At 71.4% G+C, this 57,492-nt stretch carries 50 protein-coding genes and 4 tRNA genes (1 of these 54 only partly in view); 41 read left to right on the top strand and 13 right to left on the bottom strand.

Annotated features, from left to right (window positions below; all coding sequences use genetic code 11):
* Positions 1-111 carry the end of an APC family permease gene (locus tag AB0J08_RS10935; protein ID WP_360630613.1) on the top strand. It extends 1,884 nt beyond the left edge of the window, so 111 of the gene's 1,995 nt are visible here — the last part of the coding sequence; the start codon falls outside the window, past its left edge; its stop codon occupies positions 109-111.
* 297 nt (positions 112-408) lie between these two features.
* On the opposite strand, the gene AB0J08_RS10930 is transcribed toward AB0J08_RS10935, so the two are convergent.
* Positions 409-1,680, bottom strand: a complete 1,272-nt coding sequence (locus AB0J08_RS10930; RefSeq protein ID WP_360630366.1) for a hydrolase — start codon at positions 1,678-1,680, stop codon at positions 409-411.
* A gap of 253 nt (positions 1,681-1,933) precedes the next feature.
* Here AB0J08_RS10930 and AB0J08_RS10925 point away from each other — a divergent pair.
* The 6 genes from AB0J08_RS10925 (at position 1,934) to AB0J08_RS10900 (ending at position 4,485) form a co-directional block, all read left to right on the top strand.
* Positions 1,934-2,006 (top strand) — tRNA-Thr (locus AB0J08_RS10925).
* Positions 2,007-2,049: 43 nt separating this feature from the next.
* Positions 2,050-2,122 (top strand) — tRNA-Met (locus AB0J08_RS10920).
* Positions 2,123-2,204: 82 nt separating this feature from the next.
* Positions 2,205-2,369, top strand: a complete 165-nt coding sequence (gene rpmG, locus AB0J08_RS10915; RefSeq protein WP_006604855.1) for a 50S ribosomal protein L33 — start codon at positions 2,205-2,207, stop codon at positions 2,367-2,369.
* 115 nt (positions 2,370-2,484) lie between these two features.
* The gene (locus AB0J08_RS10910; RefSeq protein WP_360630363.1) at positions 2,485-2,943 is read left to right on the top strand and encodes a MaoC family dehydratase N-terminal domain-containing protein; all 459 of its coding nucleotides are present in this window, start codon (positions 2,485-2,487) and stop codon (positions 2,941-2,943) included.
* Between the two features lie 4 nt (positions 2,944-2,947).
* Positions 2,948-3,370, top strand: coding sequence for a MaoC family dehydratase (locus AB0J08_RS10905; protein WP_360630359.1), 423 nt, complete (start codon positions 2,948-2,950; stop codon positions 3,368-3,370).
* A gap of 71 nt (positions 3,371-3,441) precedes the next feature.
* Positions 3,442-4,485: a UDP-N-acetylmuramate dehydrogenase gene (locus tag AB0J08_RS10900; RefSeq protein ID WP_360630610.1), complete on the top strand. Its 1,044-nt coding sequence runs from the start codon at positions 3,442-3,444 to the stop codon at positions 4,483-4,485.
* Here AB0J08_RS10900 and AB0J08_RS10895 read toward each other — a convergent pair.
* Positions 4,482-5,531 (bottom strand): adenosine deaminase, encoded by a 1,050-nt coding sequence (locus tag AB0J08_RS10895; RefSeq protein WP_360630356.1) that lies wholly within the window; start codon positions 5,529-5,531, stop codon positions 4,482-4,484. The two genes, AB0J08_RS10900 and AB0J08_RS10895, sit on opposite strands and share 4 nt — an antisense overlap.
* A gap of 94 nt (positions 5,532-5,625) precedes the next feature.
* A complete protein-coding gene (locus tag AB0J08_RS10890; RefSeq protein ID WP_360630353.1) occupies positions 5,626-6,873 on the bottom strand; it encodes a pyridoxal phosphate-dependent aminotransferase in 1,248 nt (415 codons plus the stop codon).
* 252 nt (positions 6,874-7,125) lie between these two features.
* Here AB0J08_RS10890 and AB0J08_RS10885 point away from each other — a divergent pair.
* From AB0J08_RS10885 to AB0J08_RS10785, 21 genes are all read left to right on the top strand, one after another.
* Positions 7,126-7,198 (top strand) — tRNA-Trp (locus tag AB0J08_RS10885).
* A gap of 149 nt (positions 7,199-7,347) precedes the next feature.
* On the top strand, positions 7,348-7,701 hold the full coding sequence (secE, locus tag AB0J08_RS10880) for a preprotein translocase subunit SecE (RefSeq protein ID WP_360630350.1): 354 nt from the start codon (positions 7,348-7,350) through the stop codon (positions 7,699-7,701).
* 292 nt (positions 7,702-7,993) lie between these two features.
* Positions 7,994-8,839: a transcription termination/antitermination protein NusG gene (nusG, locus tag AB0J08_RS10875; protein WP_360630606.1), complete on the top strand. Its 846-nt coding sequence runs from the start codon at positions 7,994-7,996 to the stop codon at positions 8,837-8,839.
* 180 nt (positions 8,840-9,019) lie between these two features.
* A complete protein-coding gene (gene rplK / locus AB0J08_RS10870; RefSeq protein ID WP_148644356.1) occupies positions 9,020-9,454 on the top strand; it encodes a 50S ribosomal protein L11 in 435 nt (144 codons plus the stop codon).
* Positions 9,455-9,530: 76 nt separating this feature from the next.
* A complete protein-coding gene (rplA, locus tag AB0J08_RS10865) occupies positions 9,531-10,253 on the top strand; it encodes a 50S ribosomal protein L1 (protein WP_360630347.1) in 723 nt (240 codons plus the stop codon).
* Positions 10,254-10,454: 201 nt separating this feature from the next.
* Positions 10,455-11,246 (top strand): hypothetical protein, encoded by a 792-nt coding sequence (locus tag AB0J08_RS10860; RefSeq protein ID WP_360630344.1) that lies wholly within the window; start codon positions 10,455-10,457, stop codon positions 11,244-11,246.
* 93 nt (positions 11,247-11,339) lie between these two features.
* Positions 11,340-12,179, top strand: a complete 840-nt coding sequence (locus tag AB0J08_RS10855; RefSeq protein ID WP_360630341.1) for a hypothetical protein — start codon at positions 11,340-11,342, stop codon at positions 12,177-12,179.
* Positions 12,180-12,431: 252 nt separating this feature from the next.
* Positions 12,432-13,292 (top strand): hypothetical protein, encoded by an 861-nt coding sequence (locus AB0J08_RS10850; protein ID WP_360630338.1) that lies wholly within the window; start codon positions 12,432-12,434, stop codon positions 13,290-13,292.
* A 337-nt stretch (positions 13,293-13,629) separates the two neighbouring features.
* Positions 13,630-14,193, top strand: a complete 564-nt coding sequence (gene rplJ, locus AB0J08_RS10845; protein WP_360630335.1) for a 50S ribosomal protein L10 — start codon at positions 13,630-13,632, stop codon at positions 14,191-14,193.
* Between the two features lie 87 nt (positions 14,194-14,280).
* On the top strand, positions 14,281-14,664 hold the full coding sequence (gene rplL / locus AB0J08_RS10840; RefSeq protein ID WP_360630603.1) for a 50S ribosomal protein L7/L12: 384 nt from the start codon (positions 14,281-14,283) through the stop codon (positions 14,662-14,664).
* A gap of 828 nt (positions 14,665-15,492) precedes the next feature.
* On the top strand, positions 15,493-18,969 hold the full coding sequence (gene rpoB / locus AB0J08_RS10835; RefSeq protein WP_360630332.1) for a DNA-directed RNA polymerase subunit beta: 3,477 nt from the start codon (positions 15,493-15,495) through the stop codon (positions 18,967-18,969).
* A 103-nt stretch (positions 18,970-19,072) separates the two neighbouring features.
* Positions 19,073-22,963, top strand: a complete 3,891-nt coding sequence (locus AB0J08_RS10830) for a DNA-directed RNA polymerase subunit beta' (RefSeq protein ID WP_360630329.1) — start codon at positions 19,073-19,075, stop codon at positions 22,961-22,963.
* Between the two features lie 224 nt (positions 22,964-23,187).
* Positions 23,188-23,261 (top strand) — tRNA-Met (locus AB0J08_RS10825).
* A gap of 181 nt (positions 23,262-23,442) precedes the next feature.
* Positions 23,443-24,111 (top strand): hypothetical protein, encoded by a 669-nt coding sequence (locus tag AB0J08_RS10820; RefSeq protein ID WP_360630326.1) that lies wholly within the window; start codon positions 23,443-23,445, stop codon positions 24,109-24,111.
* Positions 24,112-24,187: 76 nt separating this feature from the next.
* Positions 24,188-25,390, top strand: a complete 1,203-nt coding sequence (locus AB0J08_RS10815) for a sensor histidine kinase (protein ID WP_360630323.1) — start codon at positions 24,188-24,190, stop codon at positions 25,388-25,390.
* On the top strand, positions 25,387-26,076 hold the full coding sequence (locus AB0J08_RS10810) for a response regulator transcription factor (RefSeq protein WP_360630320.1): 690 nt from the start codon (positions 25,387-25,389) through the stop codon (positions 26,074-26,076). Before AB0J08_RS10815 ends, AB0J08_RS10810 begins: the two co-directional genes overlap by 4 nt.
* A 141-nt stretch (positions 26,077-26,217) precedes the next feature.
* The gene (locus tag AB0J08_RS10805; protein ID WP_360630317.1) at positions 26,218-26,826 is read left to right on the top strand and encodes a hypothetical protein; all 609 of its coding nucleotides are present in this window, start codon (positions 26,218-26,220) and stop codon (positions 26,824-26,826) included.
* A gap of 107 nt (positions 26,827-26,933) precedes the next feature.
* Positions 26,934-27,674, top strand: a complete 741-nt coding sequence (locus AB0J08_RS10800) for a Sir2 family NAD-dependent protein deacetylase (protein WP_360630314.1) — start codon at positions 26,934-26,936, stop codon at positions 27,672-27,674.
* A gap of 98 nt (positions 27,675-27,772) precedes the next feature.
* Positions 27,773-28,984 carry a cytochrome P450 gene (locus AB0J08_RS10795; RefSeq protein WP_360630311.1) on the top strand — a complete coding sequence of 404 codons (1,212 nt, stop codon included), beginning with the start codon at positions 27,773-27,775 and terminating at the stop codon, positions 28,982-28,984.
* Positions 28,985-28,992: 8 nt separating this feature from the next.
* The gene (locus AB0J08_RS10790) at positions 28,993-29,991 is read left to right on the top strand and encodes an ADP-ribosylglycohydrolase family protein (protein WP_360630308.1); all 999 of its coding nucleotides are present in this window, start codon (positions 28,993-28,995) and stop codon (positions 29,989-29,991) included.
* A gap of 53 nt (positions 29,992-30,044) precedes the next feature.
* Positions 30,045-31,403: a serpin family protein gene (locus AB0J08_RS10785; protein WP_360630305.1), complete on the top strand. Its 1,359-nt coding sequence runs from the start codon at positions 30,045-30,047 to the stop codon at positions 31,401-31,403.
* 111 nt (positions 31,404-31,514) lie between these two features.
* Here AB0J08_RS10785 and AB0J08_RS10780 read toward each other — a convergent pair whose 3' ends face one another.
* The 4 genes from AB0J08_RS10780 to AB0J08_RS10765 form a co-directional block, all read right to left on the bottom strand.
* Entirely contained in the window at positions 31,515-32,615 is a 1,101-nt protein-coding gene (locus tag AB0J08_RS10780; RefSeq protein ID WP_360630302.1) for an ADP-ribosylglycohydrolase family protein, read from the bottom strand.
* A gap of 109 nt (positions 32,616-32,724) precedes the next feature.
* Entirely contained in the window at positions 32,725-34,047 is a 1,323-nt protein-coding gene (locus AB0J08_RS10775) for a DUF2786 domain-containing protein (protein ID WP_360630299.1), read from the bottom strand.
* 123 nt (positions 34,048-34,170) lie between these two features.
* Positions 34,171-35,811 carry a transporter gene (locus AB0J08_RS10770; protein WP_360630296.1) on the bottom strand — a complete coding sequence of 547 codons (1,641 nt, stop codon included), beginning with the start codon at positions 35,809-35,811 and terminating at the stop codon, positions 34,171-34,173.
* Positions 35,808-36,614, bottom strand: a complete 807-nt coding sequence (locus AB0J08_RS10765; RefSeq protein ID WP_360630293.1) for an ABC transporter ATP-binding protein — start codon at positions 36,612-36,614, stop codon at positions 35,808-35,810. Before AB0J08_RS10765 ends, AB0J08_RS10770 begins: the two co-directional genes overlap by 4 nt.
* Before the next feature lie 239 nt (positions 36,615-36,853).
* Between AB0J08_RS10765 and AB0J08_RS10760 the strand changes: the two genes are divergently transcribed.
* The 8 genes from AB0J08_RS10760 (at position 36,854) to AB0J08_RS10725 (ending at position 46,618) form a co-directional block, all read left to right on the top strand.
* The gene (locus AB0J08_RS10760; protein WP_360630290.1) at positions 36,854-37,426 is read left to right on the top strand and encodes a DUF1707 and DUF4190 domain-containing protein; all 573 of its coding nucleotides are present in this window, start codon (positions 36,854-36,856) and stop codon (positions 37,424-37,426) included.
* Between the two features lie 481 nt (positions 37,427-37,907).
* The gene (rpsL, locus tag AB0J08_RS10755) at positions 37,908-38,279 is read left to right on the top strand and encodes a 30S ribosomal protein S12 (protein WP_014144289.1); all 372 of its coding nucleotides are present in this window, start codon (positions 37,908-37,910) and stop codon (positions 38,277-38,279) included.
* Positions 38,280-38,281: 2 nt separating this feature from the next.
* Entirely contained in the window at positions 38,282-38,752 is a 471-nt protein-coding gene (gene rpsG, locus AB0J08_RS10750; RefSeq protein ID WP_148644378.1) for a 30S ribosomal protein S7, read from the top strand.
* A gap of 39 nt (positions 38,753-38,791) precedes the next feature.
* Positions 38,792-40,897, top strand: coding sequence for an elongation factor G (fusA, locus tag AB0J08_RS10745; RefSeq protein WP_360630287.1), 2,106 nt, complete (start codon positions 38,792-38,794; stop codon positions 40,895-40,897).
* Between the two features lie 234 nt (positions 40,898-41,131).
* Positions 41,132-42,325: an elongation factor Tu gene (gene tuf / locus AB0J08_RS10740; protein ID WP_360630284.1), complete on the top strand. Its 1,194-nt coding sequence runs from the start codon at positions 41,132-41,134 to the stop codon at positions 42,323-42,325.
* Between the two features lie 360 nt (positions 42,326-42,685).
* Positions 42,686-43,639, top strand: coding sequence for a glycosyltransferase family 2 protein (locus AB0J08_RS10735; RefSeq protein WP_360630281.1), 954 nt, complete (start codon positions 42,686-42,688; stop codon positions 43,637-43,639).
* 96 nt (positions 43,640-43,735) lie between these two features.
* Positions 43,736-46,138, top strand: a complete 2,403-nt coding sequence (locus AB0J08_RS10730) for a hypothetical protein (RefSeq protein ID WP_360630278.1) — start codon at positions 43,736-43,738, stop codon at positions 46,136-46,138.
* Between the two features lie 15 nt (positions 46,139-46,153).
* The gene (locus AB0J08_RS10725; protein WP_360630275.1) at positions 46,154-46,618 is read left to right on the top strand and encodes a GtrA family protein; all 465 of its coding nucleotides are present in this window, start codon (positions 46,154-46,156) and stop codon (positions 46,616-46,618) included.
* A gap of 76 nt (positions 46,619-46,694) precedes the next feature.
* Here AB0J08_RS10725 and AB0J08_RS10720 read toward each other — a convergent pair whose 3' ends face one another.
* From AB0J08_RS10720 to rfbA, 5 genes are all read right to left on the bottom strand, one after another.
* Positions 46,695-47,927, bottom strand: a complete 1,233-nt coding sequence (locus AB0J08_RS10720; RefSeq protein WP_360630272.1) for an acyltransferase — start codon at positions 47,925-47,927, stop codon at positions 46,695-46,697.
* An 82-nt stretch (positions 47,928-48,009) separates the two neighbouring features.
* A complete protein-coding gene (locus tag AB0J08_RS10715; RefSeq protein ID WP_360630269.1) occupies positions 48,010-48,966 on the bottom strand; it encodes an NAD(P)-dependent oxidoreductase in 957 nt (318 codons plus the stop codon).
* Between the two features lie 75 nt (positions 48,967-49,041).
* On the bottom strand, positions 49,042-49,944 hold the full coding sequence (locus AB0J08_RS10710; RefSeq protein ID WP_360630265.1) for a glycosyltransferase family 2 protein: 903 nt from the start codon (positions 49,942-49,944) through the stop codon (positions 49,042-49,044).
* A gap of 169 nt (positions 49,945-50,113) precedes the next feature.
* On the bottom strand, positions 50,114-50,713 hold the full coding sequence (rfbC, locus tag AB0J08_RS10705; RefSeq protein WP_360630262.1) for a dTDP-4-dehydrorhamnose 3,5-epimerase: 600 nt from the start codon (positions 50,711-50,713) through the stop codon (positions 50,114-50,116).
* Positions 50,710-51,585 (bottom strand): glucose-1-phosphate thymidylyltransferase RfbA, encoded by an 876-nt coding sequence (gene rfbA, locus AB0J08_RS10700; RefSeq protein WP_360630259.1) that lies wholly within the window; start codon positions 51,583-51,585, stop codon positions 50,710-50,712. The genes rfbC and rfbA overlap by 4 nt, the downstream gene beginning before the upstream one ends.
* Before the next feature lie 81 nt (positions 51,586-51,666).
* Here rfbA and rfbB point away from each other — a divergent pair, with 81 nt between their 5' ends.
* The 4 genes from rfbB (at position 51,667) to AB0J08_RS10680 (ending at position 55,245) form a co-directional block, all read left to right on the top strand.
* Entirely contained in the window at positions 51,667-52,641 is a 975-nt protein-coding gene (rfbB, locus tag AB0J08_RS10695; RefSeq protein WP_360630256.1) for a dTDP-glucose 4,6-dehydratase, read from the top strand.
* Positions 52,638-53,954: a hypothetical protein gene (locus AB0J08_RS10690; RefSeq protein ID WP_360630253.1), complete on the top strand. Its 1,317-nt coding sequence runs from the start codon at positions 52,638-52,640 to the stop codon at positions 53,952-53,954. The genes rfbB and AB0J08_RS10690 overlap by 4 nt, the downstream gene beginning before the upstream one ends.
* 110 nt (positions 53,955-54,064) lie before the next feature.
* Positions 54,065-54,472, top strand: a complete 408-nt coding sequence (locus AB0J08_RS10685) for a DUF2304 domain-containing protein (protein WP_360630249.1) — start codon at positions 54,065-54,067, stop codon at positions 54,470-54,472.
* On the top strand, positions 54,469-55,245 hold the full coding sequence (locus tag AB0J08_RS10680) for a glycosyltransferase family 2 protein (RefSeq protein WP_360630246.1): 777 nt from the start codon (positions 54,469-54,471) through the stop codon (positions 55,243-55,245). Before AB0J08_RS10685 ends, AB0J08_RS10680 begins: the two co-directional genes overlap by 4 nt.
* Positions 55,246-55,567: 322 nt before the next feature.
* Here the strand turns inward: AB0J08_RS10680 and AB0J08_RS10675 are convergent, their stop codons facing one another.
* Positions 55,568-56,809, bottom strand: coding sequence for an acyltransferase (locus tag AB0J08_RS10675; RefSeq protein ID WP_360630243.1), 1,242 nt, complete (start codon positions 56,807-56,809; stop codon positions 55,568-55,570).
* A 351-nt stretch (positions 56,810-57,160) separates the two neighbouring features.
* On the opposite strand from AB0J08_RS10675, the gene AB0J08_RS10670 reads away from it, so the two are divergent.
* Positions 57,161-57,492: hypothetical protein (locus AB0J08_RS10670; RefSeq protein ID WP_360630240.1), on the top strand; the 332-nt coding region annotated here is incomplete at its 3' end.

The following is a 57,492-nucleotide window of genomic DNA, read 5'->3' as shown; positions in this document are numbered from 1 at the left end:
TCCTCCAGCAAGGCGTACCAGCCGTCCCGCCGGGCCCCCGGCGCGGTGCGTCGCGGTGAGCCGGCGGCGCGGTCGGAGTACGAGAAGCTGCCGGCGCCCGAGCACTCCTGAGACCTCGCCGCCGAGGGCCCCTGACCGACCGGTCCGGGGCCCTCGGCGTACCCGGCGAGCGGTCGCGGAGGGCCCGTCCGAGGTCCGCCGCGCCCGCCCCCGGGAGACGTCCGCGACCTGGTGCGGCGCAACCCCGGGCGGTACGGCTTCGGCGGGCTGACGGTGGTCATCCGCACTCAATGCCGAACCGGACCAGCGGAAGTGACGGCTGATCAGATGGATCCGTGAGACGGGCCGGACCGGGCCTGGGCACCACCCCGGTCCCGGTCCGGGGCCGATCGGGGCGGCGTCCGGCGCTCAGCCCCCGCCCGTGCTCCCCGACTGCCGCGGCAGAGCCAGCGCCACCGTGTCGGCGAACTCCCGCACGGCACTGGTCCGGCTGACGATCCGTCCGCTGTGCACCACCAGCCGGCTGTGGCCGCCCGCGAGCGCCCCCGCCAGGCTGTCCCCGCGCACCGCCAGCAGCTCCGCCGGGAACCCGGCGTCCACCCGGACCGGCGGCAGCCCGAGCGCCGCCCGGGCCTGGTTGGCCACCGCGTCGTACGCCGCCTCCACGTCCAGCATCCCGCTCGCCGCCAGCAGGTAGGCGGCCTCCAGCGGATCGGCCCGGCCCACCGGGTTGGCCGGGTCGCGCAGCGAGCCGCTGCCCGCCGAGAGCGGTACCCGGGCCTGCGCCAGCTCCCGCAGCAGCCCCGGCCGCATCCCGGCGGCCCGGCCCTCCAGCCCGCTGCAGCAGCCGTTCTGCGGCAGGCAGACCACCCGGACGCCACTGCTTGCCAGTACCGTCGGGCCGCCCGGCGCCAGCGCCCCGCACGGGCCGAGCACCACCCGGGGCCGCAGCGGGGCGAGCGCGCTCGCCAGCCGGGCCAGCTGCGCCGCGTCGGCCCCCGTGGTGTGCAGGTCCACCCCGCAGTCCGCGTCCCGGGCGGCCTCCAGCAGCACCTGGACGTACCCGGCCGGGTCCGGGTCCAGCTCCGGGCAGCCGCCGGCCGCCGTGGCGCCCAGCTTGAGCGCGTCGCGCAGCTGGGCCCGGCCGTCCGCGCCGGCCCGGCCGGTGAGCAGCCGGGGCATCGCGACCGCCTGCAGTTCGGCGAGGCCGCGCAGCGCCTGCCGGGCGGTGAGCACCGCCTCCAGCCGGCGCAGCCCGTGCACGTCGCCGATCCGGACGTGGGTGCGCTGCGCGGTGGCGCCGTAGCCGAGCGAGGTGAGCGCGGCCTCGGTGACGCGGCGGGTGAGGTCGCCGGAGGTCTCCGGCGGGGGTGTGGGCAGCGCGGCGGAGAAGGCGACGTCGTAGTGGGCGTGCACCTCGGCGGGGGCCGGGAGCAGCAGGTAGCCCTTGAGGTCGATCCGGGCGCCGGTGGTGGCCGTGGGGCCGCCGGGCAGGGCGGGCAGCGGGCCGAGGCTGCCGGTGGTGCCGACGGCCTGGATCCGGTCGCCGCTGACCCGCACGTCCACCACCCGGCCGTCGGCGAGTCGGGCGTCGGTGAGCAGCAGTACGGGGCCGTGCCCGAGCGGGTTGGCGGCCGGGCCGGACCCGGAGTGCGGCCCGTCGGAGGGTGCGCTGTCCATCGCCCGGTTCCTCCTCGCGCCGGCCAGTCCGGTTCCCCGGGCCGTCCCGATCAATGAGCGACGAGCCTATGGCGCGGGGGCACGGGGTGCGGGGAGGCGGGCAATAGTCGTATCGGGTCGGGCCGCGTCCCGCGGAGGCGGTTCGAACGCCCGGCCTTCGATCGTCCGCCCGTGCACCTCGCCCACCTGCGGTGTTCGCGCCGGGATACGGATTTCACCTCTGGGCGCGGAACGTGTAATCTCTTCCTCGTTCGCCCCTATAGCTCAGTCGGTAGAGCGTCTCCATGGTAAGGAGAAGGTCTGCGGTTCGATTCCGCATGGGGGCTCTGGTGAGAAGGAGTCAGCTTCGGCTGTGCTTCGGATCACTGTGGCGGTGTAGCTCAGTTGGTAGAGCAAGCGGCTCATAATCGCTGTGTCACCGGTTCAAGTCCGGTCACCGCTACCCGCGTAGTCGGTCGGGAGATAGCACTCCCGGTCGGCTACTCTTGTCGTGTTCTTACTCATTGTCCAAGGAAGGCACTCCCGTGGCTGCCACCGATGTCCGCCCGAAGATCACGCTGGCCTGCGTGGAGTGCAAGGAGCGGAACTACATCACCAAGAAGAACCGGCGTAACGACCCGGACCGTCTTGAGATGAAGAAGCACTGCCCCCGCTGCAACTCGCACACCGCGCACCGCGAGACCCGCTGACCCTGTCGCGTGTCTCCGGGCCTGTGTGATCACAGGTCTACGACTCCGGGCCGTACCCCTCACAGGGTGCGGCCCGGAGTCATTTCGTCATTCACCGCGCTCTTGAGGAGCTGCCATGGCACTCGACCCCTCCTTCATCGGGCGGACGTACCCGCCCACCGAGCCCTACGAGGTCGGCCGGGAGAAGATCCGGGAGTTCGCCCTCGCCGTGGGCGACGCCAATCCGGCGTACACCGACCCGGAGGCCGCCAAGGCGTTCGGCCACCCGGACGTCATCGCCCCGCCGACCTTCCCCTTCGTGCTCACCTATCGGGCCGCCGGCCAGGTGGTCGAGGACCCGCAGCTGGGCCTGGACTACAGCCGCGTGGTGCACGGTGACCAGAAGTTCGCCTACACGCGCCCGGTGCGGGCCGGCGACCGGCTCTCGGTCGCGGTGACCATCGACAACATCAAGTCGCTCGCGGGCAACGACGTGCTCACGGTGCGTGGCGAGGTGACGGACGAGACCGGCGAGCACGTGGTGACGTCGGTCATGACCCTGGTGGCCCGGGCCGCCGACGAGGCGGGGGAGTAACACCATGGCGATCAGCTACGACGAGGTCGCGGTCGGCACCGAGCTGCCGGCACAGTCCTTCCCCGTGACGCGCGCCACGCTGGTGCAGTACGCGGGCGCCTCCGGCGACTTCAACCCGATCCACTGGAACGAGAAGTTCGCCCTGGAGGTCGGCCTGCCCGAGGTCATCGCGCACGGCATGTTCACCATGGCCGAGGCGATCCGGGTGGTCACCGACTGGGTCGGCGACCCGGGTGCGGTGGTCGAGTACGGCGTGCGCTTCACCCGGCCGGTGATGGTGCCCAACGACGGCGTCGGCTCCGTGATCGAGGTCACCGCCAAGGTCGCCAAGCTGCTGGACGACCGCAGGGTGCAGGTCGACCTGCTGGCGACCTACGGCGGCCAGAAGGTGCTGGGCATGTCCCGCGCCGTCGTCCGGCTGGCCTGAGGCCGCCGGTCCGTACCGGTGAGGGCGGCGGGGAGGGGCGGACCGGCCCCTCCCCGTACGCTGGGGGCGTGCTGGTAGAACTCGACGCCCCCCTCGCCCCGCTGACCACCCTGCGGCTCGGCGGTCCCGCCCGCCGGCTGGTGACCGCGCAGACCGACGAGGACGTGATCACCACCGTCCGGGAGGCCGACGCGGCCGGCGAGCCCCTGCTGATCCTCGGCGGTGGCTCCAACCTGGTGATCGGCGACGCCGGCTTCGCCGGGACGGTGCTGCGGATCGCCACCACCGGCTTCGTGCTCGACGGCACCACCCTGGAGCTGGCCGCCGGTGAGGTCTGGGCCGGGGCCGTGGCCCGCACGGTGGACGAGGGGCTGGCCGGGATCGAGTTCCTGGCCGGCATCCCCGGCTCGGCCGGCGCCACACCGGTCCAGAACGTGGGCGCGTACGGCCAGGAGGTCGCCCAGTCCGTCACCGAGGTGGTCGCCTACGACCGCCGGACCGGTGAGGTGGTCACCCTCTCCAACGCCGAGTGCGAGTTCTCCTACCGGCACAGCCGCTTCAAGGCCGACCCGGACCGCTACGTCGTCCTGCGGGTCCGCTTCGGTCTGCGGGACGCCGGCGGGCTCTCCACCCCGGTCGCCTACGCCGAGACGGCCCGGCACCTGGGCGTCGAGCAGGGCGAGAGCGTCGGGCTGCGCGAGGCCCACGACGCCGTGCTGCGGCTGCGCGCCGGCAAGGGCATGGTGCTCGACCCGGCCGACCACGACACCTGGTCGGCGGGTTCCTTCTTCACCAATCCGGTGCTGACGGCGGAGCAGTACGACGCCTTCCTGGCGCTGGCCGCCGAGCGCGAGCTCACCGCCCCCGCCTACCCGGCGGCGGACGGCCGGACCAAGACCTCGGCGGCCTGGCTGATCGACAAGGCCGGCTTCGGCAAGGGCTACGGCAGCGGCCCGGCCACCCTCTCCACCAAGCACACGCTGGCCCTGACCAACCGCGGCGCGGCCACCGCCGAGGACCTGCTGGCGCTGGCCCGCGAGATCCGCGACGGCGTCCGCGCGGCGTTCGGCGTGGAGCTGGTCAACGAACCGGTGATGGTGGGCGTCAAGCTCTAGGCCCCGAAGCCCTGGGTGCCGTCCCCCAGCCAGGTGTCGACGTCCGCCAGCAGCTCCTTCCGGACGCTGTCCGGTGCACGCGAGCCGCGCACCGACTGGCGGGCCAGCTCGGCGAGTTCGGCGTCGGAGAAACCGAGCACGTCGCGGGCCAGGTCGTACTGGGCGGCCAGCCGGGTGCCGAACAGCAGCGGGTCGTCGGCGCCCAGCGCCAGCGGTACGCCCGCGTCGAACAACCGGCGCAGCGGGACGTCCTCGGCCCGCTCGTAGACGCCCAGCGCCACGTTGGACGACGGGCAGACCTCGCAGGTGATCTGGCGGTCGGCCAGCCGCTGCATCAGGCGGGGGTCCTCGGCGGCCCGGACACCGTGGCCGATCCGGCCCGCGCCCAGGTCGTCCAGGCAGTCCCGGACCGACTCCGGCCCGGCCAGTTCGCCGCCGTGCGGGGCGGCCAGCAGCCCGCCGCCGCGGGCGATGTCGAAGGCCCGGTCGAAGTCCCGGGCGAGGCCGCGCCGCTCGTCGTTGGAGAGGCCGAAGCCGACCACGCCCCGGTCGGCGTAGCGGACGGCGAGCCGGGCGAGCGTCCGGGCGTCCATCGGGGACTTCATCCGGTTGGCCGCGACCAGTACCCGGATACCGACGCCGGTGGCCTCGGCGGCCTGCTCCACCGCGTCCAGGATCAGCTCCAGGGCGGGGATCAGACCGCCGAGCCGGGGCGCGTACGAGGTCGGGTCGACCTGGATCTCCAGCCAGCGCGAGCCGTCCCGCCGTTCGTCCTCCGCCGTCTCCAGGACCAGCCGGCGGATGTCGGACTCGTCGCGCAGCACCGAGCGAGCCGTGTCGTAGAGGCGCTGGAAGCGGAACCAGCCGCGTTCGTCGGTCGCCCGCAGCCTGGGCGGCTCGGCGGAGCTGAGCGCCTCCGGCAGTCGGACGCCGTGCTTGTCGGCCAGCTCCAGCAGGGTGGCGGGGCGCATCGAGCCGGTGAAGTGCAGGTGGAGGTGGGCCTTGGGGAGGTCCCTGACGTCTCGCGGATTTGGCAGGCGTTCCATTCGCCGATACTGCCGCATCGGACCCCGATACGGGAACCGCCCCCTTCACGTCCCCCGAAGGGGTGAAAGGGGGCGGCTGCGGCGGATCGGACCGTCAGGCGGTCGCCTCGCCGAGCAGCTTCTGGAGCCGGCCGACACCCTCGACCAGGTCGGTGTCGCCCAGCGCGTAGGACAGCCGCAGGTAGCCCGGGGTGCCGAAGGCCTCGCCGGGGACGACCGCGACCTCGACCTCGTCCAGGATCAGCGTGGCCAGCTCGGCGGAGCTCTGCGGGCGCTTGCCGCGGATCTCCTTGCCCAGCAGGTCCTTGACCGACGGGTAGACGTAGAACGCGCCCTCGGGCTCGGGGCAGAAGACGCCCTCGATCTCGTTCAGCATCTTGACGATGGTCCTGCGGCGCCGGTCGAAGGCGGTGCGCATCTCGTGCACGGCGGCGAGGTCGCCGCTGACGGCGGCGAGCGCGGCGCGCTGCGCGACGTTGGAGACGTTCGAGGTGGCGTGCGACTGCAGGTTGGTCGCGGCCTTGATCACGTCCTTGGGGCCGATCACCCAGCCCACCCGCCAGCCGGTCATGGCGTAGGTCTTGGCCACGCCGTTGACCACGAGGGTCTTGTCCGCGAGCGCGGGCAGCAGCGCCGGCAGCGAGGTGAACTTCGCGTCGCCGTAGACCAGGTGCTCGTAGATCTCGTCGGTCAGCACCCAGAGGCCGTGCTCCAGCGCCCACTCGCCGATGGCCCGGGCCTCGGCCTCGGTGTAGACCGCGCCGGTCGGGTTGGACGGCGAGACGAAGAGCACCACCTTGGTGTTCTCGGTGCGGGCGGCCTCCAGCTGCTCGACCGAGACCTTGTAGCCGGTGGTCTCGTCGGCCACGACCTCGACCGGCACACCGCCGGCGAGCTGGACCGACTCCGGGTAGGTCGTCCAGTACGGGGCCGGGACGATGACCTCGTCGCCCGGGTCGAGGATCGCGGCGAACGCCTCGTAGATCGCCTGCTTGCCACCGTTGGTCACCAGCACCTGGGAGGCGTCCACCTGATAGCCGGAGTCGCGCAGCGTCTTGGCGGCGATCGCGGCCTTCAGCTCCGGCAGGCCGCCGGCCGGGGTGTAGCGGTGGTTCTTCGGGTCACGGCAGGCCTCGACGGCTGCCTCGACGATGTAGTCCGGGGTGGGGAAGTCCGGCTCGCCGGCGCCGAAGCCGATGACCGGCCGGCCGGCCGCCTTGAGGGCCTTGGCCTTGGCGTCCACGGCGAGGGTCGCGGACTCGGCGATCGCGCCGATCCTGGCGGAGACCCGCCGGTCGGCGGGGCGGACGGAACTGTCGGGCTGCGGGGTGGAAGCGCTCATGCCTGCATGGTCGCAGAACCGGGACGGACCGGGCATGGTGGTTTCACGATATGTACGGGCTCGTCCGCATGGCGGCCAGGACCTGGTCCGGTCGGTGGTCGGTCGTGAAAGAAGAGGTTCGACCAAACGCCCCTCGACCACGTACACTCACTCCTCGACGGCCACCGAGAAGCCACGGCTTCCACTGCCTGTGCATGCAGCAGTGGGAGATGCGGTAGGTTGGTGGTCGCTACAGGAGCCGTAAGGCACCGTAGGGCAATAGCTCAATTGGTAGAGCACCGGTCTCCAAAACCGGCGGTTGGGGGTTCAAGTCCCTCTTGCCCTGCTGCTTGATCCGTATTCAGCCCGTTCGCTCCACAGAGCGAGCGGGCTTGATGCGGAGAGGGCACCGAACAGCACCGCTTTAGCCGGCCGCTCGTGCCCTGTCGGGCACGCAGGTGATGCTCGGCAGGACCCGGATTCAGGTGAGGACGAGTGACGGAGACCACGGGCTCCACCGCAACGCCTGAGAGCGGCAACCCCGAGGGTGCCGACGGCGCTGGCGAGACCACGCCCGCCGAGGGCGACGGCAAGGGATCGCGCCGCGACCGCAAGCGGGCAGGCCGCGCGGACAAGAAGTCCGGCAAGCGCGCCAAGAAGGGCGTCTTCGCCCGGCTCGCGCTGTTCTACCGCCAGATCATCGCGGAGCTGCGCAAGGTCGTCTGGCCCTCCCGCAACGAGCTGGTCAACTACACCACAGTGGTGGTCGTGTTCGTCGTGGTCGTGATGGCGTTCGTCGCCGGCCTCGACTACGGCTTCTCGAAGCTCAGTCTCTGGGTATTCGGCTGACCGAGCGGTCCCACCTTCGAAAAACAGCTTCCCGACCCGGGCCGATTCTTCGGTCCGGGTCGAGCTGTCGGCGCCGGACGTACGAGGCCGCTACCGTTGACTCGGTACTGTTGAAGTCTCCGAGGCATCTTCTGGCGCCCGCGTGAAGCGGAGCGGCGCCGGAGCGGTCCCGGAGCGCGCCACCTTCACCATCTCCAGGAAAGAAGCAGCCACCGTGTCTGAGTCCCCCCTGTACGACGCCGACGAGACCGTCCGCGAGGCGGATGTCGCCGCCGAGCCGGACGCGGCCGAGCTGGCTGACGACGTCGAGGCCGCCGAGCAGATCGTGGACGCCGCGGACAGCGACGAGGACGAGGTCGCGGCGGACGACGAGGCCGAGGCCGGCGAGCCCGCCGAGGAGGCCGCGCTGCACGAGGAGTCCGAGGAGGAGCTCGCCGCCGAGGAGCTCGACGCCGAGACCGCCGAGGACGAGGACGACGAGGCTGCGGACGAGGTCGAGACCGAGGACGAGGCCGTCGAGGAGGCCGTCGAGGTCGACCCGGTCGCCAAGTTCCGCGAGGACCTGCGCTTCATGCCCGGCGAGTGGTACGTGATCCACACCTACGCCGGCTACGAGAACCGGGTGAAGCAGAACCTGGAGCAGCGCGCGGTCTCCCTCAACGTCGAGGAGTACATCTTCCAGGCCGAGGTGCCGCAGGAGGAGGTCGTCCAGATCAAGAACGGCGACCGCAAGACCATCCGCCAGAACAAGCTCCCCGGCTACGTCCTGGTGCGCATGGACCTCACTCCGGAGTCCTGGGGCGTCGTGCGCAACACCCCCGGTGTCACCGGCTTCGTCGGCAACGCCTACGACCCGTACCCGCTGACCCTGGACGAGGTCGTCAAGATGCTCGCCCCGGACGTCGAGCGCCAGGCGGCCAAGGACGCCGGCAAGCCCTCGCCGGTCAAGCCGAGCGAGATCCAGGTCCTGGACTTCGAGGTCGGCGACTCGGTCACCGTCACCGACGGTCCCTTCGCCACCCTGCAGGCGACCATCAACGAGATCAACCCGGACTCGAAGAAGGTCAAGGGCCTGGTCGAGATCTTCGGCCGCGAGACCCCGGTCGAGCTCTCCTTCGACCAGATCCAGAAGAACTAGCACGGCCGGAAGAACTCGTACGAGTCTTCGGCTTCGGGGCGGGGCTTCGGCTCCGCCCCGAAGTCGTTTTGGTCCAGCGGCGCATCCGCGTTAGCCTGGTCCGATGTGTGTGCTGGCGGTCGGGTGTCGCCCCGGCCTCGCACGCACCAGCAATCACCTCTCGGAAGGACCCGGAGAGAAATGCCTCCCAAGAAGAAGAAGGTCACGGGGCTTATCAAGCTCCAGATCAACGCCGGTGCGGCCAACCCGGCGCCGCCGGTCGGCCCCGCGCTGGGCCAGCACGGCGTCAACATCATGGAGTTCTGCAAGGCCTACAACGCTGCGACCGAGTCGCAGCGCGGCATGATCGTGCCGGTGGAGATCACGGTCTACGACGACCGTTCCTTCACCTTCATCACGAAGACGCCGCCGGCCGCGCGCCTCATCCTGAAGGCCGCGGGCGTGGACAAGGGCTCGGCGGAGCCGCACAAGACCAAGGTCGCCAAGCTCACGGCCGCCCAGGTCCGCGAGATCGCCACGGTCAAGCTCCCCGACCTGAACGCCAACGACCTGGACGCCGCGTCGAAGATCATCGCCGGCACCGCCCGGTCGATGGGCATCACGGTCGAGGGCTGATCACCCTTCTCGTCCATGTGGTAGGGCCTGCGCGGCCCGTCCATACCACGACTCCATTCCCCATTCAGGAGCAGCAGTGAAGCGCAGCAAGGCTCTGAAGGCCGCGGACGCACAGGTCGACCGCGAGCGCCTTTACGCCCCCCTCGAGGCCATCCGCCTCGCCAAGGCGACCAGCACCTCCAAGTTCGACGGCACCGTCGAGGTCGCCATGCGTCTGGGTGTCGACCCGCGCAAGGCCGACCAGATGGTCCGCAGCACCGTGATCCTCCCGCACGGCACCGGTAAGACCGCTCGGGTCCTGGTCTTCGCGACCGGCGAGCGTGCCGAGGCCGCGCGTGCTGCGGGCGCCGACATCGTCGGCTCCGACGAGCTCATCGACGAGGTGGCCAAGGGCCGCCTCGACTTCGACGCCGTCGTCGCCACCCCGGACCTCATGGGCAAGGTCGGCCGCCTGGGCCGCGTGCTCGGTCCCCGTGGCCTGATGCCGAACCCGAAGACCGGCACCGTGACCCCGGACGTGGCCAAGGCCGTGAACGAGATCAAGGGCGGCAAGATCGAGTTCCGCGTCGACAAGCACTCGAACCTGCACTTCATCATCGGTAAGGCCTCCTTCACCGACGTGCAGCTGGTCGAGAACTACGCCGCCGCGCTGGACGAGGTGCTCCGCGCCAAGCCGTCCGCCGCCAAGGGTCGCTACATCAAGAAGACCGCGATCAGCACCACGATCGGCCCCGGCATCCTGGTGGACCCGAACCGCACCCGCAACCTCCTGGTCGAGGAGGACCCGGCCGCCGTCTGAGCCCTGAGCTCCGACCGGTAGCCGCGTCCTGGGCGCAGCAGTAGTCCGTACGACGGGCCCGTACCCCTCACCGGGGGTGCGGGCCCGTCGTCGTGTCCGGATCGAGATCCGGGCGGTGGGGAACTCCCGGGCGGGTCGTCGTACGCTCGGCCGGTCCGATCATCTGATTGGTATGACCGCAGCCGACCGCCGGAGTGTGCCGTGCCGCCCGCCCTTCGCCCCGCCGCCTGGGGGGCGGCCCTCCTGGTGCTCGCCAGCGGCCTCACCGCCTGCGGCCTACTGGCGGTCTCGGGCGACCGCACCCCGCTGAGCACGCCCGCGACCGTCCGGCCGCCCAAGCAGGTGCTGCTCGCCGCCGCGCAGACGCTGGACGACACCGGCGGCGCGCACGTCGAGGTGGTCGAGGAGGGCCCGGCCGGTCGGCGGACCGCCACCGGCACGGTGTTCTGGGGAGTCCGGGAGGCGGCCGAGCTGACCGTCACCGACGAGCGGGGCACCGGCCGGCTGCACAGCCGGGACGGCACGCTCGACCTCGGGTACGAGGGGGCGCCGCCGATGCGGGCCGAGCGGGCCGAGGCGGAGTCGCTCGACCCGCGGGCCGCCCGTGGTGCGGGAGGTTACGCGGGCGGCTGGATGTCCGGCCTGGTCTCCAATCCGGGCGACGCGGTGCACAGCATGGCGCTGGCCGGCCGGCTCACCTCGCTCGGCGGGGAACAGCTGGCCGGCGGCCTCGTGGCGCACTACCGGGGCAGCGCGCCGGTGGCCGAGTTCTTCGCGGCCGACCAGGGCCTCACCCCCGAGCGGCTCGCGGTGGTGCTCGGGTACTACCGCGAGCGCGGGGTCGCCGTGATCGGCTACGACTTCTGGGTCGCGCCCGGCGACCGCCTGCTCCGGCTGCGCGCCACCGCGGAGGGCAGCGCCGGAACCGTGGTCACCACGACGGACGTCTCCGACCCCGGGGCGAGCACCGAGAGCCCGGCCCCGGCGGAGTAGGCGGGGCCGCCTCCGTGCGGTGGGGCAGGGGTCCGGCGATCCATTAGAGTCCGCTGGGTATTTTCTGATGATCGGTCAATGGGGGGATCCTTTATGCGCGCTCTGCGCCTTGCATCCGTCGCTGTCGCGGCGGCCGTCCTGTCCGGCGGGCTCTCGGCCTGCAGCAGCGGCGGTGGCGGCGGTACCGGTGGCACCGCGGACACCAAGGCCGCCGGGGACGCGATCGCCGGCAAGGTGGGGGATCTCGACCCCCGGGCGGCGCTGGCCGCGTCGGCCGTGGTGATGCAGCGGGCCGGCAACGGCTCCCTCACGCTGAGCACCGACAGCGACACCCTGACCGGAGCCGGCGACTGGCGGCAGCAGACCGCCGTCGACCTGGCCGGCAAGGACAAGACGAGCACCAAGGTGCGCGTCCTGGGTGACGACGTCTACCTCGGCGGCGGCCCCGAGACCACGGTCGTGCTGGGTGGGCGGCACTGGGCCAAGGTCCTCCCGAAGGACCCGATCGTCGGTTCGATGTCGGTGCTGTTCCTGACCATGGCGCAGATGACCAACCCCGTCCTCCAGCTGTCGGCGGCCCAGAGCGGCAAGCTCACCAAGATCGGTACGGAGACGGTGGGCGGGGCCCAGGCCACCCACTACCGGGCCGTCGAGGACACCGCCAAAGTGGCCGAGGGCCTGACCATGCTCGGCGGCGACCAGCGCGCGGCCGTCCGGCAGACGCTCGACGCCGGGGGCAGCACACTGACCGTGGACTTCTGGATCAACAGCGGGCAGCAGCTCGTCCAGCTCAAGGAGTACGGCGACAAGGGCGGCGAGGCCTCGGCCGTCACCGTGACCTACGCGGGCCTCGGCGCCGCGCCCAAGATCGAGGCACCGGCCGCGAGCGACGTCGGCTCGGGCGCCGACCTCGCCAAGGGCTTCAAGTTCTGAGCCGACCCGGGCGGTTCGTTCCGGTGGCCGGGCGGAGCGGGCCGCGCTGGGCCGCGGTGTCCGACGCCGCGGCCGACCGGCCGCGGTGACGGAGTTCGCCGACACCGCCCGGGAGGCCCAGGGGGCGCTGCCGGCCGACCGGGCTCCGGGTGGCATGGTGGCTGGGACAGCGCGGCCGCGACGGAGCGGCCGAGGACAGGGCGGCCCGCGGCGGACCGTCGCGGTGGTGACCGGACAGGAAGGGGAGGGGGCATGGCGGTGCGGCAGCGACTGGCGGCCACGACGGCCGCGGTGCTCCTGGCGAGCGGTCTCACGGCGTGCGGCAGCGGCGGGAGCGCCACGCCGGCGCCCTCCGGCGCCCCGACGTCGACCAGTGCCGCGCCGACCGGGCCGGCCAAGCCCACCGACCGGTCGCCGCACGGCGTCCTGCTCTCCGCCCAGCTCGCCATGCAGACCGCCCGGCGGGCCAAGGTCAGCTACCGGCTGGGACCGGACGCCGGCACCGGCCCGCTGTTCTGGCAGCCGAAGACCGCACTCCAGGTCAAACGTTCCACCCCGGCCGAGGCCGAGCAGCTGATCGTCGTGGACACCGTGGCGTACCAGGGCGGTGACGCGGTCACCGCGGCCCGGCTGGGCGGCAGGCACTGGGAGCGCTTCTCCGGGGCGCCGAGCGCGGACGGCCACCGGGAGATCCCGTACGCGGGGCTGATCGACCTGCTCAACCCGGTCGAGGCGCTGGCCGCCGCGACCGCCGACGGCGTCGAGGCGCAGTTCGTCGGCGAGGAGAAGTTCGAGGACTCGACGGTCGAGCACTACCGGATCTCCACCGACGCGGAGCGGTACGCGGCCGCGCAGGCCCAGCTGAGCCAGGGCCGCCGGGACGGCCTGCGGGCCGCGCTGGCCCCCGGCGGGTCGGTCTCGCTGACCCTCGACCTGTGGCTGAACGAGAAGGACCAGCTGGTCAGGATGCAGCGGACCGGAACCGGGGAGCACGGCCGGGCGGACGACGCGGTGCTCTACAGCGACTTCGCCGGCACCCTCTCCGTGCAGGCCCCGGCCGAGGCGGACACCGTCGACGCGGGCACCCGCAGCGTCTCCCCGCTGGCCCGCTGACGCTCGGCGGTGGGCGATTTGCCCCGGACGGCGGAGTCCGGCTAGTGTTACCGAAGCCAAAGACCGCTGGTTGTCGCCGTGTTCTCGCAAGGGGCGCGGAGGCCGAAGGATCTGCGATTCGTCGCAGGCAGCCCGCGCAGGATTGTTTGGAGCTTGGACTTCCGGGTCTCTCGTGTTCGCACGTGAACCTGTCGAGGTCGAACTGAGCCCCGTGCGCCTGCGCACCGGGGCTCATCTGCTTTTCCGCAGGAGCTTCCTTCGTCCGGTGGTCCGAGGTTCGAATGGTCGACTTTCGCGGTCGGCCCGACTTCGACATCACGGAAGGAGGCGTAAGCCTATGGCTAGGCCCGACAAGGCTGCCGCCGTCGCCGAGATCACGGAGCAGTTCCGTGCCTCGAACGCGGCCGTGCTGACCGAGTACCGCGGTCTGACGGTGAAGCAGGTTAAGACCCTGCGTCGCTCGCTGGGTGACAACGCCCAGTACGCCGTGGTGAAGAACACGCTGACCAAGATTGCGGCCAATGAGGCCGGGATCACGGAGCTCGACGACCTGTTCGCCGGTCCGACGGCTGTCGCCTTCGTCACCGGTGACCCGGTGGAGTCGGCGAAGGCTCTGCGTGACTTCGCCAAGGAGAACCCCGCTCTCATCATCAAGGGCGGTGTCCTTGACGGTAAGGCGCTGACCGCCGATGAGATCAAGAAGCTCGCGGACCTCGAGTCCCGCGAGGTGCTGCTCGCCAAGCTGGCCGGCGCCCTGAAGGCCAAGCAGTCCCAGGCTGCTGCGCTCTTCCAGGCCCTGCCGTCGAAGCTCGTCCGCACTGTGGACGCGCTGCGCGACAAGGTCGAGCAGGGCGGTGCCGGTACGCCGGCTCCCGCCGCCGAGGACGAGGCCGCGGAGTAGTTCCGCAGGCTCACGCCTCGCTGCGGGCCCGTACGCCCGCCAACCCGTACATACGGCACCACCTGCCGAATTAGTGGAAGGACGCCAATCATGGCGAAGCTGACCCAGGACGAGCTGCTCGCGCAGTTCGAGGAGCTCACCCTCATCGAGCTCGCCGCCTTCGTGAAGGCGTTCGAGGAGAAGTTCGACGTCACCGCTGCCGCTCCGGTCGCCGTCGGCATCGCCGGCCCGGCCGTCGCGGCCGAGGCCGTCGAGGAGCAGGACGAGTTCGACGTCATCCTCGACGGTGCCGGCGACAAGAAGATCCAGGTCATCAAGGAGGTGCGCACCCTGACCTCCCTCGGCCTGAAGGAGGCCAAGGACCTCGTTGACACCGCTGGTGCCAAGGTCCTGGAGAAGGTTGCCAAGGACGTTGCCGAGAAGGCCAAGGCCGCCCTCGAGGGTGCCGGCGCCAAGGTCACCGTCAAGTGACTTCTGCCCGGCCCTGAGGGCCGGGAGGCAGCCCCACGCCCTCACTGAGGGCGAAGGACGCCGAGGTCGGGCCGATCACCCTTGCGGGTGGTCGGCCCGACCTTTTCGCGTTTCCGGCCGCGGGCGGCGCGGAGAGGTCCCCGGGGCGGCTCCGGGGCCAGGCCGCCGGCGGGTCGCCGGGCGGGTCGCCGGCGGGCCGGCGGGGCCCCTCGGCGGGCCCGGCGGCGCGGGTGCGCCGGTGTGGCCGACAGCGCACTCGGCACTGTCGGTGCGGGCGGGTATGGTGATCGCTGTCATCGAGAGTGGCCCTCACCACGGCTTCTGTAACGCCGGGAGGGTCCGGGGCGATGGACGGGTCGAGGTCCGTGCCGGAGGCGGGCCCTTGACGAACCAGGCGCGGCGCGCGATTCTCGTGGCGCGAGTCCGCCCCGGTTGGTTCGCTGGTGGATGCATAACCAGCGGCTCCGGAGGGAAGTGACTCCACGTGAGTCGTAGTGGCCCGGCGGTGTCCGGGTCCGTGCAGTACCCGGTGGGCGTTCGCGTCCGCCGGCTACCGGGAGGAGTCTCCGATTCGGTTTCCGAATCAGAGCTGGACAGCAGTGTGCCGTTTGGCTACACTGTCCCTTTGCGCTGCCTGTTAGCTGCTCCGTGACTCGTCGCCCGGAGTTTGCGTTGCCCTGAAGGGGTCTGGCACCGCCTCCGCAAAACGGCTCTGACCTCGGGTTTCACCCCAGGCGGAGGCCAGTGGCGAGGGAGGTGGGACCAAGCCTTTCCAGGCCCGGCCGGTACGCGCGCAGTGAGCTCCGAGCCCTCGGAAGGACCCCCCTCTTGGCCGCGCCGCGCAACGCCTCGAACAATTCCGCCGCATCCACCGCCCCGCTCCGCGTCTCGTTCGCGAAGATCAAGGAGCCCCTCGAGGTCCCGAACCTCCTGGCCCTGCAGACCGAGAGCTTTGACTGGCTGCTCGGCAACGCGGCCTGGAAGTCCCGGGTCGAGGCGGCCCTGGAGAGTGGTCAGGACGTCCCCACCAAGTCCGGTCTGGAGGAGATCTTCGAAGAGATCTCCCCGATCGAGGACTTCAGTGGGTCGATGTCGCTGACCTTCCGCGACCACCGTTTCGAGCCGCCGAAGAACTCCATTGACGAGTGCAAGGACCGCGACTTCACGTTCGCGGCCCCGCTCTTCGTCACGGCCGAGTTCACCAACAACGAGACCGGTGAGATCAAGTCTCAGACGGTCTTCATGGGCGATTTCCCGCTCATGACCCACAAGGGCACGTTCGTGATCAACGGCACCGAGCGTGTCGTCGTCTCGCAGCTCGTCCGCTCCCCGGGTGTGTACTTCGACTCCACCCTGGACAAGGTGTCCGACAAGGACATCTACTCCTGCAAGGTCATCCCCTCGCGTGGTGCCTGGCTGGAGATGGAGATCGACAAGCGCGACATGGTCGGCGTCCGCATCGACCGCAAGCGCAAGCAGTCCGTCACCGTGCTGCTCAAGGCGCTCGGCTGGACCAACGAGATGATTCTCGAGGAGTTCGGCGAGTACGAGTCGATGCGCGCCACCCTGGAGAAGGACCACACCCAGGGCCAGGACGACGCGCTGCTCGACATCTACCGCAAGCTGCGCCCGGGCGAGCCGCCCACGCGCGAGGCCGCGCAGACGCTTCTGGAGAACCTCTACTTCAACCCGAAGCGCTACGACCTCGCCAAGGTCGGCCGTTACAAGGTCAACCGCAAGCTGGGCAACGCCGAGTCGCTGGACTCCGGCGTGCTCACCGAGCCCGACATCATCGGTGCGATCAAGTACCTGGTGAAGCTGCATGCGGGCGAGACCGAGTGGCGTGACACCGAGGGCCGCGACATCGTGGTCGAGGTCGACGACATCGACCACTTCGGCAACCGTCGTCTGCGCAACGTCGGCGAGCTCATCCAGAACCAGGTCCGTACGGGTCTCGCCCGTATGGAGCGCGTCGTGCGCGAGCGCATGACCACCCAGGACGTCGAGGCGATCACGCCGCAGACCCTGATCAACATCCGGCCGGTCGTCGCCTCCATCAAGGAGTTCTTCGGCACCAGCCAGCTGTCGCAGTTCATGGACCAGACGAACCCGCTGTCGGGCCTGACCCACAAGCGCCGTCTGTCCGCCCTCGGTCCCGGTGGTCTCTCCCGTGAGCGCGCCGGCTTCGAGGTCCGTGACGTGCACCCCTCGCACTACGGGCGCATGTGTCCGATCGAGACCCCCGAAGGCCCGAACATCGGTCTGATCGGGTCGCTGGCCTCGTACGGCCGGGTCAACGCGTTCGGCTTCATCGAGACCCCGTACCGCAAGGTCATCGAGGGTGTCGTCACCGAGCAGGTCGACTACCTCACGGCCGACGAGGAGGACCGCTACGTCATCGCGCAGGCCAACGCCCCGCTGACGCCGGAGCTGACCTTCGCCGAGCCGCGTGTCCTGGTCCGCCGCCGTGGCGGCGAGATCGACTACATCCCGGGCACCGAGATCGACTACATGGACGTCTCGCCGCGCCAGATGGTGTCGGTCGCGACCGCCATGATCCCGTTCCTCGAGCACGACGACGCCAACCGCGCGCTCATGGGCTCGAACATGATGCGCCAGGCGGTGCCGCTGCTGAAGAGCGAGGCCCCGCTGGTCGGTACCGGCATGGAGTACCGCTGCGCCGTCGACGCCGCGGACGTCATCACCGCCGAGAAGGCCGGTGTCGTCCAGGAGGTCTCGGCCGACTACGTCACCGTGGCCAACGACGACGGCACGTACACCACGTACCGCGCCGCCAAGTTCACCCGCTCCAACCAGGGCACCGCCTTCAACCAGAAGGTGCTCGTGGACGAGGGCGCCCGGGTCGAGGTCAACCAGGTGCTGGCCGACGGCCCGTGCACCGACGAGGGCGAGATGGCCCTCGGCAAGAACCTGCTCGTGGCGTTCATGTCGTGGGAGGGTCACAACTACGAGGACGCGATCATCCTGTCGCAGCGCCTCGTGCAGGACGACGTCCTCTCCTCGATCCACATCGAGGAGCACGAGGTCGACGCCCGTGACACCAAGCTCGGCCCCGAGGAGATCACCCGGGACATCCCGAACGTCTCCGAGGAGGTCCTCGCGGACCTCGACGAGCGCGGCATCATCCGCATCGGCGCCGACGTCGTCACCGGCGACATCCTGGTCGGCAAGGTCACGCCCAAGGGTGAGACCGAGCTGACCCCGGAGGAGCGCCTGCTCCGCGCGATCTTCGGTGAGAAGGCCCGTGAGGTCCGCGACACCTCGCTGAAGGTGCCGCACGGTGAGTCCGGCAAGGTCATCGGCGTCCGCGTCTTCGACCGCGAAGAGGGCGACGAGCTGCCCCCGGGCGTCAACCAGCTGGTCCGCGTCTACGTGGCCCAGAAGCGCAAGATCACCAACGGTGACAAGCTCGCCGGCCGTCACGGCAACAAGGGCGTCATCTCGAAGATCCTGCCGGTCGAGGACATGCCGTTCCTGGAGGACGGCACCCCGGTCGACATCATCCTCAACCCGCTGGGTGTCCCGTCCCGAATGAACCCGGGACAGGTCCTGGAGATCCACCTCGGGTGGCTCGCCAAGCAGGGCTGGGACGTCTCCGGGCTGGCCGACGAGTGGGCCCAGCGCCTGCAGGCGATCGGCGCCGACACCGTCCAGGGCGGCACCAACCTCGCCACCCCGGTCTTCGACGGCGCCCGCGAGGACGAGATCACCGGCCTGCTGGACAACACCACCCTCACCCGTGACGGTGAGCGCCTGGTGAACTCCACCGGCAAGGCCCGGCTGTTCGACGGCCGCTCCGGCGAGCCGTTCCCGATGCCGGTCTCGGTCGGCTACATGTACATCCTCAAGCTGCACCACCTGGTCGACGACAAGCTGCACGCCCGTTCGACCGGCCCGTACTCGATGATCACCCAGCAGCCGCTCGGTGGTAAGGCGCAGTTCGGTGGTCAGCGCTTCGGTGAGATGGAGGTGTGGGCCCTCGAGGCGTACGGCGCTGCCTACGCACTGCAGGAACTGCTCACCATCAAGTCCGACGACGTTCTCGGCCGCGTGAAGGTCTACGAGGCCATCGTCAAGGGCGAGAACATCCCCGAGCCCGGCATTCCCGAGTCCTTCAAGGTGCTCATCAAGGAAATGCAGTCGCTCTGCCTCAACGTGGAGGTGCTGTCCTCGGACGGCCAGTCCATCGAGATGCGGGACTCCGACGAGGACGTGTTCCGCGCCGCCGAGGAGCTCGGCATCGACCTGTCCCGGCGCGAGCCGAGCAGCGTCGAAGAGGTCTGACGGAGGCAGGGCCGGCTCTTCACCACTGGGAGCCGGCCCGCCCCCAGGCCCCCCTCAGACCACATGAACGACTCTCGACTTACGAAAGAGGGCTTGACGACCAGTGCTTGACGTCAACTTCTTCGACGAGCTCCGCATCGGCCTGGCCACCGCCGACGACATCCGCCAGTGGTCGCACGGCGAGGTCAAGAAGCCGGAGACCATCAACTACCGCACCCTGAAGCCGGAAAAGGACGGGCTCTTCTGCGAGAAGATCTTCGGTCCGACCCGGGACTGGGAGTGCTACTGCGGCAAGTACAAGCGCGTCCGCTTCAAGGGCATCATCTGTGAGCGCTGCGGCGTCGAGGTGACCCGCGCCAAGGTGCGCCGTGAGCGGATGGGCCACATCGAGCTGGCCGCTCCGGTCACCCACATCTGGTACTTCAAGGGTGTCCCGTCCCGCCTGGGCTACCTGCTCGACCTGGCGCCGAAGGACCTCGAGAAGGTCATCTACTTCGCCGCCTACATGATCACCTGGGTCGACGACGAGCGCCGCCAGCGCGACCTCCCGTCCCTGGAGGCGCACGTCTCGGTCGAGCGCCAGCAGATCGAGAACCGCCGCGACTCCGACCTCGAGGCCCGGGCCAAGAAGGCCGAGACCGACCTGGCCGAGCTGGAGGCCGAGGGCGCCAAGGCCGACGTGCGCCGCAAGGTGCGCGAGGGTGCCGAGCGCGAGATGAAGCAGCTGCGCGACCGCGCGCAGCGCGAGCTCGACCGCCTCGACGAGGTGTGGGCCCGCTTCAAGAACCTCAAGGTCCAGGACCTCGAGGGCGACGAGCTGCTCTACCGCGAGCTGCGCGACCGCTTCGGCACCTACTTCTCCGGCTCGATGGGCGCGGCGGCCCTCAAGGACCGCCTCGAGACCTTCGACCTGGCGGAGGAGTCCGAGCGCCTGCGCGAGATCATCCGCACCGGCAAGGGCCAGAAGAAGACCCGTGCGCTGAAGCGCCTCAAGGTCGTCTCCGCGTTCCTGCAGACCACCAACAAGCCCAACGGCATGGTGCTGGACTGCGTCCCGGTCATCCCGCCGGACCTGCGTCCGATGGTGCAGCTGGACGGTGGGCGCTTCGCGACCTCCGACCTGAACGACCTGTACCGCCGCGTGATCAACCGCAACAACCGCCTGAAGCGCCTCCTCGATCTCGGTGCCCCCGAGATCATCGTGAACAACGAGAAGCGCATGCTCCAGGAGGCCGTCGACGCGCTGTTCGACAACGGCCGTCGTGGTCGCCCGGTCACGGGCCCCGGCAACCGCCCGCTGAAGTCCCTCAGCGACATGCTGAAGGGCAAGCAGGGTCGTTTCCGTCAGAACCTGCTCGGCAAGCGAGTCGACTACTCGGCCCGTTCGGTCATCGTCGTCGGCCCGCAGCTCAAGCTGCACCAGTGCGGTCTGCCGAAGGCCATGGCGCTGGAGCTCTTCAAGCCGTTCGTGATGAAGCGCCTGGTGGACCTCAACCACGCGCAGAACATCAAGTCGGCCAAGCGCATGGTCGAGCGTGCCCGCCCGGTCGTGTGGGACGTGCTCGAAGAGGTCATCGCCGAGCACCCGGTGCTGCTGAACCGTGCGCCCACCCTGCACCGCCTCGGCATCCAGGCCTTCGAGCCGCAGCTGGTCGAGGGCAAGGCCATCCAGATCCACCCGCTCGTCTGCACCGCGTTCAACGCGGACTTCGACGGTGACCAGATGGCCGTCCACCTGCCGCTCTCCGCGGAGGCGCAGGCCGAGGCCCGCATCCTGATGCTGTCCTCGAACAACATCCTGAAGCCGGCCGACGGTCGCCCCGTCACCATGCCGACCCAGGACATGGTGCTCGGTCTGTTCTTCCTCACCTCGGACCGCGAGAACGTCAAGGGCGCCGGCCGTTCCTTCTCCTCGACCGCCGAGGCCGTCATGGCCTTCGACGCCAAGGAGCTGGACGTCCAGGCCGTCATCGACATCCGCCTGCCGATCGGCACCGTCCCGCCCCGTGGCTGGACCCCGCCGGTCGACGAGGACGGTCAGTCGAACTGGTTCGAGGGCGAGTCCTTCCGCCTGCAGACCACCCTGGGCCGTGCGCTCTTCAACGAGCTGCTGCCCGAGGACTACCCGTTCGTCGACTACGAGGTGGGCAAGAAGCAGCTCTCCGCGATCGTCAACGACCTGGCGGAGCGCTACCCCAAGGTCGTCGTCGCGGCGACCCTGGACAACCTGAAGGCGTCCGGCTTCCACTGGGCGACCCGCTCGGGTGTCACCGTCTCGATCTCCGACGTCGTCGTCCCGCCGAGCAAGCCCCAGATCCTCGAGGGCTACGAGGCGAAGGCGGAGAAGGTCCAGCGTCAGTACGAGCGCGGCCTGATCACCAACGACGAGCGCAAGCAGGAGCTCATCGGCATCTGGACCCAGGCGACCAACGAGGTCGCCGAGGCCATGAACGCGAACTTCCCGAAGACGAACCCCATCTTCATGATGGTCGACTCGGGTGCTCGTGGAAACATGATGCAGATGCGTCAGATCGCCGGTATGCGTGGTCTGGTGTCGAACGCCAAGAACGAGACGATTCCCCGTCCCATCAAGGCGTCGTTCCGTGAGGGCCTCACCGTTCTCGAGTACTTCATCTCGACCCACGGTGCCCGTAAGGGTCTGGCCGACACCGCCCTGCGTACTGCCGACTCCGGGTACCTCACCCGTCGTCTGGTCGACGTCTCGCAGGACGTCATCATCCGCGAGGAGGACTGCGGCACCGAGCGCGGCCTCAAGCTGGCGATCGGCACGGTCGAGAACGGCGTCCTGCGCAAGACGGACGACGTCGAGACCAGCGTCTACGCCCGCATGCTCGCCGAGGACATCACGGTGGACGGCAAGCTCCTTGCCACCGCCAACACCGACCTCGGTGACGTGCTGATCGACGAGCTGATCCGCCACGGCATCAGCGAGGTCAAGACCCGCTCGATCCTGACCTGTGAGTCGGCCGTCGGCACCTGTGCCTTCTGCTACGGCCGCTCGCTGGCCACCGGCAAGCTGGTCGACATCGGTGAGGCGGTCGGCATCATCGCCGCCCAGTCCATCGGTGAGCCCGGTACCCAGCTGACCATGCGTACCTTCCACACCGGTGGTGTGGCCGGTGACGACATCACGCAGGGTCTGCCCCGTGTCGTCGAGCTCTTCGAGGCCCGTACCCCCAAGGGTGTGGCCCCGATCTCGGAGGCGCAGGGCCGGGTCCGCATCGAGGACACCGAGAAGACCCGCAAGCTGGTCGTCACGCCGGACGACGGCACCGACGAGATCGCCTACCCGGTCTCGAAGCGTGTGAAGCTGCTCGTCAGCGAGGGCGAGGCGGTCGAGGTCGGCCAGAAGCTGACCATGGGTGCCACCAACCCGCACGACGTGCTGCGGATCATGGGCCAGCGTGCCGTCCAGATCCACCTGGTCGCCGAGGTCCAGAAGGTCTACAACTCGCAGGGCGTGTCGATCCACGACAAGCACATCGAGATCATCATCCGGCAGATGCTCCGCCGCGTGACGATCATCGAGTCGGGCGACGCCGAGCTGCTTCCGGGCGAGCTCGTCGAGCGTGGCCGCTTCGAGACCGAGAACCGTCGTGTGGTCTCCGAGGGCGGTCACCCCGCCTCCGGCCGTCCGCAGCTGATGGGTATCACCAAGGCCTCGCTGGCCACCGAGTCCTGGCTGTCGGCCGCCTCCTTCCAGGAGACGACCCGGGTCCTCACCGACGCGGCGATCCACGCCAAGTCGGACCCGCTGCTGGGCCTCAAGGAGAACGTCATCCTCGGTAAGCTCATCCCGGCCGGTACGGGTCTGCCCCGCTACCGCAACATCCGGGTCGAGCCGACCGAGGAGGCCAAGGCCGCGATGTACTCGGCCGTCGGCTACGACGACTACGACCTGTCGCCCTTCGGCGCCGGCTCCGGCCAGGCGGTCCCGCTGGACGACTACGACTACGGCCCGTACACCGGCTGAGTCCACGGTCACCGAACCGCCGGGCGGTCACCCCATTCACGGGGTGGCCGCCCGGCGGCGTTCCGGGGGCCGTGGGGCGTCCCGGCGGCCTTCCCAGGGCCTTCGGGGGCGCCAGGCGGCCACGGCTCGCGCTCTCCCCGCAGAGCCCGCCCGCGGGGCCCCCAGGCTGGGAGCCGAACGGATTAGGTTCCCTGGCGGAAGTCGCGTAGAGTCGTGTTTACCGACGCGGGGTGGAGCAGCTCGGTAGCTCGCTGGGCTCATAACCCAGAGGTCGCAGGTTCAAATCCTGTCCCCGCTACAAATCGAAGGGCCCGGAGGCAATCAGCCTCCGGGCCCTTCGGCGTTTCCCTCGGCTCCTCGGCTCCTCGGCTCCCTCGTGCGGGGGAGCCGGGGAAACCGCCCGACCGGGCGAGGTGGTGGGCGGGGGAGCCGGGGGAGGCTTCTCGGCGTCGGAGGAACGGACGTGGAGGGGAGCCGGCATGAAGCGGGTACTGGGGGCGATGGCGATCACCGGGGCGGTGCTGTTCGGGATGTCCGGCTGTCTGCTGGACGACGAGGAGCGGCGGGACGTCGACTACGGCGTCGGCGAGCCGGTGCGGGTGCTGGTGATCGAGGGAGCGATCGGCGGGATCACCGTCCGCGGCGGCGGGGACGCGGTGAAGGTCACCGAGCACCAGCGCTACCAGGGTGCGGCGCCGCGGAGCAGCCACGAGGTCGAGGACGGCACCCTGACGCTGCGCTACGACTGCGACGACTGCGGCGTCGGGTACGAGGTGGAGGTGCCGGCCGGCACGCGGGTGCGGGTCAGCTCGGAGACCGGCGGGGTGCGGCTGTCCGGGCTGGCCGGTGAGGTGGAGGTGAAGGTCGGCACCGGCGGGGTGGAGGCTAGCGGGCTGACCTCGCCGGTGGTGCGGCTGAGCACCGGCACGGGTGGCATCGAGGCCTCGTTCGCGGGGAGCCCGAACACGGTGGAGGCCCGGGCGGAGACCGGCGGGGTCCGGGTCCGGGTGCCGGCGGGGGAGGCGTACGCGGTGGACGCGAGCGCCGGCACGGGCGGCGTCTCGGTGGAGGTGCCCCGCGGGCCCGGTGCGGTGCGCAGCATCACGGCGCGGACGGAGACGGGTGGAGTGACGGTCGGCAGTGTCTGACGGGCCGGTGCCCACGGTGCTGCCGGTAGGGCATGATCTTCTCCGCGGGGGAGGCGTCCCCGGGTACGGGGGGCAGGTGGACGGGGACCGGTTCGCACCGGGGCGGGCCTGGCGGACGTGGTTCGCCGGGGTGAGCCCCTATGTGCTGGACGGCCTGCTGGCGGTCGGCTCGGCCGGGATCTCGCTCTGGTCGGTGTACCACGACGACGTCGCCCGGCCCTGGTGGGTGTATCTGCTGGCGCTGGGCACCGCGCTGCCGCTGCCCTGGCGGCGGCGGGCCCCGGTCACCGTGATGGCCGTCAGCGGCGGGGTCTCGGCGGTGCTCTCGGTGGTCGCGCACCCGGTGATGCCGCAGCTGCCGCTGTACGCGGTGATCAGCGTCTACACGGTGGCCGAGCGCGCGCGGGACTGGCAGCGCTGGGCGGTCCTGGCCGTGGTGGTGGCGGCCAACGTGGTGGGGACCCGCTCGCCCAACGGCATGCTGTTCTCCCTGCTGACCTCGGTCGGCGCGTTCGTCTTCGGCTCACTGGTGCGGGAACTGCGCCGGCTGGCCCAGGTGGAGGCGGAGCGCGCCCGGGAGGCCGGGCGGCGGGCGGCCAGCGACGCGGCGCGCGCGGTCGCCGAGGAGCGGGGCCGGATCGCCCGGGAGATGCACGACATCCTCGCGCACGCCGTGTCGCTGATGGTGATCCAGGCGGAGGCCGGCCCGCTGGTGGTGCACAAGGACCCGGAGCGGGCGATCAGGACCTTCGACACCATCGCCGACTCCGGCCGGGACGCCATGGTGCAGCTGCGCCGGGTGCTCGGGGTGCTGAAGGAGGACGGCGCGGCACCGGAGCTGGCGCCGCAACCGCGACTGGCCGAGCTCGCGGGCCTCGTCGAGCGGGTGCGCGGGGCCGGGCTGCGGGTGCGACTGGACCTGGACGGTTCGCTCGGCCCGCTGCCCGCCGACGTCGAGGCGGCCGCCTACCGGATCGTGCAGGAGGCGCTGACCAACACGGTCAAGCACTCGGGGGCGGACCGGGCGGCCGTGCGGGTGGTCCGCGCGGGCGAGGTGCTGGAGGTCCTGGTGTCCGACAACGGGCGCGGAGTGCGCCACCAGGTGGACCGCACGGTGAGCGACTGGTCCGGCGGGCGCGGGCTGGTCGGGATCCGGGAGCGGGCCGCGGCCTGCGGCGGACGGGCCGAGGCCGGGCCCGGGCCGGAGGGGAACGGCTTCGTGGTGAGCGCCCGGCTGCCGGCGGGCGAGGGCGTGTCGAGGGAGAAGGTGGGCCGGTGAAGCCGATCCGGGTGGTCGTCGCGGACGACCAGGAGCTGGTGCGGGCCGGGTTCGGGATGATCCTGGACGCGCAGCCGGACATCGAGGTGGTCGCGGAGGCCCGCGACGGCGCCGAGGCCGTCGAGGCGGTGCGCGAGCACGGTCCGGACGTGCTGCTGCTGGACGTCCGGATGCCGGTGATGGACGGCCTGGAGGCGGCCCGCCGGGTCTGCGCGGAGTACCCGGACACCAAGGTGATCATGCTGACCACCTTCGACATCGACGACTACGTCTTCGACGCGCTCTACGCGGGGGCGAGCGGGTTCCTGCTCAAGGACGTCCGCCGGGACGACCTGGCGCACGGGGTGCGGATGGTCGCCTCGGGCGAGGCGCTGCTGGCGCCCTCGGTGACCCGCCGGCTGATCGGTGAGTTCGCCGCCCGCCGCCCGGGCGGGGCCAAGCCGCCGGCGCAGGGCGTACGGGCACCGTCCCGGCTGCTGGAACAGCTGACCCTGCGGGAGCAGGAGACGCTGCGGCTGCTGGCCCGCGGGCTCTCCAACGCGGAGATCGCCGCCGAGCTGGTGGTCAGCGAGCACACCGTGAAGACGCACGTCAGCAATGTGCTGAGCAAGCTGGGGCTGCGGGACCGGGTGCACGCGGTGGTGTTCGCCTACGAGGCCGGGGCGGTCGTCGCGGGCGAGGGCTGACCGCGTCCCGGCGGGAGCGGGCGGGACGTCTCCCCCACGCGGGGGAGACGGTGGTATCGCCGGTGCGGGTGATCCGCGACGACGCGCTCGGCGGACAGCATCCGTGGTGTCGTCAACGAACTCGCGGAGCGGAGCACACCCATGACCTTCACCAGGCTCGACCGCCTCACCCCGATCGCCGCCGTCGGCGCCCCGGTCCTGATGGCGCTGTACGGCGGTGTCCGGCTGCTGGCGGGCTCACGGGAGCCCGGCCCCGGCTGGACGGTCGGCCACACCCTGATGCTGGCGGGACTGCTGCTGTTCGGCCCGGTGCTCGCCGCGCTGCGCGGGTTGCTCGCGCCGCGCCGTCCCGGCGGCCGGATCGCCGCGAACGCGGCCGCGGGGGCGGCCTTCGCGGGCCTGGCCGCCTCGGTGGTGCAGATCGGGATCGACCTGTACGTGGGGGCGGTCGCGCAGGACAAGGCCGATCAGCACCGGCTGTTCGACAGCATCCAGAGCCGGCCGGGCGTGCTGCCGGCCTTCTACTCGGTGGGGCCGCTGCTGTTCTACGTCGGCCTGCTGGCGCTGCTGGTCGCCGCCTCCGCCGGTGCGAACCGGGCGCTGCGCTGGTGGAGCCCGGTACTGATGCTGGCCGGTACGGCCATGACGGCCGTCGACCTGGCCCTGATCCCGGCGGCCGCCGCGCTCTACCTGGCGGCGCTGGCACCGCTGGCCGGACTCGGCGGGCCGCGCCGGCCGGTCGCGGTCTGAGCGGGAGCCCGGCCGCCGGGGCCCGGGGCGGGGCGCTCGGCCCGCCGGGGCCGCCGCGCCGGAATCTCGGTGGCGGCGCGCGGCGGCGGGCCCGTACCGTCCCGGGCATGACCGCCAAGCGCCCGCTGATCGCCGTTCTGACCGGTGCCGGGATCTCCACCGACTCCGGCATCCCCGACTACCGCGGCCCGAGCGGCCTCTGGCAGCGCGATCCGCAGGCCCAGGAGCTCGTCACCATCGGCCCCTACCTGGCCGATCCGGACGTCCGCCGCCGGGCCTGGCTGCTGCGCCGGGACGCGGGCGCGCTGACCGCCGAGCCGAACGCCGGACACCTCGCGCTGGTCGAGCTGGAGCGCAGCGGGCTGCCGGTGCGGGTGCTCACCCAGAACGTGGACGGCCTGCACCAGCGGGCCGGACTGCCCGCCCGCAAGGTGCTCGAACTGCACGGCACCGCGCGGGAGGTGGAGTGCGTGAGCTGCCACGACGTCGGCCCGATGGCCGGGGTGCTGGAGCGCGTCGCCGCCGGCGAGCCGGACCCGGCCTGCCGAGGCTGCGGCGGCGTGCTCAAGCCCCGCACGGTGATGTTCGGCGAGGCACTCGACCCGGCGGTGCTCCAGCAGGCCGACGCGGTGGCCCGGGCCTGCGACCTGTTCGTCGCCGTCGGGACCAGCCTCCAGGTGTACCCGGTGGCCGCCCTCCCGCAGATCGCACGGGAGTCCGGTGCCCGGCTGGTCGTCGTCAACGGCGAGCCCACACCGTTCGACGAGGTGGCGGACGAGGTGATCCGCGAGCCGATCTCCACCGCGCTCCCGGCCCTGGTCCGCAAGCTGGTGGCAGAGCACGCCTAGGCAGGACGGGCCCGGGGGCCGTACGCTCCTGGACCGGGCGGACCGCGTGCGTACGCTGATCACCCGGCTCCCCCCTCACGGCCAGGAGTGATCGATCGATGACGACGACGAAGTTCGACCCCTGGTCGGCGGCGTTCGTGGCACACCCCTACGACGCGTACACCGAGCTGCGCGAGCACGCCCCGGTGACGTACTACGAGCCGACCGGCCAGTGGCTGGTGTCGCGCCACGAGGACGTCAGCGCGCTGCTGCGGGACCGGCGGCTGGGGCGGACGTACACCCACCGCTTCACCCACGAGGAGTTCGGCCGGCCCGCGCCCGACCCGGCGCACGAGCCGTTCCACACGCTCAACGACCACGGGCTGCTCGACCTGGAGGCGCCCGACCACACCCGGATCCGGCGGCTGGTCTCCAAGGCCTTCACCCCGCGGATGGTCGAGGGGCTGCGTCCGACCGTCCGGCGGCTCGCCGCAGACCTCGTGGACGGGCTGCTCGCGGCGGGCGGCGGCGACCTGATCGCCGCCGTCGCCGAGCCGCTCCCGGTCGCGGTCATCGCTGAGATGCTGGGCGTACCGGAGAGCGACCGGCACCTCCTGCGGCCGTGGTCCGCCGACATCACCGGCATGTTCGAGCTCAACCCGACCGAGGAGGCCGCCCGCCGGGCCGTCACCGCGAGCACCGAGTTCTCGGAGTACCTGCGCGCCCTGATCCGCGCGCGCCGGGACCGGCCCGGCTCCGACCTGATCAGCGCGCTGATCCAGGCCCAGGAGGGCGCCGACGCGCTCAGCGAGCAGGAGATGATCTCCACCTGCGTGCTGCTGCTGAACGCCGGCCACGAGGCGACCGTCAACACCACCGGCAACGGCTGGTGGGCGCTGTTCCGCAACCCCGGCGAACTCGCCCGGCTGCGCGGCTCGGTGGACGAACTGCTGCCCACCGCCGTCGAGGAGCTGATGCGCTGGGACACCCCGCTGCAGATGTTCGAGCGCTGGGTGCTGGAGGACATCGAGATCCGCGGCGTCACCGTTCCGCGCGGCTCCGAGGTCGCACTGCTCTTCGGCTCCGCCAACCGGGATCCGGTCCGCTTCGCCGACCCCGACCGGCTCGACCTCGGCCGGGCCGACAACCCGCACATCACCTTCGGCGCCGGAATCCACTTCTGTCTCGGCGCTCCGCTCGCCAGACTGGAGCTCACCGAGTCCTACGGCGCTCTGCTGCGCCGGGCGCCCGGCCTGCGGCTGGTCCGCGAGCCCGAGTGGCGCCCGGGCTACGTGATCCGGGGGCTGGAGGAACTGCTGGTCGAGATCTAGGGGGAGTCGTGGGCAAGGCGACGGGCACGCTGCTGGGCCTGGCGATCGGGGACGCGCTGGGGCGGCTGACCGAGTTCCACACGATCGAGATGATCGCCGCCTACCAGGGGCCGAACTGGCGGCAGCTCCCGCTCGCCCGGAAGGCGCTGGTCACCGACGACACCCAGATGGCGCTCGCCCTCGGCCGCGCCCTGCGCACCGCCCTGGAGCGCGGGCCGCTCGGGCCGCTGCGCCTGGAGCGCCCGCTGCGCGAGGAGTTCGTCGACTGGTGGCGGTCACCGGAGAACAACCGCGCGCCCGGGATGACCTGCCTGCGCTCCTGCTACCGGCTCAGTGACGGCCGACGCTGGCAGGAGGCGAGCGACGTCGGCTCCAAGGGCTGCGGTGCCAACATGCGGGTCGCCCCGATCGGCCTGGTCAAGGAGCTGAGCCCGCGCCAGCTCTCCGGGGCCGCCCAGCTGCAGTCCGCCCTCACCCACGGCCACCCCACCGCGCTCGCGGCCAGCGACCTCACCGCGTACGCGGTCCGCAGGCTCACCGAGGGCCTGCCGCCGGCCGGGCTGCCCGCCGAACTGCGGGCGTACGCGCTGGCCAGCCGCACCCGGTACGACGAGTTCTGGCTCGGCGACCTCGCGCGGCATGCCCAGGACCCCTCGCCGGAGCACTTCATCTCCCGCGGCTGGGACGACTGCCTCGGTGTCCTCGACCGGCTGGACGCGGCGCTCGCCGCACCCGACGTCGAGGCGGACCCGTGCCTGGCCACCGGCGAGGGCTGGATCGCCGAGGAGGCGCTCGCCACCGGCCTGCTCTGCTTCCTGCTGCTGCCGGACGACCCGGTCGCGGCCGTGCGCCGGGCCGCGTACTCCTCCGGCGACTCCGACTCCATCGCCTGCCTGACCGGCGCCTTCGCCGGCGCGCACCTGGGCGCGTCGGCCTGGCCGGCGGACTGGGTCGAGCGGATCGAGTACCGGGACGAGCTGCTCGCGCTCGGCGCCCTCTGGGACTGACGGCGCGGCGCGGGAGCCGGGAACCGCCCGGGCGCCGGCCGCGTCGAACCGCCATGACGAGCCGCACTCGCAGCACCCGCAGCCGCACCAGCCGCCGGTCGGCGGCCCCGTTCCTCGCCCCGTTCCTCGCCCCGTTCCTCGCCGCCGTGCTCGCCGCACCGCTGTTCACCGGCTGCGGCAGCACGGGCGCCGCCGACCCGGTCGTCGTCCGGGCCTCCGCGCCCACCTCCGCGCCCCCCGCCGACCCGGCCCAGGTCTCGGCGACCGCCGCCGCCACCAGCGCCTTCGGCCTGGACCTGCTGCACACCCTCACCGCCGCGCCCGACGGGGCCGGCCGCAACCTCGTGCTCTCGCCGTCCGGTCTGGCCACCGTGCTCGCCATGGTGCTGCCCGGGGCCCGCGGCACGACCACCGACGAACTCGCCAAGGCCCTGCACACCGGGCTCACCCCGCAGCAGTACGCCCTCGCCACCGGTGCCCTCAACCGCCCCGCCCCGCCCACCGCCGGTCTGACCCTGCGCCAGGCGGACGACCTCTGGGCCCAGCAGGGCTTCCCGCTCGACCAGGGCTATCTGGCCACCCTGGCCGCGGCCTTCGGCACCGGCGTGCACACCGCCGACTTCCGCAAGGACCCGCAGGGCGCCCGCAAGGCCGTCAACGCGGCGGTCGAGAAGGCGACCGAGGGCCGGATCAAGGACCTCTTCGGTGAGAAGGCGATCAACCCGGACACCCGCCTGGCGCTCACCGACGCGCTCTACCTGAAGGCGAAGTGGGCCGTCCCGTTCAAGCCCGCGCAGACCTCCGACCGGCCGTTCCACCGCCTGGACGGCTCGACCCCCGCCGTCGCCACGATGGCGCAGCGCGGCACCTTCCGCTACGCCGAGGGCTCCGGCGGTATCGTCGGCGAGCCCTGGCAGGCCGTCGAACTCCGCTACGCGGACGGCGGGATGGCGATGGACCTGCTGGTGCCCGCGCAGGGCGGGTTCGAGGCCTTCCGGAAGGGCCTGGACCAGGCCCAGCTCACGATGATCCTGGACTCGCTCGCCGAGCGGCCGGTCGACCTCACCCTGCCGCGCTTCCACTTCGACACGGCCAACGAGCTGACGCCGGCCCTGCGCGCGCTCGGCGTCAACGCCGCCTTCGACGCCGCCGACCTCAGCGGCATCCCCGGACCGGGGGCGGGCGAACAGCTGAAGATCGGCACGGTGGTGCAGAAGGCCACCGTCCAGGTGGACGAGGAGGGTACGGTGGCCGCCGCCGGCAGCGGTGTCGGCATCGAGGCGGCGGGCGCGGCGGCCCCGCAGAAGGCCGTCGAGCTGCACATCGACCGGCCGTTCCTGTTCCTGATCAGGGACACCGCCAGCGGCCGGCCGCTCTTCCTCGGGCAGGTCGCCGACCCGCAGGCCGGCTGACCGGCTGACCGTCGCGCAGGGTCCGCATCCGGGCCTGTGTCCCAGCGGCCCAGCGGCCCGGTGACGCGAGGCCCGGTGACGCGGTGCGAGGGCCCGGCGCGCGGCGCCCGGTCACCAGGCCGGGTAGCGCCCGCCGAGGGCCGGGTGGGTCGGCTCACGGCTGCCGAACAGCACCAGCAGGTCGTCCGCCACCCGCAGCAGCGTCTCCCCGCCCTCGACGGCCTCGGTCCAGGCCGCCGGCAGGGCCGCCGCACCGTACGCCGCGCCGACCAGGTTGCCGCAGACCGCGCCGGTGGAGTCGCTGTCCCCGGAGTGGTTCACCGACAGCAGCAGCGCCGTCCGGGCCGGATCCGGCCCGGACGCGGCGGCCAGCAGGCAGTACACCGCGATCGCCAGGCACTCCTCGGCGATCCAGCCGAGTCCGACCCGCTCCACCGCCTCCGCCGAGGGCTCCGCCTCCTCGGCCACCCGCACCGCCCGGTGCAGCGCCAGGACGGTCTCCTTGGAGGCCGGGAGGTCCCGGGTCTGCTCGACGACCTGCCCGACCGCCGTCCACGGCTCGACCCCGTCCACCAGCCGCTCGACCAGGGCCGCGAACGCGCCCGCCGCCAGATAGCCGGTCGGGTGCCCGTGGGTGAGCTGCGCGCACTGCGCGGCCAGCCCGAAGGACTGCTCGACGCCCAGCCGGGCCAGCCCGAACGGCGCCGAGCGCATCACCGTGCCGCACCCCTTGGAGTGCGCGTTGATCGGCCCCGGCTGCCCGAACGGCGCCGGTGCCTGGAACTCCGGGTGGTACGACACCCCGCTCAGGCAGGCGTTGCCGGGCGCCCGCCGCGCGTACAGGAACGGCTGCCGCAGCAGCCAGCCGTCGTACGGGCGGGGGAGCGGCCGCTGGTCCGGCGCGCCCTGCTGCTGCGTCAGCAGCCAGCGCCGGTAGGCGCCGTGGACGGCCTCCGGCACCGAGCCGCCGCCGCCCGACCAGCCCCGGACGAAGCCGCGGATCAGCCCCTCGGCGGTGAACAGCGTCATCTGCGTGTCGTCGGTGACCTCGGCGATCCGGCCGCCGCTCGGCAGCCCGGTCACCCCGGCCCGGCCGTACTGCTCCCGGATCTGGTGCAGCTGCTGGAACTCCACCGGCCAGCCCAGGGCATCGCCGACGCCCCCGCCGAGCAGCGCCCCGCGCACCCGGTCCGCGTACCCCGACTCCGTCACCGCCACCGTCGCTCCCCCTTGCTTCTGGGGCCCGCCCGGCCGATCGGGCCGAGGTCGGCCGGACCGGCCGGACCGGCCCTGACGATGTCCGTTCTATCAGGCCCGGCCGCTACCGCCGGATCTCCCCGGCCCGGCCGTGCAGGGCGGCCCGGTCGGCGGCCGCCCGGCCCGCCACCCAGCCCTCGCCGTCGCTCACCCGGACCCGCTGCGAGACCAGCTTCGGGAACATCCGCCCGACCTGCTGGTCGACCGCCTCGGTCCGGGCCGCCAGCGCCGGAAGCAGCCGCTCGTCCGGCACCAGCCGCGCCTCGGTGCCGTCCTCGCGCAGGTGCCGGCCGGCCGCCGCGTCGCTGGTGGCCTGCTCGGTCGCGGCGGTCAGCCGCTCGCGGATCCGCGCCGCGTACGCGACGAGGAAGGAGTGCCGGAACGCCTTGGTGCGCGAGGCGCCGTCCAGGTGCTGGCGGGAACCGGCCTTGTTCATCGCGTGCGTCGCCTGCACCAGCAGCGAGGTGTACAGCAGCTCGACGCCGTCCAGATCGCCGTCGAAGCCGATGATGGTGCAGAAGCCGAACTCCTTCGCCCACACCACCCGGCACCGGTTCGCCGCCGCCACCGCGTCCAGCAGCATCGTCTTCGGCACCTCGTAGGGGTTGTCCACGCCGATCCGCAGCGCCGCCGGGGCGTCGCGGTCCTCGCCCCCGACCGCCAGCAGCGCCTCGTCGATGCTGTGCTGGGCCATCAGCTGCTGGGCCTTGGCGGTGAGCGCCTCGGCCTCCTCCGGGTACTCGGTGGACTCGGCCTTCGCCAGCAGCGCCCGGACCCGGGACAGCATCCGCGGCTCGCCCGGTACCGGCCCCTGCGCCCGCCGCTCCACCCGGGGCGCCTGCCCGCCCGGTCCGCCCTGTCCGGGCGCCGGGCCGACCGCGGCGATCGGGGGCAGCCGGCCCCAGCTGCGCAGCAGCTCCAGGAGGGTCGTGGCCAGCGCGAACCGGTCCAGCCGGTGCCGGTGGGCGAACGCTCCCAGGTACGTTTCGTCGCCCTCCCACCACACCTCGGTCTCCAGCTCGCGCAGCTGCTCCTGCCAGCGCCGGTCCGTCGCGGCCGCCGGGTGGCGCCGGTTCTCGGCGGCGATCAGGTCCACCGCGAGCGCCAGGTGCACCGGCTTCAGCTCCCGCCGCACCACCCGGGCCAGGTCCGCCGGCCGCCAGCCCGCCGACCAGCACCGCCCGACCGCCGTGTCCGCGTACCCGAGCAGCGCCCGGCTCACCGCCTGCCACTGGCCGGGGGAGGCGGCCAGCAGCGAGGCCCCGGTGTCCAGCGCGAGGTCCAGGCCCTCGTCCGGCGCCGTCAGCACCGCCCGCACCGCCTGCTCCAGTAGCGGTCCGGCGCTCCCGTTCGCCCCGGTCCCGCCCTGCTGGCTGCGCTTGCCCACGGTGTCGCCTGCTCTCGTCGTGCCCGTCCTGCGGTCAGGACGGCCTTCGCCCATGATGCCGGAGCGCCCGGCCCCGACGACGGGGACCGGGCGCCCGCACGGGTGCTCGACCGGGCGCGGCCGTCAGCGCTCGACGGCCTTGGCCAGGATCTCCGGGACCCGCTCCAGCAGGCGGCCGGCGGCCAGCCGGATGCCGAGGAAGGCGATCAGCGCGCCGTACAGCGGGCCGAGCGGCAGTACCGGCCAGGCCGGGCCGTCGGAGAGCAGCGCCCAGCCGAGGTAGCCGGTCACCGGCAGGCTGAGCAGCGCGGCGCCGAACATCGAGCCGAAGCTGTTGAGCATCACCAGTCCGCCCTGACCGGGGGCGGCGTTGCGCATCGGGCTGCTGTCGGCCGGCATGGTGTACGGCGCCAGCACACTGAGCACCGCGCCGATCGCGATGCCGCAGCCGAGCAGGCCGAGCGCCAGGCCGAGCGCCGGCGCCAGACCGGCCCAGTCACCGGTCACACCGGCCAGGAACAGCGCCAGTACCAGGGTGACCGGTACCGCGTAGGAGAGCACCGCGTACGCCCGCCCGCGCAGTTCCTCGCGGGCGTCGGCGGGGGTGAGCAGGGTGGCGGCGACCATCCAGAACGCCGAGCCGTCCATGCCGAACAGGTTGAGCATCTGCAGGCCGAGGAACATCCCGGTGGCGGCCAACAGGTAGACGCTCGACCAGCCCTGGACCACCGAGAGCACGCAGATCACCAGCGTCATCCCGATGCTGGTGAAGACGGCGGCCTTGGCCCGCGGCTCCCGCCAGGCGTAACGCAGGTGACGCTGCATCACCGCGCCGGTCCGGCCCGCAGGCAGGAACCCCCAGCTGCGCGAGGCCTGCACGCCGCGCGCCACCTCCAGGGTGGAGGCGTCGGCGGTGACCATCAGCTGCTGGAGGCTGGAGCGCCACCAGCGCAGCAGCAGCACCAGCAGGCCGGCCGTCGAGGCCAGCTGGAGCAGCGCCAGCGCGTACCGGCCCTCGCCGGCGGTGCGGCCGGCATCCACCCCGGCGACCGGCGGCACCCAGCGCAGCACCGACGCGATCGGTGCCAGCGGGCTGAGGTCGAGGCCGTCCTTCCCGGCCTTGCCGAACACGCTCTGCGAGCCGACGTTGGCGACCTGGATCAGCAGCGCGAAGAGCAGCCCGCCGAAGATCGCGAAGTCCTTGCCGCGCCGGCTGGAGAGCAGCCGGGCGTTGCCCGCCGCGACCGCTCGGGAGAGCGTCACCAGGCTGAGCACCGCCAGCGGGACTCCGACCACCGCGGCCACGGCCGAGGCGGCGCCGTTCGCGCCGGACAGCGCCGCACCGGTGAGCAGGACCAGGGCGATCAGCGGTCCGGGGCCGATCAGCGCGGCCAGCACCGAGCCGCGCAGCAGCGGGCCGGGGCGCAGCGGCAGCATGGTGAGCCGGGTCGGGTCGGCGCTCTCGTCGGTGGAGAAGAGGAAGAGCGGCAGCGCCGCCCAGCTGATGGTGAGGGCACCGACCAGCGTCACGCCCGCGTCGCCGGCGCCGCGGTGCCCGTTCAACACGGCCATCGCGAGCGCGACCAGCGCGGCGAACAGCAGGCCGACCACCGCGCCGACGACGTAGAGCACCGCCCGCCCGCGGCTGCGCCGCAGGCCGTTGCGGAGCAGCCGGAGCTTGAGCGACACGAGGGTGCGGACCACGACGCGTCCGTCCGGCACGGGCGTGCGGGTGGTGCGGGCCTCGGCGGGGGCGGCACTCACCGCTCGCCCCCGAGCCAGTCGAGGGCCTGGCCGTCGTCCTCGCGGACGCCGATCAGGTCCAGGAACGCCTCGTGCAGGCTGCGCCCGCCGCGGACGGTGTCCAGCGAGCCCTGGGCGATCACCCGGCCGGCGTTGACCACGGCGACCCAGTCGCAGAGCTGCTCGACGAGCTCCATGACGTGGCTGGAGAAGACCACGGTCGAGCCGGCCGCCGCGTAGCGCTTGAGCACGCCGCGGATGGTCTGGGCGGAGACCGGGTCGACGCCCTCGAAGGGCTCGTCCAGGAAGAGCACGTCCGGATTGTGCAGCAGCGCGGCGGCCAGGCCGATCTTCTTCCGCATGCCGGTGGAGTAGTCGGCGACCAGCTTGTCGGCGTGGCCGGCGAGGTCCAGGACGGTCAGCAGCTCCTCGGCGCGGCGGTCCACCTCCGCACCGGGCAGGCCGCGCAGCCGGCCGTTGTACTGGAGCAGTTCGCGGCCGCTGAGCCGCTCGAACATCCGCAGGCCCTCGGGCAGGATGCCGATCCGGGCCTTGGCGGCGACCGGGTCGGCCCAGACGTCGGCGCCGTGCACCAGGACGGTGCCCTGGTCGGGCCGGAGCAGTCCGGTGACCATGGACAGCGTGGTGGTCTTGCCGGCGCCGTTCGGGCCGACCAGGCCGATGAACGCGCCGGCCGGCAGCTCCAGGCTCAGCCCGGCGACCGCCGCCTGGCTGCCGAAGTGTTTCCACAGCCCCTGGATGCTGACGGCGGATGCTGTTGGGGACGCGGGGACTGGGAACGGCGGCGGCGCTGACGCCTGCATGGCGGCCTTCTCTGCTGGGGAACGGGTGAATGTCCGGGCCAGCCTGCCACTGCCCGGGGCGGGCTGTCGTCCGGATCGGCGATCACCGATGGGTCGGGGCCGAACGGGTGAGTGCGCAGGCCCGGCCGAAGTGCGCCGAGGCCGGTCCGGGAAAGTGGCAACTACTCAGGGCCCCTGTTCGTCCTGCACTATGAAGGCCAGTGAGCGCGCACGGCGCGCCGGGGTGTCGGAGGTGGCGGATGGCCGTTCAACCGTGGGGCGAGCAGGGCCCCGGGTACGGAGGACGGCCGCCCCAGGTACCGGCCAAGCCGTATGCGCAGCCGTACGCGCAGCCCGCGCCGATGCCCCAGGCGGCGATGCGGGCTGCGCACACGGACCGGGACCGCACCGTCGACGTGCTGAAGGCCGCGTTCGCCGAGGGCCGGCTCTCCGCCGACGAGTACGGCCAGCGCTTCGACGCGGCGAGCGCCGCGCAGACGTACGGCGAGCTGGCCCGGCTGGTGGCCGATCTGCCCTCCGGTCCGATGGTGACGCCGATGGCACCGATGACGGCCGTCGGCCACCCGGTGCCGCAGACCTTCCTGCTGCCGCCCCCGCCGGTGCCGTCCCGGCCGACCAACGGCACGGCCGTGGCGTCGATGGTGCTCGGCCTGTTGGGGCTGGGACTGCCCGCCGTGATCACCGGCCACATCGCCAAGGCCCAGATCCGGGAGCGCAACGAGGAGGGCGACACGATGGCCACGGTCGGCCTGGTCTTCGGTTACCTGGCGAGCGCGATCTACACCCTGCTGATGCTGGCCCTGATCGCCTGATCGCCTGATCGCCTGATCGCCTGATCGCCTGATCGCCTGACGCCGGCCCCGGCCCCGGCCCCGGCCCCGGGTGGGCGCCGCCCGCTCCGGTGGCGGCGCCCGCCCGGGTGTGGTAGAGCGGCAGGAGGACGGTTCGACACCGGGCGGCCGTGCGCGGGACACCGCGGCGCCACCTGGCCCACGGCCGCGACCTGCGGCGTTGCATTTGTTTTGACCGAGCCCGATGCGCTAGGTACGCTCTGACCTTGTGCCTGGGGTGTCCCCGGGTCCTTGTGCGTGCATGCACACCGGCCGCCGCGCCGAGCCGGAGCACCTTTCAGTGCTCCGCGCGTTGAGCGCCGTCGCTGTACATCAGCTCATGGGATTCCGTGTCGGAATAGCCCAACACACCCGACCGCGTGGGTCGACCACGGGGCCGTGTGCGATGGAGACACCGCAGGTTAGTTTCACCAAGCCTTGGCACACAGAAAACGGAGAAACGGTGCCTACGATCCAGCAGCTGGTCCGAAAGGGCCGGCAGGACAAGGTCGAGAAGAACAAGACTCCCGCGCTGAAGGGCTCGCCCCAGCGCCGCGGGGTCTGCACGCGTGTGTACACGACCACCCCGAAGAAGCCGAACTCGGCGCTTCGTAAGGTCGCCCGTGTGCGCCTCACCAGCGGGATCGAGGTCACCGCTTACATCCCGGGCGAGGGCCACAACCTGCAGGAGCACTCCATCGTGCTGGTGCGCGGTGGTCGTGTGAAGGACCTTCCTGGTGTCCGCTACAAGATCATCCGCGGTTCGCTCGACACCCAGGGTGTCAAGAACCGCAAGCAGGCCCGCAGCCGCTACGGCGCCAAGAAGGAGAAGTAAGAATGCCTCGTAAGGGCCCCGCCCCGAAGCGCCCGGTCATCATCGACCCGGTTTACGGCTCCCCCGTCGTCACCCAGCTGGTCAACAAGATCCTGCTGCACGGCAAGCGTTCCACCGCCGAGCGGATCGTCTACGGCGCCCTCGAGGGCGTCCGTGAGAAGACCGGCTCGGACCCCGTCGTGGCGCTGAAGCGCGCGCTGGAGAACGTCAAGCCGGCCCTCGAGGTCAAGTCCCGCCGTGTCGGTGGCGCGACCTACCAGGTTCCGGTCGAGGTCCGTCCGGGCCGCGCCAGCACCCTGGCGCTGCGCTGGATGGTCGGTTACTCCCGCGCCCGTCGCGAGAAGACCATGACCGAGCGCCTGATGAACGAGATCCTCGACGCCAGCAACGGCCTGGGCGCTTCCGTGAAGCGTCGTGAGGACACCCACAAGATGGCCGAGTCCAACAAGGCCTTCGCGCACTACCGCTGGTAGTCCCAACCCCGTCACTAGACAGAGAGAGAACGAGCCACCATGGCTGCAACCTCCCTTGACCTCGCCAGGGTCCGCAACATCGGGATCATGGCGCACATCGACGCGGGCAAGACCACCACCACCGAGCGGATCCTGTTCTACACCGGTGTCTCGTACAAGATCGGTGAGGTCCACGATGGCGCTGCCACCATGGACTGGATGGAGCAGGAGCAGGAGCGCGGCATCACGATCACGTCGGCCGCGACGACCTGTCACTGGACGCTCGACGGCGTTGACAACACGATCAACATCATCGACACCCCGGGTCACGTCGACTTCACCGTCGAGGTGGAGCGCTCGCTGCGCGTCCTCGACGGTGCCGTCACGGTGTTCGACGGTGTCGCCGGTGTCGAGCCCCAGTCCGAGACCGTGTGGCGGCAGGCTGACCGCTACGGCGTCCCGCGCATCTGCTTCATCAACAAGCTGGACCGCACGGGCGCGAACTTCTTCTTCTGCGTCGACACCATCGTGGAGCGCCTCGGCGCGACCCCGCTGGTGATGCAGCTCCCGATCGGTGCCGAGGCGGACTTCCAGGGCGTTGTCGACCTGGTCCGCATGAAGGCGCTGGTCTGGACGGCCGAGGCCGCCAAGGGCGAGATGTACGACATCGTCGACATCCCGGCCGACCTGGTGGAGCAGGCCGAGGAGTACCGCGAGAAGCTGCTGGACACCGTGTCGAACGTCAGCGACGAGGTGATGGAACTCGCCATGGAGGGCGAGGACGTCCCCGAGGCGCTGCTCATCGCCGCGATCCGCAAGGGCACGCTGAACTCGGACTTCACGCCGATCTTCTGTGGCACCGCCTTCAAGAACAAGGGCGTTCAGCCCCTGCTCGACGCGGTCGTCAACTACCTCCCGTCGCCGCTGGACATCGAGTCCATCGAGGGCACCAAGCCCGGCGACGACACGGTCAAGATCTCCCGCAAGGCGTCGGACGACGAGCCGCTCGCGGCTCTGGCGTTCAAGATCATGTCCGACCCGCACCTGGGCAAGCTCACCTTCGTCCGGATCTACTCCGGGCGCCTTGAGGCCGGCACCGCCGTCCTCAACGCGGTGAAGGGCCGCAAGGAGCGGATCGGCAAGATCTACCGCATGCACGCCAACAAGCGTGAGGAGATCGAGTCGGTGGGCGCCGGCGACATCGTCGCCGTCATGGGTCTCAAGCAGACCACCACCGGTGAGACCCTGAGCGACGAGAAGCACCCGGTCATCCTGGAGTCCATGGACTTCCCGGCCCCGGTCATCCGCGTCGCGATCGAGCCGAAGTCGAAGGGTGACCAGGAGCGTCTGGGCACCGCGATTCAGCGGCTGGCCGAGGAGGACCCGTCCTTCCAGGTCAACACCGACGAAGAGACCGGCCAGACCATCATCGCGGGTATGGGCGAGCTGCACCTCGAGGTGCTGGTCGACCGTATGAAGCGTGAGTTCAAGGTCGAGGCCAACGTCGGCAAGCCGCAGGTCGCGTACCGCGAGACGATCCGCAAGGCCGTCGAGCGCATCGACTTCACGCACAAGAAGCAGACCGGTGGCTCCGGCCAGTTCGCGAAGATCCAGATCGCGATCGAGCCGATCGAGTCCGGCGAGGGCTACGAGTTCGTCAACAAGGTCACCGGTGGCCGCGTGCCGAAGGAGTACATCCCTTCGGTCGACGCCGGCTGCCAGGAGGCCATGGAGTTCGGCGTGCTCGCCGGCTACCCGCTCCAGGGTGTCCGCGTGACGCTGCTCGACGGTGCCTCGCACGACGTCGACTCCTCCGAGCTCGCGTTCAAGATCGCCGGTTCGATGGCCTTCAAGGAGGGCGCTCGCAAGGCGTCCCCGGCGCTGCTCGAGCCGATGATGGCCGTCGAGGTCACCACGCCCGAGGACTACATGGGCGATGTGATCGGCGACATCAACTCTCGCCGTGGCCAGATCCGGTCCATGGACGAGCGTTACGGTGCCCGCGTCGTCTCGGCGCTGGTGCCCCTCTCCGAGATGTTCGGCTACGTCGGTGACCTGCGCAGCAAGACCTCTGGTCGCGCGAGCTACTCGATGCAGTTCGACTCGTACGCCGAGGTTCCGCGGAACGTGGCGGACGACATCATCGCCAAGGCCAAGGGCGAGTAAGGACCGGCGCGAGCCGAGTCCCTACCCGAGGCCGCAGGACATCCCGACATTCGGGACGATTGCGAACCCTTAGGCTATTAGGAGGCGACCCGGGAGAATCCGACCGGATTCTCCCGGGGCCTCCGCCCCCACCCGCGGGACGGTGCAGGGCGCTCCCGGGCGCCCCGTGCCCAACCCGATCAAAGACCAACTGACGTCAGCACGGCGTACAGAACTGTCCTCAGGAGGACTGCAGTGGCGAAGGCGAAGTTCGAGCGGACGAAGCCCCACGTCAACATCGGCACCATTGGTCACATCGACCACGGTAAGACGACCCTTACCGCGGCCATCACCAAGGTGCTGCACGACGCTCACCCGGACATCAACCCCTTCACGCCGTTCGACCAGATCGACAAGGCGCCGGAGGAGCGGCAGCGCGGTATCACCATCTCGATCGCGCACGTCGAGTACCAGACCGAGGCGCGTCACTACGCCCACGTCGACTGCCCGGGTCACGCGGACTACATCAAGAACATGATCACCGGTGCGGCCCAGATGGACGGTGCGATCCTCGTCGTCGCCGCCACCGACGGCCCGATGCCGCAGACCAAGGAGCACGTCCTCCTGGCCCGCCAGGTCGGCGTCCCCTACATCGTCGTCGCCCTGAACAAGGCCGACATGGTGGACGACGAGGAGATCCTGGAGCTCGTCGAGCTCGAGGTCCGTGAGCTCCTCTCCGAGTACGAGTTCCCGGGCGACGACCTGCCGGTCGTCCGCGTCTCCGCGCTGAAGGCGCTGGAGGGCGACAAGGAGTGGGGCGAGAAGCTCCTCGGCCTGATGGCGGCGGTCGACGAGGCCATCCCGACCCCGGCCCGCGCCGTGGACCAGCCGTTCCTGATGCCGATCGAGGACGTCTTCACGATCACCGGTCGTGGCACCGTCGTCACCGGTCGTATCGAGCGTGGCATCCTCAAGGTCAACGAGACTGTCGACATCATCGGCATCAAGGAGACCAAGACCACCACCACGGTCACCGGTATCGAGATGTTCCGCAAGCTGCTCGACGAGGGCCAGGCCGGCGAGAACGTCGGTCTGCTCCTCCGTGGCATCAAGCGCGAGGATGTCGAGCGCGGCCAGGTCATCATCAAGCCCGGTTCGGTCACCCCGCACACCGAGTTCGAGGCTCAGTCCTACATCCTGTCGAAGGACGAGGGTGGCCGTCACACCCCGTTCTTCAACAACTACCGCCCGCAGTTCTACTTCCGTACCACGGACGTGACCGGCGTCGTGACCCTCCCCGAGGGCACCGAGATGGTCATGCCGGGCGACAACACCGCCATGACGGTCGTGCTGATCCAGCCGATCGCCATGGAGGAGGGCCTGAAGTTCGCCATCCGTGAGGGTGGCCGTACCGTCGGCGCCGGCCAGGTCACCAAGATCCTCAAGTAATCGAGGCTCTTGACCTGCCTGTGTCTCACAGGTGATGTTCGAAGGGCCCCGCACACCTCGGTGTGCGGGGCCCTTCGGCGTGTCGGGTGTGCCCGTACGGTGCGGGTGGTGTGACCGGCTCCTTCATGATTTGTCTAGATCGTGCTGCTATTCTGGCTGCTCACTGAGGTCTCCCTCGTCGCTGTCCGCGATCCTCCGGTTGCGGAGGGAGAAGAGTCCCGGCTGGTGGGTCGTCCCAGCAGGGGTCATGCCTTCACGGTCGCTCTCGGACACCTAGGGGACAGGCGAACACGGATGTTCAACTCAGCAGCAGGTGCGGATGGCTCGGCGGTTCGACCGGCACCGGTGTTGTCGGTCGTGATGCCGATCTACAACGAGCAGGAGGCCCTGCCGCTGACGGTTCAGCGCCTGCGTCCGATCCTGGACGAGCTGGGGATCGACTACGAGGTCGTCGGTATCGACGACGGCAGCACCGACGCCACCCCGGCGATCATGCAGAAGATCCGCCAGGACTGGCCGGAGTTCCGGATCGTCCGCTTCGCGCGCAACTCCGGTCACCAGGCGGCGCTGACCGCCGGTATCCACCGCGCCTACGGCGACTACGTGGTGTCCATCGACGCCGACCTGCAGGACCCGCCGGAGAAGATCCCCGAGATGCTCTCGCTCGCCCGCGAGAAGAACCTCGACATCGTCTACGGGGTGCGCGGCGACCGCGGCACCGACACCTTCTTCAAGCGACGGACCGCCGGCGCCTACTACTGGCTGATGCGCAAGCTCGTCGGCAAGAACATGCCGAACCAGGCCGGTGACTTCCGCCTGCTCAGCCGGGCTGCGGTGGACGCGCTCAAGGCGATGCCCGAGCACCAGCCGGTCTACCGCCTGCTGGTCCCGTGGCTGGGCTTCCCCAGCGGCGAGGTCGTCTACGTCCGCGAGGAGCGGGTCGCGGGCAGCACGCACTACCCGCTGTCCAAGATGGTCCGCCTCGCCATCGACAGCATCACCAACTTCTCCGCCAGCCCGCTGCGGCTCGCCACCTGGCTCGGCCTGCTGAGCTTCGTGCTCTGCTTCTGCCTGGGGATCTACACCGCGGTCGAGTACGCGCTCGGCAAGACCGTGCCCGGCTGGTCCTCGCTGTTCGTCGGCATGCTCTTCCTGGGCGCCGTCCAGCTGGTCTGCATCGGTCTGCTCGGCGAGTACGTCGGCCGGATCTACTCGGCGGCGCAGGCCCGGCCGGCCTACTTCGTCGGGTACGACTCGGCGGAGGCCGACGACCCGGTCGGCGCCCGCCGGAGCGAAGCCTCGTACGCAGGCTGACGGACGCTCCGTCAGTGGTGGTGGCTGCCACCGGCAGAGCGGAGTCCGCGTGACCGCGGCGCACGTCGGCAGAGCTGGGACGACAGAACGGACAGCATGGGCACGGAACGAACGGCAACCCCGACGGAGGCCCCCGCCGGGGACCGGTCCGGAAGTCCGGACGGTGCCGTACCGCTGACGGGCGATCAGGCGGCCGAGCCGGTCCTGCGGCGACTGCGGCGGTTCGCCCCGGCGGTGGCGGCCTACCTGCTGTGTGCCGCCCTGCTGCTGGCCGCGGACACCTCGCCGGCCGACATCGCCCGCTACACCGGCTACGCGGCCTGGGCCGTGCTGCTGCCCGGCACCCTGGTGTTCCGGGCGCTCCGGCGCCGCCCCCACACCCTGGTCGAGGACCTCGTCCTCGGTGCGGCCACCGGGCTCGTGCTCGAACTCGGCGCCTGGGCCCTGTTCGTCTCAGGTGGCCTGCAGGACCTGGCGATCGCCTGGCCGCTGCTCGTGGTGGTGCCGTTCGCGGCGGTTCCCGCCCTGCGCCGGCACTGGCGGCCGACCGGCTACCGCCGCCAGTCGGAGGGCTGGTCGTGGGCGACGGCGGGCACGGTCGCGCTCACCTCGGTCTACTACTACGAGGTGTTCCTCTCCCGGTTCCCGATCCTGCCGCAGGACGAGACGACCCGTCAGTACGGAGACCTGCCCTACCTGCTCTCACTCGCGGGGAACGCCAAGTACAACGTCCCGCTGACGCTGCCTCAGGCGGCCGGCGAGCCCTTGCACTACCACTGGTTCACCTTCGCCCACATGGCGATGGGCGACCTGGTCGGGCACATCGACCTGCCGGTGATCGAGATGCGCCTGATGGTGCCGGCGCTCAGCGCACTGGGGGTCCTGATCACCGCGGTGGTCGCCCAGCGGCTCAGCGGCCGGGCCTGGGCGGGGCCGGTGGCGGCCCTACTGGTGTTCGCGGTGGGCGAGTTCACCGCGGCCTACCCCAACAACGTCAGCAGTTGGACCTTCGGCGCACCCGCCGTCCGGCTGATGTCCTTCGCGAGCCTGTCGCAGGCGTACAGCCAGCCGCTGCTGATCGCGCTGGTCGGCGTCGTCGGCGACGCCCTGCGGCGGGGCCGGGACGGCACCGGCGGGGGCGTCCCCGCGCTCGGCCGCGGTGCCTTCGTGCTGACCGCGCTGTTCGCGCTGGCTTCGAGCGCCGCCAAGGCGAGCTCCCTCCCGGTCACCCTCGCGGGCCTGGCCTTCGCCGGGCTCATGGCCCTGATCGGTACCCGGCGCATCCCCTGGACCATCGTGCGCCTCGGGGCCGTGGTGGCCGCGGCGCAGCTCTTCGCGACGGCCGTCGTCTTCAACTTCGAGAGCTACGGCCTGGAGATCAGTCCGCTCGGGAACGTCCACGGCTACTGGGCCGATCCGCAGCACCACCGGACGACCGCCGTCCAGGCCGTGGTCGTCGGGGGGACGCTGTTCGCGTTCGTGTTGAACCATCAGCTCAAGCTGGTCGGCATGGTGCCACTGATGTGGCGCAGGCGGCTCCGGCTGGATCCCGTGCAGTGGTTCCTGCTCGGCGGCGCGCTGGCCGGCCCGGCCGCCTATCTGGCCGTCTCCGGCTTCAACGCCAGCTACTTCACCCTGGCCGGTCTGCCGTTCGGCGCCCTGCTCTCCGCCTGGGGCTTCTGCGAGGCGTTCGAGCGGGCCGCCCTCCCGGGCCGGGCCAGGGCCGCGCTGGGCGCCGGTGCGCTGGCGCTGATCGCCGGCCTGACCTACGCGTTCTACCGACACGCCGAGGGCTGGGCGGCGTTCTCCGTCCGGGCGCTCGGATCGGGCGGCTGGAAGTCGTACTACCCGCTGCTGCCGCCCCTGGCGGCGGCGGGCGGCCTGGCCGCGCTCGCCCTTGTCTGCGCCCTCCTCTGGTGGGCTCTGGCACGGGTCGTCCCGGCGCTGCGGCGGCGGGGCGGCATCGTCCTGCTGACCATGACGCTGGCCGTCGGCGTGCCGGGGCTGGCGCTGGACGTCCTGCAGGCGCGGCACGTGCTCTGGGAGGGGACGTGGATCCTGCCGGCCACCCAGGTCGAGGGGGCGCGCTGGGTGCGGAGCCACAGCGATCCCGCCGATGTGCTGGCCACCAACAGCCACTGCTGGCAGTTCGACGACTACGCCAAGGGCCCCTGGTGCGACAACTACCGCTCGCACTGGCTGGGCGCCTACTCCGAGCGCTCGGTGCTGATCGAGGGCTGGGCGTACGCGCCGCGGCTCATGGCGACGGCCGGGGGCCAGGCGTCGGCCACCGCTCCGTTCTGGGACGAGGCGTTGTTCAAGCTCAACGAGGACGCCTTCTACCACCCCACACCGGACGTCCTGCGCCGTCTGAACGACGACCACGGAGTTCGCTACCTGGTGGTCCAGCGCAAGGCCGGCGGCGAGTCGCCGCTCCTCAAGGACCTGACCAAGCAGGTGTTCGACAACGGCCGGGTGGCCGTGTACGAGCTCTCCTGACCCGACGATCGAAGCATGGGCATCCAGATGGTCTCCACCGACAAGCCCGCCGTGCCGGCCCAGGACGGCCGGGCCGCCGAGCGGCCCGCCGCCTCGGCCAAGCGCCAGATCCCGTCCTTCCTGGTGATCGGGGTCCTGAGCACGCTGTTCTACCTGGGCCTCTACGTCGTCGCACGGCAGCTCGTGGATCCCCAGGCGGCGAACCTGATCGCCCTCGCGGTGAGCGCGGTGGCCAACACGGCCGCCAACCGGCGCTTCACCTTCGGGATCACCGGCTCCGAAGGGGCACTGCGCCATCAGCTCCAGGGGGCGGTCGCGTTCCTGATCGGGCTGGGACTGAGCAGCGGAGTGCTGGCCCTGCTGGACGTCGCGGCGCCGGACGCCTCCAAGCTGGTGGAGGTGGGCGGCCTCGTCGTCGCGAACGGCCTGGCCACCGTCGTCCGGTTCCTGCTGATGAAGGTCTGGGTCTTCAAGGACTGACCGCCGGACCCCGGACCCCGGACCGCCGGGCGTCCGGCGCCGGCCCCCACGATCAGGGGCCGGTACCGGGTCAGGCTCAGGCCGACCGGACGGGCTTCGGTTCCGCCTCGGCGTCCGGCGCGCCCTCGCGCCGGCGACGGTCCTTGAGCCGGGCCACCGGGCCGGGGGTCCAGTCCTTGAAGCGCATCGCCGGCGACTCGACGAGGTGCCAGGAGAGCGCGGCCAGCACGAGCGTGCCGGCCAGCGCGCAGGCCAGGAAGCCCACGGTGCCGTACCTGGCGTAGCCGAGCAGGGCCAGCGCCTGCTCGACCGTGAAGCCGTAGATGTAGATCCCGTACGAGTAGTCCGACTTGCGGCCGACCCGCTGGAAGGGTGCCGGGAGCCTGATCGCGAGCCAGAGCAGCAGGTAGGCGAAGGCCGGGTAGCCGATCACGAAGACCCCGCCCCAGCGCAGCGTGACCAGGAGGGTCAGCGCGGCCACCAGGGCCAGACCGTCGTGCACCGGCACCCGCTCCCGGTAGAGCTGGAAGGTCGCGCCGATCAGGAAGACGAAGCCCAGGTGGACGATGAAGTGGACGCTCAGCGAGCCCAGGAACGGCACGTTCACGCCGGAGCCCAGGTCACCGGGGATGCCCCTCCAGCCGGGTGCGTCGATCCAGTCGTTGAGGATCAGGATCCAGAGGCCGGCCGCGGCCAGCGGCACGAAGCGGCGGGCCCGCAGCAGCACTCCGCCGGCCGCCAGCGTCCCGACGACGAGGTAGCAGAGGAGTTCGTACTTGAGCGACCACAGGGCGCCGTTGACGCTGCCGTCGAAGTTGGTGCCGCGCCGGACGCCCTCCGCGATCACGCCCGAGACGTCCCAGCCGCCGGTCAGCGAGGTGTTCCAGGTGCCGCTCAGGTAGGTCTTCGGGCCGTTGGGGTGGCCCCAGAACCCGTCCAGGGTGTGGTGCTGCCACTGGTACAGCAGCGGCATGATGACCAGGGTGGACACCAGCAGCGAGCCCCAGAGGCCGGGCAGGATCCGCAGGAGCCGGTGCCAGCCGAAGCGACCGACGGTGGTCCGCCGCCCGCTGCCCGTGATCATGAAGCCGGAGAGGACGAAGAAGCCGACCACGGCCATCTTCCCGACGTCGGTCTGTTCGCCGCTCCGCTTCCACAGCGGGTCCAGATGGCCCCAGGCGAGCGGATACACGTGGGAGACGACCACGGAGGTGGCCAGCAACAGCCGCAGCAGGCCGAAGCTGTTGGCACGGCCGGAGAACAACTCGGCCAGTGTGCCCCGGGAGTGGAACAGACTGCGGGGTCTCATGAGGTCCTCGAGGGCTGGGTCGGAGCCGGCCCCGGAGCCGCGCGTCGGGCAGACCGCGTGGTCCCCGGGGCCCGGCCCTGCGTTACGCCTGGGGAGCGGCGATCTGAGCCTCCCAGAGCTCCCGGACGGCCTCGCGCAGGGTGCGCCGGGGCTCCCAGCCGAGCTGCTCGCGGGCGACGGTGATGTCGAGCTGCTGCCACTCGGTCTCCGGGCCGGTGCCGTCCGGCGCGGGGACCTCGGTGATCTCGGTGGGCACCCCGCTCTCCTCGATCAGCAGCTCGACCAGCAGCCGGGCCGAGGACGCGGCGCCGGTGCCGACGTTGACCACCGGCGGGACGTCCCGCCGGACGGCGGCGAGGAGCACGGCGTCCAGGGTGTCGGTGAGGTCGACGAAGTCGCGCTGGGCGGTGAGCGGCTGGAGCGAGAGCTGCGCGGTCTCGCCGGCCCGGCGGGCGGCGTCCAGCTTGGCGGCCATCACGCCGAGCAGGCTGTGGCCGGGCTGGCCGGCGCCGACCACGTTGCCGAGCCGCAGCGACACCGCGTCCAGCCGGCCGGCCTCGACGGCGCGGACCACGGCCTCGGTGGCGGCGAGCTTGAGCTTGCCGTACTCCATCACCGGCGCGGCGGGGTCGCTCTCGCGCTGGCTGGTGCCGACCGGCGCCATGCCGTACTCGTGCACGGTGCCGAGGTGGACCAGCCGGGCGGGGGAGGCCATCGCGGAGACGGCCTCGATCAGACGGTCCACCAGGACCACGTTGGCCTGGTACATCTGCTCGTCGTTCAGGCCCCACATGCCTCCGGCCGCGTTGACGACCGTGTCGATCCGCTCGCGGTCGAGCAGCGCGGTGAGGTCGGCGGCGGCGTCGGAGGAGATGTCGAAGGCGACGAACCGGCCGGGCGCCGGCACGGCCGGGGCCTTGCGGGCGAGGCTGACGACCTCGGCGCCCTGCTCCAGCAGGCGGGCGCCGAGCACGCGGCCGATGAAGCCGGTGCCGCCGAGGACGGCGACCCGGGAGGGGGCCGGGTGCGGTGCGGTCATTGCGGTGACTCCCTGGGACGGGGATGGGCCTGGGACGGTGACAAGCCTGGGGCGGTGTGGGGCCTGGGACGGGGGTCAGCGCGGCCGGGCGGCGGTGCTGGTGGCGTTGCGCAGCAGGGCCTTCGCCCCGTCCCACTGGCCGGCGCGCATCGCGCCCGGGACCAGGGTCAGGGCGTGGATCCGGGCCGACAGGTGCATCCGGGACGCCTTGGCGGCCCGCGGCCAGCCGTGTGCGTCCAGGCGGTCGGCGGCGTCCAGGAAGTACCGGCGGGCCTCGGTGAACCGGGTGCCGCTGAAGGCGGACGAGGAGGAGATGCTGACGGCGTGCCGGCGGTACTGGAAGGCCCGGACGTCGTCGACGACCATGTGCTCGCCGGCCTGGAGCAGGTCGATGACGAGCGCGAGGTCCTGGATGATCTCCAGGTTGTCGCGGAAGCCGGTGGTCTTCACGGCCTCGGTGCGCCAGCAGATCGACGGGAAGTACAGCCAGTTGCCCTTGAGCAGGCTGACCGCGAGCTCCTCGCCGCCCCGCAGGGTGCGGCCCTGCTGCTTGGGCGCGTAGATCCGGCGCTTGGCCTCGTCGGCGAGCGAGCTGGAGGGCTTCCCGTCGCCGTCGATCACCTGGACGCCCGGCTGGATCATCGCGACGCCGGGGTACTGCTCCAGGATCGAGCGGATCGTGGCGACGTAGTTGGGCAGCATGATGTCGTCCGTGCCCATGAACATCATGTGCTTGTACTCGGCCATGCCCAGGCACTTGCGGTAGTTGCCGGTGACGCCGAGGTTCTGCTCGTTCCGGAAGTACCGCACCCGCGGGTCGTCGAGCTCGGCGAACCACTCCGGGACGCCGGGCTCCCGGCCGTCGTCGACGACGGTCAGCCGCCAGTCGGGATCGCTCTGCGCCAGCACGCTGCGGACCGCGGCCTGCATCAGCGCGACGTTGCCGTAGTACGGAAGCAGGATTTCCAGAGTGGTCATGGTGGAGGGCACATCCGCTGGTCTGAGTCGGGGCCGGGAGCAGGGCGAAGACCCCGCGGCGGGCCCATCATACTGAGCCCGCCGAACGGCTCCCGCCGTGTCGCCCGCCGGGGCGGACGACGATGCCCGGGCCCGCGCCGGAGGGCGGCGGGCCCGGGCATCGGGCGGTTCAGCTGGTGCGCAGGCTCTCGGTGAAGGCGAGGCACTTCTCGTAGTCCGGCAGCAGGCCGGTGGCGAGCGCCTCGGCCAGCGACGGCGCGGCGTCGTCACGGGCGGACAGCTGCGGGACGTCGGTGGGCCACTCGATCCCGAGGTCCGGGTCGAGCGGGTGCACCGCGTGCTCACCGGTCGGGTTGTACGTCTCGGAGCAGACGTAGGACAGCGTGGCGTCGTCGGTCAGCGCGCAGAACCCGTGGCCGAGGCCCTCGGGGATGTAGACCGACCTGCGATCGGCGTCGTCCAGCCGGACGAACTCCCAGCGGCCGAAGGCGGGGGAGCCGACCCGCAGGTCCACGATCACGTCGAGCACCGCGCCGCGCACGCAGCTGACGTACTTGGCCTGGCCGGGCGGCACGTCGGCGAAGTGGATGCCGCGCACGACGTCCTTGGCGGACACCGACAGGTTGCCCTGGGCGAACTTCAGCGGGTGGCCGACCACCTCTTCGAGCCGGTCGAAGCGGTACCACTCCATGAACAGGCCGCGCGGGTCGCCGTGCTGCTGCGGGGTGACCTCGAAGGCGCCGGGGATCGAGAGCTCACGGAACTTCACTTGGCCGCCTCCTCGTCGAGCAGCGCGATCAGGTAGTCCCCGTAACCGCTCTTGCACAGCGGCTCGGCCAGCTCGCGCAGCTGCGCGTCGTCGATCAGGCCGGCCCGCCAGGCGGCCTCCTCGATGCAGCCGATCTTGAAGCCCTGGCGCTCCTCGATGACCCGGACGAACTCGGAGGCCTGCACCATCGAGACGAACGTGCCGGTGTCGAGCCAGGCGGTACCGCGGTCGAGGATGGTGACGTGCAGCTCGCCGGTCTTGAGGTACTCCTCGTTGACCGCGGTGATCTCCAGCTCGCCGCGCGCGCTCGGGCGCAGACCGGCCGCGATCTTGACCACGCGGTTGTCGTAGAAGTACAGGCCGGGCACCGCGTAGCGGGACTTCGGCTGGGTCGGCTTCTCCTCGATGGAGATGACCTGGCCGTTGTCGTCGAACTCCACCACGCCGTACGCGGTCGGGTCGGCGACCGGGTAGGCGAAGACCATGCCGCCCTGCGGCGCGGTGCGCTGCGCGAGCCGGGTGCCCAGGCCGCTGCCGTGGAAGATGTTGTCGCCGAGGATCAGCGCGACGGGCTCGTCACCGATGAAGTCGGCGCCGAGCACGAAGGCCTGGGCGATGCCCTCCGGCTTCTCCTGGGCGACGTACTCCAGCTTGAGGCCGAACTGGGAGCCGTCGCCGAGCAGACGCTGGAACTGCTCCTGGTCCTGGGGGGTGGTAATGATCAGGATCTCGCTGATACCCGCCATGACCAGGGTCGACAGCGGGTAGTAGATCATCGGCTTGTCGAAGACGGGGAGGAGCTGCTTCGAGACTGCTCGGGTCAGCGGCCACAGTCGTGACCCGGTGCCGCCCGCCAAGAGGATTCCACGCATGCGCGCAGCTTATGTGAGGTTCGCAGGCCCTCGCTGACCCGGGGCGAGGGCCCCGGGGCACACCGGTAGACTGCCCGCACTATGCGCATCCTCGTCACCGGCGGCGCCGGCTTCATCGGTTCAGAGTTCGTCCGGCAGCTGCTCGGCGCCGACGCAACGGATCAGATCACCGTCTTCGACAAGCTCACCTACTCGGGCGTCGAGGCCAACCTGGCGCCCGTCGCCGGTCACAGCGGCTACTCCTTCGTCCGCGGCGACATCTGCGACGCGGACGCCGTCGACCAGGTCATGCCCGGCCACGACGTGGTCGTCCACTTCGCGGCCGAGTCGCACGTGGACCGCTCCATCGAGGGCGCCGGCCCGTTCGTGGTCACCAACGTCCTGGGCACCCAGGTGCTGCTGGACTCGGCCAAGAAGCACGGCGTCGCCCGCTTCGTCCACGTCTCCACCGACGAGGTCTACGGCTCCATCTCCGAGGGCTCGTGGACCGAGGAGTGGCCGCTCGCGCCCAACTCCCCGTATTCGGCCTCCAAGGCCGGCTCCGACCTGCTGGCGCTCGCCTACCACCGCACCCACGGCATGGACGTGGTGGTCACCCGCTGCTCCAACAACTACGGGCACTACCAGTTCCCGGAGAAGGTCATCCCGCTGTTCACCACCAACCTGCTGGACGGCAGGAAGGTGCCGCTGTACGGCACCGGTGGCAACATCCGCGACTGGCTGCACGTCTCCGACCACTGCCGCGGCATCGAGCTGGCCATGCGCAAGGGGCGCGCCGGCGAGGTCTACAACATCGGCGGCGGCACCGAGATCACCAACAAGGAGCTCACCGAGCTGCTGCTCCAGGCGGCCGGCGCCGACTGGTCGATGGTCGAGCCGGTCGCCGACCGCAAGGGCCACGACCTGCGCTACTCGCTGGACATCACCAAGATCAGCGAGGAGCTCGGCTACTCCCCGCAGGTCCGCTTCGAGGACGGCCTCGCCGCCACCATCGCCTGGTACCGCGAGAACCGTGCCTGGTGGGAGCCGCTGAAGGCCAAGGCCGCACTGCGATGACGAACCCGGTGGCCAAGCTGCTGGGGGCGCTGCCCCCGGGCGTGCGGCTCGTCGCGGGGGGCACCGTGGTCCTCGGTGTCTCCTCGTACATCTTCCTGGCCCTGGCCGGGCACAGCTTGGACACCACCCAGGTCGCCGGCGTCTCGATGCTCTGGACCGTGGTCATGTCCGTCGGGTACGGGCTCTTCTCCCCGGTCGAGCTGGAGCTGACCCGCCTGGTGGCCGCCCGCGACGTGGCCGGCCAGGGCCCCGGGCCGGCGATCCGGCGGGTCCTGCTGGTCACCGCCGGAGTGCTGGTGACGGTGCTGGCCGTGATCGCGGCCGCCGCCCGGCCGATCGCGGACCGCTTCTTCGACGGCGACCTCGGCCTGGTGGCCGGCCTGGGCGGCGCCCTGGTCGGCCTGGCCGTGAGCTCGGTGGCCCGCGGGGCGCTGGCCGGCCTGGGCAGGTTCGGCGCGTACGGCACGCAGCTCGCCGTCGACGGCGGGCTGCGGATCGGGCTCGCCGCGCTGATCCCGCTGTTCGGCGCGCACTCGGCGTTCGCGTTCGCGCTGATCCTGGTGGTGGCGCCGCTCGCCGCCGCGGCGATCGGGATGCGCTCCGTCCTCGCGGACCGGCGCGGCGGGCCGGCGCCGGTCTGGCGCGACGTCGTCACCGGACTCGGCCTGCTGACCGGTTCGACGCTGCTGGCGCAGCTGATGGTCAACGCGGCGGTGGTCAGCGTCGGCCTGCTCTCGCCGTCCTCCAAGGCACTGATCGCCGCCCTGCTGAACGCGGTGGTGCTGGCCCGGGTGCCGCTCTTCGCCTACGCGGCGATCCAGGCCTCGCTGGTCTCCTCGCTCTCCGGCGCCGCGGCGGCCGGCAACCACGCGGAGTTCCGCAAGGTCCTGCTTCGCACCGGCGGCATCGTGGTGCTGATGTGCACCGCCGCCGGGCTGCCGACGGTGTTCCTCGGCCCCTGGGCGATCCGGCTCTTCTTCAAGGCACAGGACGTGCTGGGCTCGGTGGACTTCCTCTGGCTGTCCCTCGGCACCCTCTGCTACATGCTGGCGACCGTCTTCGGCCAGGCCCTGCTCTCGCTCGGGCGCCACCAGCGGCAGTTGCTCTCCTGGCTGGCCGGTTCCGCGGTGCTGGTGGCCGTCACCCTGGTGCCCGGGGGCATCGCGACGAGGGTCGAACTCGCCTACCTGGCTGGTGCGGCGGTCAGCGCTGCTGCCATGCTGTGGGCGCTGGCCCGCTCGCTGTCCGCCCCGGCCCGACCCGTGGCGGAACACCGGGCGCCACTGGCGACGCATCAGTCGTCCGAGGTCTGACGCCCGTTCGTCGGGTCCCGCACAGCCGGCGGCGGCGGTACGTTCACGCCACGCCTTTAATATGTGATTACCCTTGGCCACGCCACTGCCGCTGAAAGGCGCCTCCAGTCGTGCATCTCACCGTCATCACTTCGATCACCGGCGTGCTGGTGCTCGTCTACATCCTGGAGTTGCTGCGCCGACAGCAACTCCGGGAGAAGTACGCGGCTATCTGGCTCGCGATCGGCGTCGTCGTGGCGCCGCTCGGGTTCTTCCCGACGATCCTCGACTCGACCGCCCGCCGGCTCGGCATCGCCTCCGGCGTGAGCCTCGTGCTGTTCGCGGGCTTCGTCCTGGTCCTGATGGTCTCGCTGCACCTGAGCTGGGAGGCCTCCCGGCTGGAGGCGGAGACCCGGACCCTGGCCGAGGACGTCGCCATGATGCGGGCCCACCTGGCCGAGCACCACGGGTACCCGATCGCACGCAGCAACAGCAGCAACGACGCCGGCAAGGCGACGGACTCCGGGGTGACGGCATGATCGACGGCAAGCGGGTACTGATCATCCTCCCCGCCTGGAACGAGGCGGAGGGTCTGCCCAAGATCCTCCACGAGATCCAGCAGAAGCTGCCCGGCGTCGACACTCTGGTGGTCGACGACGGATCCGTGGACGACACCGCGGCCGTGGCCGCCGCGGCCGGCTCCCGGGTCGCGCAGCTGCCGTACAACCTCGGTGTCGGCGGCGCCATGCGGTTCGGCTACCGCTACGCGCACCTGCACGACTACGACGTCGCCATCCAGTGCGACGCCGACGGCCAGCACGACCCCGCGTACGTGCCGGCCCTGCTGGAGAAGCTCCAGGAGGCGGACCTGGTCATCGGCGCCCGGTTCGCCGGCCAGGGCAGCTACAAGGTGCGCGGCCCGCGCAGCTGGGCGATGAAGCTGCTCTCCGTGGTGCTGTCGCGGATCACCCGGACCCGCCTCACCGACACCACCTCGGGCTTCAAGGCCTGCAACAAGCCGATGATCGAGTTCTTCTCGCAGTGGTACCCGGTGGAGTACCTGGGCGACACCATCGAGAGCATGGTCGGCGCCGCCCGCTGCGGCTTCGTCGTCCGGCAGGTCCCGGTGGCGATGCGCGAGCGGACCACCGGTACGCCCAGCGCCTCCCCGATCAAGGCGACGATCTACCTGGCCCGCGCCGGCTTGGTGCTCCTGCTCGCGATGATCCGCCGGATGCCCAAGCACCTGAAGACCATCGAGCCCGCCAGCAAGCAGCGGTCCCGCCGTCCCGAGCTGGCCGGGCGGGCCTGAAGCAGCCGGATGTGACGGGCGGGGTTCTCCCCGCGCGGAAGTCGCACCCGCACCGACCCCGAAGCCGCTCCACCCCGTCCGCGGGTGTGGAGCGGCTTCGTTCGTGGGGGCGCGCCGGGGGCCGAAGCGGTACGGGGGCGGTACGGGGGCGGGCCCGGGGCTGAGGGGGCGAGGGCGGAGGCCGCGCGCCGGGCCGCGGACGCCAGTGCCCGCCCGCTCGCGACCTCCCGGGGCCGAGCCCGGGCACCCGACCGTCCCGGGACACGTGCAAGGGCCGGTACGCAGTGCGTACCGGCCCTTGCGCGTTCGCGTCCCGGGGCTCCTACCGGTCGGCCGTCGCCTCCACCGCGACGGGTGCCGAACCGACGGCCACCGGGACGTCCGCCGGACGGCTCGGGGCCTTGACCGCGTCGGTCTTCCGGGGCAGCCCGAGGTCCTTGAGCTTCAGCGCCGGCTTCTCGACCAGGTGCCAGGAGAAGAGGGCCGCGATGACGGCGAGCGCGACGGACAGTCCGGTGTAGACGGCGTAGCCGTGCCGGGGAACCTGCCAGAGCGTCAGGCACTGCTGGATCGGGAAGGCGTAGATGTACACGCCGTACGACACGTCGACCTTGGTACCGATCTTCGTCAGCGGGTCGGGCATCCGGGCGGCCAGCCAGAGCAGCCCGTAGGCGAAGGCGGGCAGTCCGACGACGGTGAAGGCGCCGTACCGTGTGCTGGCGAGGAACACGACGAACGCCAGCACGCCGGCCACGTCGTTGATCGGCAGCTTCTTGCGGTACAACTCGGCGAGCGCGCCGAGGCCGAACATGAACCCGACCGGCAGCAGCTGCTCCGGGGCGATCCAGGAGAGGAACGGCAGCCGCCAGGTGGGCAGGCCGGTGGTCCCGTAGATCGGCGCACGGAGGAAGTGGTAGTCCAGCGCCAGGTAGACCATGAACGCGTACATGCCGCCGATCATGAGCGCCACGGCCCACCGCGCGCTGCGCAGGATGCCGATCGCGGCGAAGAGGGCGACCACGAGGTAGCAGAACACCTCGGTGCCGAGCGACCAGATCGACCCGTTGAAGGCACCGACATGGGGGTTGTGGTCCAGCAGGCCCGAGATGCCCCACTGGTTCACGCCGATCGCCCAGTTGGCCTTGACGTAGTCGAACGGGCCCTCCGCGTGCGACCAGAAGCCGTCCAGCCGGCCCTGGTGGCGGGCCACCAGGGGGGCTATCACGAAGGCGGTGAGCAGCAGGCAGACCCAGAGGGCTGGCAGCAGGCGGATCGCGCGGTTCCAGAGGAAGCGGCCCGTGGAGAGCCGCATGCCGCTGCGGGTGATCAGCAGGCCGGAGAGCACGAAGAACCCGGCCACCGCGATGGCACCGACGTTGGTCTGACCGCGGGACTGCAGCAGGCCGAGGTCCGGCTTGCTCATGCCGAGCGGCATCGCGTGCGCGAAGATGACCGCGACGGCGAGGACCAGGCGGAGCAGTCCGAAGCCGTTCTTTCGCCCGAGGGCCTCCGCCAAGGGTGGAGCGGCCAGGAAAGCAGGCCGCTTGCGCGAAGTGCGAGACATATCTGGAAGGCTCCGGGCCGGATAGGGAGCAGGTCGGCCTCAACGCGTCGAGAGGCTGGACCGGCGGACGGGGAATGACGTTGGACACTGTAGCCGGGCTGTCCGGCCGCTCCCGGAGGGCGTTGTCACCGCCTGAGCGGGCTGTGACAGGCCTTTGGGGGATCGCTACCATGAGCGGCGCGCCGCACGTGGTATTGGCGTGGGGAGGTCGGGTCTGTGCGACTTGTTAGCGTGACCTTCACGACTGGTCTGTCCGAACGGCGCGGTGTGCTGCCGGGCGGACCGTGAACGGCCCGTCGGCATGCCGGATCGTATGCCCGGCCGGGTGACCAGGGGAAGGTTCGGAGTTCAGTGCAGAGTTCAGCAGAGACCGTCGACGAGCAGCTGGACGGCGTCCACGGGACGAGAGCCACCGCCTCGCGGTCGGCCGGTCTGGCGGCCCGGGCGGTGCGGCGGTTCGAGGAGGCCCGCGCACGGCGCTGGTTCTGGCCGGCCGCGCTGGTGGCCGGGTACGCCGTGGAGGTGCTCTTCCGGCTCGTCCTCGTCCGGCACATGAGCTACCCCTCCATCCACGCGGACGAGGACGGGTACCTGGTGCTGGCCCGCGTGCTGGCCGGCCGGCCGACCACCGAGATGCCGGTCGGCGTGGTGATCCCGGGCGGCTACCCGCTGCTGATCTCGCC

Origin of the sequence: Kitasatospora sp. NPDC050463 (assembly GCF_040655255.1) — a bacterium.
Lineage (GTDB): Bacteria > Actinomycetota > Actinomycetes > Streptomycetales > Streptomycetaceae > Kitasatospora.
This window is presented reverse-complemented; position numbering and strand designations above follow the sequence as displayed.

What these genes read in the sequence shown, in the direction of transcription:
- AB0J08_RS10735 (WP_360630281.1), top strand. Translation starts at nt 42,686, where the DNA reads ATGCCGATCTACAACGAGCAGGAGGCCCTGCCGCTGACGGTTCAGCGC.
- rplJ (WP_360630335.1), top strand. Translation starts at nt 13,630, where the DNA reads ATGGCTAGGCCCGACAAGGCTGCCGCCGTCGCCGAGATCACGGAGCAG.
- AB0J08_RS10800 (WP_360630314.1), top strand. Translation starts at nt 26,934, where the DNA reads ATGACCGCCAAGCGCCCGCTGATCGCCGTTCTGACCGGTGCCGGGATC.
- AB0J08_RS10730 (WP_360630278.1), top strand. Translation starts at nt 43,736, where the DNA reads ATGGGCACGGAACGAACGGCAACCCCGACGGAGGCCCCCGCCGGGGAC.
- AB0J08_RS10725 (WP_360630275.1), top strand. Translation starts at nt 46,154, where the DNA reads ATGGGCATCCAGATGGTCTCCACCGACAAGCCCGCCGTGCCGGCCCAG.
- AB0J08_RS10760 (WP_360630290.1), top strand. Translation starts at nt 36,854, where the DNA reads ATGGCCGTTCAACCGTGGGGCGAGCAGGGCCCCGGGTACGGAGGACGG.
- AB0J08_RS10890 (WP_360630353.1), bottom strand. Translation starts at nt 6,873, where the DNA reads ATGAGCGCTTCCACCCCGCAGCCCGACAGTTCCGTCCGCCCCGCCGAC.
- AB0J08_RS10795 (WP_360630311.1), top strand. Translation starts at nt 27,773, where the DNA reads ATGACGACGACGAAGTTCGACCCCTGGTCGGCGGCGTTCGTGGCACAC.
- AB0J08_RS10820 (WP_360630326.1), top strand. Translation starts at nt 23,443, where the DNA reads ATGAAGCGGGTACTGGGGGCGATGGCGATCACCGGGGCGGTGCTGTTC.
- AB0J08_RS10690 (WP_360630253.1), top strand. Translation starts at nt 52,638, where the DNA reads ATGACGAACCCGGTGGCCAAGCTGCTGGGGGCGCTGCCCCCGGGCGTG.
- AB0J08_RS10905 (WP_360630359.1), top strand. Translation starts at nt 2,948, where the DNA reads ATGGCGATCAGCTACGACGAGGTCGCGGTCGGCACCGAGCTGCCGGCA.
- AB0J08_RS10930 (WP_360630366.1), bottom strand. Translation starts at nt 1,680, where the DNA reads ATGGACAGCGCACCCTCCGACGGGCCGCACTCCGGGTCCGGCCCGGCC.
- AB0J08_RS10855 (WP_360630341.1), top strand. Translation starts at nt 11,340, where the DNA reads ATGCGCGCTCTGCGCCTTGCATCCGTCGCTGTCGCGGCGGCCGTCCTG.
- AB0J08_RS10850 (WP_360630338.1), top strand. Translation starts at nt 12,432, where the DNA reads ATGGCGGTGCGGCAGCGACTGGCGGCCACGACGGCCGCGGTGCTCCTG.
- AB0J08_RS10680 (WP_360630246.1), top strand. Translation starts at nt 54,469, where the DNA reads ATGATCGACGGCAAGCGGGTACTGATCATCCTCCCCGCCTGGAACGAG.
- AB0J08_RS10715 (WP_360630269.1), bottom strand. Translation starts at nt 48,966, where the DNA reads ATGACCGCACCGCACCCGGCCCCCTCCCGGGTCGCCGTCCTCGGCGGC.
- AB0J08_RS10805 (WP_360630317.1), top strand. Translation starts at nt 26,218, where the DNA reads ATGACCTTCACCAGGCTCGACCGCCTCACCCCGATCGCCGCCGTCGGC.
- AB0J08_RS10895 (WP_360630356.1), bottom strand. Translation starts at nt 5,531, where the DNA reads ATGGAACGCCTGCCAAATCCGCGAGACGTCAGGGACCTCCCCAAGGCC.
- rfbA (WP_360630259.1), bottom strand. Translation starts at nt 51,585, where the DNA reads ATGCGTGGAATCCTCTTGGCGGGCGGCACCGGGTCACGACTGTGGCCG.
- rfbB (WP_360630256.1), top strand. Translation starts at nt 51,667, where the DNA reads ATGCGCATCCTCGTCACCGGCGGCGCCGGCTTCATCGGTTCAGAGTTC.
- AB0J08_RS10710 (WP_360630265.1), bottom strand. Translation starts at nt 49,944, where the DNA reads ATGACCACTCTGGAAATCCTGCTTCCGTACTACGGCAACGTCGCGCTG.
- AB0J08_RS10720 (WP_360630272.1), bottom strand. Translation starts at nt 47,927, where the DNA reads ATGAGACCCCGCAGTCTGTTCCACTCCCGGGGCACACTGGCCGAGTTG.
- rplK (WP_148644356.1), top strand. Translation starts at nt 9,020, where the DNA reads ATGCCTCCCAAGAAGAAGAAGGTCACGGGGCTTATCAAGCTCCAGATC.
- rpsG (WP_148644378.1), top strand. Translation starts at nt 38,282, where the DNA reads ATGCCTCGTAAGGGCCCCGCCCCGAAGCGCCCGGTCATCATCGACCCG.
- AB0J08_RS10785 (WP_360630305.1), top strand. Translation starts at nt 30,045, where the DNA reads ATGACGAGCCGCACTCGCAGCACCCGCAGCCGCACCAGCCGCCGGTCG.
- AB0J08_RS10910 (WP_360630363.1), top strand. Translation starts at nt 2,485, where the DNA reads ATGGCACTCGACCCCTCCTTCATCGGGCGGACGTACCCGCCCACCGAG.
- AB0J08_RS10765 (WP_360630293.1), bottom strand. Translation starts at nt 36,614, where the DNA reads ATGCAGGCGTCAGCGCCGCCGCCGTTCCCAGTCCCCGCGTCCCCAACA.
- fusA (WP_360630287.1), top strand. Translation starts at nt 38,792, where the DNA reads ATGGCTGCAACCTCCCTTGACCTCGCCAGGGTCCGCAACATCGGGATC.
- AB0J08_RS10675 (WP_360630243.1), bottom strand. Translation starts at nt 56,809, where the DNA reads ATGTCTCGCACTTCGCGCAAGCGGCCTGCTTTCCTGGCCGCTCCACCC.